The 56,451-nt window shown below is 57.7% G+C and carries 52 protein-coding genes and 1 other RNA gene (1 of these 53 cut by a window edge); 23 read left to right on the forward strand and 30 right to left on the reverse strand.

Going from position 1 to position 56,451, the window contains the following annotated elements:
- The 11 genes from emrA to AC0TN7_RS15070 all read right to left on the reverse strand — a co-directional run.
- Positions 1–554: the 5' portion of a multidrug efflux MFS transporter periplasmic adaptor subunit EmrA gene (gene emrA / locus AC0TN7_RS15020; protein WP_029742047.1), read on the reverse strand. The gene continues 619 nt to the left of window position 1, outside the view; the window shows 554 of its 1,173 coding nt (coding positions 1–554); its start codon is at positions 552–554; its stop codon lies beyond the left edge, outside the window.
- A 126-nt stretch (positions 555–680) separates the two neighbouring features.
- Positions 681–1,211 carry a transcriptional repressor MprA gene (mprA, locus tag AC0TN7_RS15025; RefSeq protein WP_023333174.1) on the reverse strand — a complete coding sequence of 177 codons (531 nt, stop codon included), beginning with the start codon at positions 1,209–1,211 and terminating at the stop codon, positions 681–683.
- A gap of 313 nt (positions 1,212–1,524) precedes the next feature.
- Positions 1,525–2,709: an MFS transporter gene (locus tag AC0TN7_RS15030; RefSeq protein WP_024907688.1), complete on the reverse strand. Its 1,185-nt coding sequence runs from the start codon at positions 2,707–2,709 to the stop codon at positions 1,525–1,527.
- A gap of 169 nt (positions 2,710–2,878) precedes the next feature.
- Positions 2,879–3,874, reverse strand: coding sequence for a glycine betaine/L-proline ABC transporter substrate-binding protein ProX (gene proX / locus AC0TN7_RS15035; protein WP_024907687.1), 996 nt, complete (start codon positions 3,872–3,874; stop codon positions 2,879–2,881).
- Between the two features lie 9 nt (positions 3,875–3,883).
- Positions 3,884–4,954, reverse strand: coding sequence for a glycine betaine/L-proline ABC transporter permease ProW (gene proW, locus AC0TN7_RS15040; RefSeq protein ID WP_024907686.1), 1,071 nt, complete (start codon positions 4,952–4,954; stop codon positions 3,884–3,886).
- Entirely contained in the window at positions 4,947–6,149 is a 1,203-nt protein-coding gene (gene proV, locus AC0TN7_RS15045) for a glycine betaine/L-proline ABC transporter ATP-binding protein ProV (RefSeq protein WP_024907685.1), read from the reverse strand. Before proV ends, proW begins: the two co-directional genes overlap by 8 nt.
- Positions 6,150–6,480: 331 nt before the next feature.
- On the reverse strand, positions 6,481–7,440 hold the full coding sequence (gene nrdF / locus AC0TN7_RS15050; protein WP_024907684.1) for a class 1b ribonucleoside-diphosphate reductase subunit beta: 960 nt from the start codon (positions 7,438–7,440) through the stop codon (positions 6,481–6,483).
- A 9-nt stretch (positions 7,441–7,449) separates the two neighbouring features.
- Positions 7,450–9,594 (reverse strand): class 1b ribonucleoside-diphosphate reductase subunit alpha, encoded by a 2,145-nt coding sequence (gene nrdE / locus AC0TN7_RS15055; protein WP_024907683.1) that lies wholly within the window; start codon positions 9,592–9,594, stop codon positions 7,450–7,452.
- Positions 9,567–9,977, reverse strand: a complete 411-nt coding sequence (gene nrdI / locus AC0TN7_RS15060; protein WP_024907682.1) for a class Ib ribonucleoside-diphosphate reductase assembly flavoprotein NrdI — start codon at positions 9,975–9,977, stop codon at positions 9,567–9,569. The genes nrdE and nrdI overlap by 28 nt, the downstream gene beginning before the upstream one ends.
- Complete coding sequence (nrdH, locus tag AC0TN7_RS15065; RefSeq protein WP_008502570.1) at positions 9,974–10,213, reverse strand: glutaredoxin-like protein NrdH; 240 nt, start codon at positions 10,211–10,213, stop codon at positions 9,974–9,976. Before nrdH ends, nrdI begins: the two co-directional genes overlap by 4 nt.
- A 252-nt stretch (positions 10,214–10,465) precedes the next feature.
- Positions 10,466–10,792: an ElaB/YgaM/YqjD family protein gene (locus AC0TN7_RS15070; RefSeq protein ID WP_008502569.1), complete on the reverse strand. Its 327-nt coding sequence runs from the start codon at positions 10,790–10,792 to the stop codon at positions 10,466–10,468.
- Positions 10,793–10,952: 160 nt separating this feature from the next.
- Here AC0TN7_RS15070 and AC0TN7_RS15075 point away from each other — a divergent pair, with 160 nt between their 5' ends.
- Positions 10,953–11,297 (forward strand): DUF2002 family protein, encoded by a 345-nt coding sequence (locus AC0TN7_RS15075; RefSeq protein ID WP_023308923.1) that lies wholly within the window; start codon positions 10,953–10,955, stop codon positions 11,295–11,297.
- A 32-nt stretch (positions 11,298–11,329) separates the two neighbouring features.
- Here AC0TN7_RS15075 and alaE read toward each other — a convergent pair whose 3' ends face one another.
- On the reverse strand, positions 11,330–11,779 hold the full coding sequence (gene alaE / locus AC0TN7_RS15080; protein ID WP_473702242.1) for an L-alanine exporter AlaE: 450 nt from the start codon (positions 11,777–11,779) through the stop codon (positions 11,330–11,332).
- Positions 11,780–12,273: 494 nt separating this feature from the next.
- Between alaE and stpA the strand changes: the two genes are divergently transcribed.
- The gene (stpA, locus tag AC0TN7_RS15085) at positions 12,274–12,678 is read left to right on the forward strand and encodes a DNA-binding protein StpA (protein ID WP_024907680.1); all 405 of its coding nucleotides are present in this window, start codon (positions 12,274–12,276) and stop codon (positions 12,676–12,678) included.
- Positions 12,679–12,716: 38 nt separating this feature from the next.
- Here the strand turns inward: stpA and AC0TN7_RS15090 are convergent, their stop codons facing one another.
- The 3 genes from AC0TN7_RS15090 to AC0TN7_RS15100 all read right to left on the reverse strand — a co-directional run bounded on the left by AC0TN7_RS15090 (position 12,717) and on the right by AC0TN7_RS15100 (position 13,806).
- Positions 12,717–12,896, reverse strand: a complete 180-nt coding sequence (locus AC0TN7_RS15090) for a YodC family protein (RefSeq protein ID WP_023308920.1) — start codon at positions 12,894–12,896, stop codon at positions 12,717–12,719.
- A 79-nt stretch (positions 12,897–12,975) separates the two neighbouring features.
- Complete coding sequence (locus AC0TN7_RS15095; RefSeq protein WP_024907678.1) at positions 12,976–13,497, reverse strand: rhodanese family protein; 522 nt, start codon at positions 13,495–13,497, stop codon at positions 12,976–12,978.
- Between the two features lie 9 nt (positions 13,498–13,506).
- Complete coding sequence (locus tag AC0TN7_RS15100; protein WP_024907677.1) at positions 13,507–13,806, reverse strand: ArsR/SmtB family transcription factor; 300 nt, start codon at positions 13,804–13,806, stop codon at positions 13,507–13,509.
- Between the two features lie 181 nt (positions 13,807–13,987).
- Here AC0TN7_RS15100 and AC0TN7_RS15105 point away from each other — a divergent pair, with 181 nt between their 5' ends.
- Positions 13,988–14,146: a YqaE/Pmp3 family membrane protein gene (locus tag AC0TN7_RS15105; RefSeq protein ID WP_032645235.1), complete on the forward strand. Its 159-nt coding sequence runs from the start codon at positions 13,988–13,990 to the stop codon at positions 14,144–14,146.
- Here the strand turns inward: AC0TN7_RS15105 and AC0TN7_RS15110 are convergent.
- On the reverse strand, positions 14,143–15,072 hold the full coding sequence (locus AC0TN7_RS15110; protein WP_024907676.1) for a LysR substrate-binding domain-containing protein: 930 nt from the start codon (positions 15,070–15,072) through the stop codon (positions 14,143–14,145). The two genes, AC0TN7_RS15105 and AC0TN7_RS15110, sit on opposite strands and share 4 nt — an antisense overlap.
- Positions 15,073–15,392: 320 nt before the next feature.
- On the opposite strand from AC0TN7_RS15110, the gene AC0TN7_RS15115 reads away from it, so the two are divergent.
- From AC0TN7_RS15115 to AC0TN7_RS15145, 7 genes are all read left to right on the forward strand, one after another.
- Positions 15,393–15,998 (forward strand): ankyrin repeat domain-containing protein, encoded by a 606-nt coding sequence (locus AC0TN7_RS15115; RefSeq protein WP_024907675.1) that lies wholly within the window; start codon positions 15,393–15,395, stop codon positions 15,996–15,998.
- Between the two features lie 106 nt (positions 15,999–16,104).
- Positions 16,105–17,646 carry an acyl-CoA synthetase FdrA gene (gene fdrA / locus AC0TN7_RS15120; protein ID WP_024907674.1) on the forward strand — a complete coding sequence of 514 codons (1,542 nt, stop codon included), beginning with the start codon at positions 16,105–16,107 and terminating at the stop codon, positions 17,644–17,646.
- On the forward strand, positions 17,646–19,061 hold the full coding sequence (locus tag AC0TN7_RS15125; RefSeq protein ID WP_024907673.1) for a YlbE family protein: 1,416 nt from the start codon (positions 17,646–17,648) through the stop codon (positions 19,059–19,061). Before fdrA ends, AC0TN7_RS15125 begins: the two co-directional genes overlap by 1 nt.
- Positions 19,062–19,072: 11 nt before the next feature.
- Entirely contained in the window at positions 19,073–20,626 is a 1,554-nt protein-coding gene (locus AC0TN7_RS15130) for a xanthine permease (protein ID WP_473702243.1), read from the forward strand.
- Positions 20,623–21,579, forward strand: coding sequence for a carbamate kinase family protein (locus tag AC0TN7_RS15135; protein ID WP_473702244.1), 957 nt, complete (start codon positions 20,623–20,625; stop codon positions 21,577–21,579). Before AC0TN7_RS15130 ends, AC0TN7_RS15135 begins: the two co-directional genes overlap by 4 nt.
- Positions 21,566–22,960, forward strand: a complete 1,395-nt coding sequence (locus tag AC0TN7_RS15140) for an amidohydrolase family protein (RefSeq protein ID WP_473702245.1) — start codon at positions 21,566–21,568, stop codon at positions 22,958–22,960. The genes AC0TN7_RS15135 and AC0TN7_RS15140 overlap by 14 nt, the downstream gene beginning before the upstream one ends.
- A gap of 102 nt (positions 22,961–23,062) precedes the next feature.
- Positions 23,063–23,797: a class I SAM-dependent methyltransferase gene (locus tag AC0TN7_RS15145; protein ID WP_463727257.1), complete on the forward strand. Its 735-nt coding sequence runs from the start codon at positions 23,063–23,065 to the stop codon at positions 23,795–23,797.
- Here the strand turns inward: AC0TN7_RS15145 and AC0TN7_RS15150 are convergent.
- Positions 23,791–24,393, reverse strand: a complete 603-nt coding sequence (locus AC0TN7_RS15150) for a short chain dehydrogenase (protein WP_463727256.1) — start codon at positions 24,391–24,393, stop codon at positions 23,791–23,793. The genes AC0TN7_RS15145 and AC0TN7_RS15150 overlap by 7 nt on opposite strands.
- 97 nt (positions 24,394–24,490) lie before the next feature.
- Here AC0TN7_RS15150 and AC0TN7_RS15155 point away from each other — a divergent pair, with 97 nt between their 5' ends.
- The 3 genes from AC0TN7_RS15155 to AC0TN7_RS15165 all read left to right on the forward strand — a co-directional run bounded on the left by AC0TN7_RS15155 (position 24,491) and on the right by AC0TN7_RS15165 (position 27,184).
- Positions 24,491–25,378 (forward strand): LysR substrate-binding domain-containing protein, encoded by an 888-nt coding sequence (locus AC0TN7_RS15155; protein ID WP_473702246.1) that lies wholly within the window; start codon positions 24,491–24,493, stop codon positions 25,376–25,378.
- 20 nt (positions 25,379–25,398) lie between these two features.
- Complete coding sequence (locus AC0TN7_RS15160) at positions 25,399–26,580, forward strand: aminotransferase-like domain-containing protein (protein ID WP_208763203.1); 1,182 nt, start codon at positions 25,399–25,401, stop codon at positions 26,578–26,580.
- A gap of 85 nt (positions 26,581–26,665) precedes the next feature.
- Positions 26,666–27,184 carry a DUF6622 family protein gene (locus AC0TN7_RS15165; protein ID WP_048992716.1) on the forward strand — a complete coding sequence of 173 codons (519 nt, stop codon included), beginning with the start codon at positions 26,666–26,668 and terminating at the stop codon, positions 27,182–27,184.
- Positions 27,185–27,186: 2 nt separating this feature from the next.
- Here the strand turns inward: AC0TN7_RS15165 and AC0TN7_RS15170 are convergent, their stop codons facing one another.
- Positions 27,187–27,606 carry a nuclear transport factor 2 family protein gene (locus AC0TN7_RS15170; RefSeq protein ID WP_048992714.1) on the reverse strand — a complete coding sequence of 140 codons (420 nt, stop codon included), beginning with the start codon at positions 27,604–27,606 and terminating at the stop codon, positions 27,187–27,189.
- Between the two features lie 97 nt (positions 27,607–27,703).
- Between AC0TN7_RS15170 and AC0TN7_RS15175 the strand changes: the two genes are divergently transcribed.
- Complete coding sequence (locus AC0TN7_RS15175; protein ID WP_048992712.1) at positions 27,704–28,441, forward strand: AraC family transcriptional regulator; 738 nt, start codon at positions 27,704–27,706, stop codon at positions 28,439–28,441.
- Between the two features lie 48 nt (positions 28,442–28,489).
- Here AC0TN7_RS15175 and AC0TN7_RS15180 read toward each other — a convergent pair whose 3' ends face one another.
- From AC0TN7_RS15180 to AC0TN7_RS15195, 4 genes are all read right to left on the reverse strand, one after another.
- A complete protein-coding gene (locus AC0TN7_RS15180) occupies positions 28,490–29,659 on the reverse strand; it encodes a beta-barrel domain-containing protein (RefSeq protein ID WP_152540067.1) in 1,170 nt (389 codons plus the stop codon).
- A 10-nt stretch (positions 29,660–29,669) separates the two neighbouring features.
- Positions 29,670–31,865 (reverse strand): type I secretion system permease/ATPase, encoded by a 2,196-nt coding sequence (locus AC0TN7_RS15185; protein ID WP_024908316.1) that lies wholly within the window; start codon positions 31,863–31,865, stop codon positions 29,670–29,672.
- Complete coding sequence (locus AC0TN7_RS15190; RefSeq protein WP_024908317.1) at positions 31,862–33,265, reverse strand: TolC family outer membrane protein; 1,404 nt, start codon at positions 33,263–33,265, stop codon at positions 31,862–31,864. The genes AC0TN7_RS15185 and AC0TN7_RS15190 overlap by 4 nt, the downstream gene beginning before the upstream one ends.
- An 80-nt stretch (positions 33,266–33,345) precedes the next feature.
- The gene (locus AC0TN7_RS15195; protein ID WP_473702247.1) at positions 33,346–43,446 is read right to left on the reverse strand and encodes a BapA/Bap/LapF family large adhesin; all 10,101 of its coding nucleotides are present in this window, start codon (positions 43,444–43,446) and stop codon (positions 33,346–33,348) included.
- A gap of 756 nt (positions 43,447–44,202) precedes the next feature.
- Here AC0TN7_RS15195 and AC0TN7_RS15200 point away from each other — a divergent pair.
- Genes AC0TN7_RS15200 through AC0TN7_RS15210 form a run of 3 tightly spaced genes read left to right on the forward strand, consistent with a single transcriptional unit; the run spans position 44,203 to position 46,056 of the window.
- Complete coding sequence (locus tag AC0TN7_RS15200; protein WP_024908319.1) at positions 44,203–44,730, forward strand: tetratricopeptide repeat protein; 528 nt, start codon at positions 44,203–44,205, stop codon at positions 44,728–44,730.
- Between the two features lie 7 nt (positions 44,731–44,737).
- Entirely contained in the window at positions 44,738–45,268 is a 531-nt protein-coding gene (locus AC0TN7_RS15205; protein ID WP_024908320.1) for an RNA polymerase sigma factor, read from the forward strand.
- Complete coding sequence (locus tag AC0TN7_RS15210) at positions 45,265–46,056, forward strand: anti-sigma factor family protein (RefSeq protein WP_473702248.1); 792 nt, start codon at positions 45,265–45,267, stop codon at positions 46,054–46,056. Before AC0TN7_RS15205 ends, AC0TN7_RS15210 begins: the two co-directional genes overlap by 4 nt.
- Here the strand turns inward: AC0TN7_RS15210 and AC0TN7_RS15215 are convergent.
- The 3 genes from AC0TN7_RS15215 to AC0TN7_RS15225 all read right to left on the reverse strand — a co-directional run bounded on the left by AC0TN7_RS15215 (position 46,048) and on the right by AC0TN7_RS15225 (position 47,462).
- Complete coding sequence (locus AC0TN7_RS15215) at positions 46,048–46,605, reverse strand: YceI family protein (RefSeq protein WP_032645317.1); 558 nt, start codon at positions 46,603–46,605, stop codon at positions 46,048–46,050. The two genes, AC0TN7_RS15210 and AC0TN7_RS15215, sit on opposite strands and share 9 nt — an antisense overlap.
- A gap of 68 nt (positions 46,606–46,673) precedes the next feature.
- Positions 46,674–47,018, reverse strand: coding sequence for a cupin domain-containing protein (locus AC0TN7_RS15220; RefSeq protein WP_417927828.1), 345 nt, complete (start codon positions 47,016–47,018; stop codon positions 46,674–46,676).
- 87 nt (positions 47,019–47,105) lie between these two features.
- Positions 47,106–47,462 (reverse strand): hypothetical protein, encoded by a 357-nt coding sequence (locus tag AC0TN7_RS15225; protein ID WP_008502540.1) that lies wholly within the window; start codon positions 47,460–47,462, stop codon positions 47,106–47,108.
- A gap of 399 nt (positions 47,463–47,861) precedes the next feature.
- Here AC0TN7_RS15225 and AC0TN7_RS15230 point away from each other — a divergent pair, with 399 nt between their 5' ends.
- From AC0TN7_RS15230 to AC0TN7_RS15245, 4 genes are all read left to right on the forward strand, one after another.
- Entirely contained in the window at positions 47,862–48,176 is a 315-nt protein-coding gene (locus tag AC0TN7_RS15230) for a hypothetical protein (protein ID WP_024908324.1), read from the forward strand.
- A 305-nt stretch (positions 48,177–48,481) separates the two neighbouring features.
- Positions 48,482–49,273, forward strand: coding sequence for a nucleotidyltransferase domain-containing protein (locus AC0TN7_RS15235; RefSeq protein ID WP_473702249.1), 792 nt, complete (start codon positions 48,482–48,484; stop codon positions 49,271–49,273).
- Between the two features lie 132 nt (positions 49,274–49,405).
- Complete coding sequence (locus AC0TN7_RS15240; RefSeq protein ID WP_473702250.1) at positions 49,406–50,182, forward strand: isocitrate lyase/PEP mutase family protein; 777 nt, start codon at positions 49,406–49,408, stop codon at positions 50,180–50,182.
- Positions 50,166–51,212 (forward strand): bifunctional transcriptional activator/DNA repair enzyme AdaA, encoded by a 1,047-nt coding sequence (locus AC0TN7_RS15245; RefSeq protein WP_473702251.1) that lies wholly within the window; start codon positions 50,166–50,168, stop codon positions 51,210–51,212. Before AC0TN7_RS15240 ends, AC0TN7_RS15245 begins: the two co-directional genes overlap by 17 nt.
- A 141-nt stretch (positions 51,213–51,353) precedes the next feature.
- Here the strand turns inward: AC0TN7_RS15245 and ssrA are convergent.
- Positions 51,354–51,716, reverse strand: a transfer-messenger RNA (tmRNA) gene (gene ssrA, locus AC0TN7_RS15250).
- Positions 51,717–51,805: 89 nt separating this feature from the next.
- Positions 51,806–52,288 (reverse strand): SsrA-binding protein SmpB, encoded by a 483-nt coding sequence (gene smpB / locus AC0TN7_RS15255; protein ID WP_473702252.1) that lies wholly within the window; start codon positions 52,286–52,288, stop codon positions 51,806–51,808.
- A 156-nt stretch (positions 52,289–52,444) separates the two neighbouring features.
- On the opposite strand from smpB, the gene AC0TN7_RS15260 reads away from it, so the two are divergent.
- Both AC0TN7_RS15260 and AC0TN7_RS15265 read left to right on the forward strand, forming a co-directional pair.
- Positions 52,445–52,882: a type II toxin-antitoxin system RatA family toxin gene (locus tag AC0TN7_RS15260; RefSeq protein WP_024908332.1), complete on the forward strand. Its 438-nt coding sequence runs from the start codon at positions 52,445–52,447 to the stop codon at positions 52,880–52,882.
- Positions 52,872–53,159 carry an RnfH family protein gene (locus AC0TN7_RS15265; protein ID WP_023308884.1) on the forward strand — a complete coding sequence of 96 codons (288 nt, stop codon included), beginning with the start codon at positions 52,872–52,874 and terminating at the stop codon, positions 53,157–53,159. Before AC0TN7_RS15260 ends, AC0TN7_RS15265 begins: the two co-directional genes overlap by 11 nt.
- Before the next feature lie 103 nt (positions 53,160–53,262).
- Here the strand turns inward: AC0TN7_RS15265 and bamE are convergent, their stop codons facing one another.
- The 3 genes from bamE to nadK form a co-directional block, all read right to left on the reverse strand.
- Entirely contained in the window at positions 53,263–53,601 is a 339-nt protein-coding gene (bamE, locus tag AC0TN7_RS15270) for an outer membrane protein assembly factor BamE (RefSeq protein WP_023308883.1), read from the reverse strand.
- 138 nt (positions 53,602–53,739) lie between these two features.
- Complete coding sequence (recN, locus tag AC0TN7_RS15275) at positions 53,740–55,401, reverse strand: DNA repair protein RecN (protein WP_024908333.1); 1,662 nt, start codon at positions 55,399–55,401, stop codon at positions 53,740–53,742.
- 85 nt (positions 55,402–55,486) lie between these two features.
- Positions 55,487–56,365, reverse strand: coding sequence for an NAD(+) kinase (gene nadK / locus AC0TN7_RS15280; RefSeq protein WP_008502500.1), 879 nt, complete (start codon positions 56,363–56,365; stop codon positions 55,487–55,489).
- Between the last annotated feature and the right edge of the window lie 86 nt (positions 56,366–56,451).

Genomic DNA, 56,451 nt, shown 5'->3' on the forward strand with positions numbered 1-56,451 from the left:
TGGTTGGCGTTGTACTGTTGAATGGCCACATCCAGCTGTGCCTGAGCGCTGGCCACGGCATCGCGGGCGTGCTGCAGCTCTTCACGGCCAATCAGGTTAGCCGTGCCGAGCGGCACGCGGCGGTTCAGGTCGCTCTGCGCCTGCGCCAGTGCCGTTTTCTGCACGTCGATGTTGGCCTGCAGCTGTTTGCTGTTGATCATCAGCTGGCGGGTCTGACGGACGCTGGAGGCCAGCGCGGTCTGTGCTTTTTCAAACGCCTGCTGTGCGTCGGTTGGATCGAGGGTCACCAACACATCGCCTTTTTGCACAAAGTCGGTATTGTCAGCCCAAACTTTCGTCACGCTGCCCGACACCTGCGCCATAATTTGTACTTGGTTCCCTGCTACGTACGCGTCGTCAGTCTCTTCAGCATGACGCAGTACTAAAAACCAATAGATCCCATATGCCACGGCAATAATGATAAAGAGCAAGGTCAACAGAAGAAGGGCGCTCTTACGTTTGCCTTTCTTGTTGCCCGGCTGCTGCGGGGTAGTGCTCTCCGCATTTGCGCTCATTGTAGTTCTCCACGATCTTCTTATTTTCACATCGGCTGAGCCGACCTGTTGTCAGAAAGGCCAGCAGTGTGACGTGCTGGCCTGTCGGTTTTCTTATGAATCTGGAATGGTGAGCGTGTCGTCGCGTTAGCGCAGCGCCTCAAGAACGGCGCCGTCTTCATCCATCTGGTCCAGACGGGTGAGCAGCTTGCGAGTGATGTGCTCAAGCTGGTCGCGCTCGGCGGTGCTGAGGACAGACCAGAGTTTGTGCAGGCAATTGTGCTGAGGTGGCAGCACCTCACGCAGGAACTGGTGACCTTTATCGGTCAGTTGCAGATGCAGGCAGCGGCGATCGTTGTCGCTTTCACGGCGCTCAATCCAGCCACGCTTTTCGAGTTCATCGGCAATACGGGTCGCATTGGTACGGGAAGAGCCCAGCGCGCAGCTCAGTTCGGAAGGCTGAATGCTGTGATTTTCCTGAGACTCCAGCGTAATCAACGCCATAAACAACGTCTCGTTAATCCCTTGAGCTTTCAGCATTTTATTACGGTTTTCCAGTAGCTTACCCTGCATGTGCATGCACAGGCGAGTCAGCAGGATTTCCTGGTACGGGAAGTCCTCATGGCGACTGGCGCGGAATTTAAGCATTTGTTCAATGGGCGTAAACGAACTATCCATTTGGGCATAACCTCATTAATTACAGCCGATATAGTAACGATAGTGACAAATAATGTAAATGAATTATTTGTGCGGTTATATCCGCCAAATCAATGTCACCATCAGAAAGCGCCGGGTAAGTCCGTGACCCGGTGAGCACAGAAAGCGTAGGGTGTGAACCCGCTGGAGAAAGGATGTGAGGACGGGGGTCTGAACTATTCATGCCGATTGTAAATATGTCACCCACATTAAAATTTCTGGGATAAATGATTACGTTTACATTAACAGAGTGAAGGGCCTCTTAACACCCTAAGAGGCCAACGCAATGTAAAACTTAGTGAATTGCATCCTGGCGATGGTAACCGCGCCACCATACTAGCAGGTTAAGGGTGGCGACGATGGCCCCAATCGCACATACCCCCGACCAGCCTGCATGCTGCCACGCCGACGCTGAAATGAGCGAACCCGCCGCGCCGCCAATGAAGTAGCTGGTCATGTAACCGGCCGTCAGGCGGTTACGCGCCTCTGGCTTCACGCGATAGATGACGGTCTGATTGGTGATGTGAACGCCCTGAACGGTGAGATCGAGCACCAGGATGCCGACGATCAGCGCCAGCACCGAGACGTGCCCGTACCAGATTGCCGCCCAGGAGAGCAGAAGTAAAATCAGCCCTGCGGAGGTGGTCAGGTGGGATTTACCCTTGTCGGCCAGCCCTCCTGCGGGACGCGCGCCCAGTGCGCCTGCGGCACCGGCCAGACCGAACAGGCCAATCACCCCTTCGGAATAATTGAACGGCGGCGCTGCAAGCAGAAACGCCATCGACGTCCACAGAATGCTGAAGTTAGCGAAGGTGAAACAGCCCAGCAGGGCGCGGGTGCGCAGAAGCTTATCCTGGGTGAACAGACTGAAAACGGAGGCCAGCAGTTGAGGATAGTTCAGGTGGTTGTCCTGCTTCACTTTTGGCAGCCCGCGCCACAGCGCCAGCGCCATGATGACCATCAGCACGCTCGCTACCCAGTATACGGTGCGCCAGCCGCCGAGGCTTGCCAGCAGCCCGGCAACGGTACGCGCCAGCAAAATCCCCAGCAGCAGGCCGCTCATGATGGTGCCCACCACCTTGCCGCGTTTTTCCGGGGAGGCGAGGGTCGCGGCGAGCGGGACCAGGATTTGCGCCACCACGGAGAACAGCCCCGTTAGCGCGGTACCGACGATCATCATCGTCAGCGACTGGCTGCTGGCGGTGATCAGCATCCCACCGGCGGCCAGCAGGGTCATGGAGACGATCAGCATTCGGCGTTCAAACATATCGCCGAGCGGCACCAGGAACAGCAGCCCGGCGGCATAGCCGAGCTGTGCAGCGGTAACGATAAAGCCTGCGGAGCTGGCGGAGAGATTGAACGCGCGGGCGATGGTGTCGAGAAGAGGCTGCGCGTAATAGTTGCTGGCGACCGCCAGACCCGTTGCCACGGACATTAAAAGGATGAGTGCGGGGCTAAGCCCTTGAGTGGTTTTTGTCATTAGTTTCAGGAATCGTTAGTTGAGTGATTATTTTTCCGGAAACCATAATAGCTAATGATTGTGAATGTTGGGGGATTGTTATGTGTGTGTTTGTGCGGTTAATCCCCTCACCCCAGCCCCCCCCAAAGGGGAGAGGGTTAGGGTGAGGGGTTAGGTTGTGTTGTATTTTTTACTTCTGCGCCGCAAGTGCCTCTTTCACCCAGCCGTCAAACTGCTGCTGGTGGGCTTTGATCCAGCCGTCCACGTGGCCTTTCACATCCGCTTCGGAGGATTTACCCGCGTGCATCATCGCGTTCTGGGCGTTGATGTCCGCCAGCGGCAGCTTCATCACCGAGAACAGCTTCGCCGCCGCCGGGTTTTTCTCGGCCCAGGCTTTGTTCGCCACGATATGCATGGTGTTCACCGGGAAGCCGTAGTTCATGCCGTTCGGCAGCCTGGTGTCGATGTCTTTCTGCTCGCCCGGCAGGGAGGAGAACGGCACCTGCAGCCACACCACGTCTTTACCCGGCTTCAGCACGTCGCTCACCCAGTACGGCGTCCAGGTGTAGTAGATCACCGGTTTACCCTCTTTGAAGCGGGCAATGGTGTCGGCCATCATCGCCGAATAGTTACCGTGGCTCACGTCGACCGTTTTCGCCAGATCGAATGCTTTGTTCTGGTGATTAATCACCGCTTCACAGCCCCAGCCCGGCGAGCAGCCCATCATGTCGGCCTTGCCGTCACCGTTGGTGTCGAACAGTTTGGCGATCTTCGGATCTTTCAGCTGTTCAATATTGGTGATGTGGTACTTATCGGCGGTTTTCTTGTCGATCAGATAACCCTGCGCCGCGCCGGTCACGAAGGTGCCTTCGCGGTAGAATTTCTTGTCGCCACCGGCGGCGGCATACATATCGTCGTGCAGCGGCTGCCAGTTCACCGCGGTGAAGGTGGCGTCACCGGAAGCAATTGAGGTATAGCCCACGTTGTAATCCACTTCGCTCGGCGTGTTAACCGTGTAGCCGAGTTTTTCCAGCGCGCGGCTGACGATCAGCGTCTGGAAGCTCTCTTCCGAAATGGTGCTCTGCACCGGCTGCACGGTAATGCCTTTGCCCGGCAGGTCAGCCGCGAAGGTGCTGGTGGAGACAAGGGTGGCAAACGCTGTGGCAAAAAGTACGTTATGTCGCATCGTTGTTCCTTATTTTGACTTCGTGAAAGGGCGGGTGAGTAACCCGACAGGGCCGGTGGTATACCAGCGACGGTTGCCGCGACTGCGTGAATCAAGACCGACGGCCTGAGTCAGGCGGTCAAGAATAATGGCGAGGATCACGATGCCGACGCCGCCGACGGTGGCCAGCCCCATGTCGAGGCGGCCAATGCCGCGCAGCACCATCTGACCGAGACCACCAACGGCGATCATCGAGGCAATCACCACCATTGAGAGTGCCAGCATCAGCGTCTGGTTAACGCCCGCCATGATGGTCGGCATGGCCAGCGGGAGCTGAACCTTAAACAGCATCTGGCGCGGGCTGGCACCGAACGAGCGTGACGCTTCGATCAGGTCCGCAGGCACCTGGTTGATCCCGAGAATGGTCAGACGAATAATCGGCGGCAGGGCGAAGATAATGGTCACCACCACGCCCGGCACGTTGCCGATACCGAACAGCATGACAATCGGCACCAGATAGACGAACGCCGGGGTGGTCTGCATTGCATCCAGCAGCGGGCGGATAATCTTCGCTGCCCGCGGGCTGCGCGCCAGCCAGATCCCCATCGGCAGGCCGATGACGATGCAGAAGAGCAGGGCGGTCAGCACCAGTGCCAGGGTTATCATCGCCTGCGACCACGCGCCAATCGCGCCAATGGCAATCAGCGAAATCAGCGTGGCGATCCCCATCCCGGCGCTGCCAAACTGCCAGGCGATCAGAGAGAACAGGATAATGGCGACCGGCGCCGGCATGCCCAGCATCAGCTGCTGGAAGCCGTTCAGGATGTAATCCACCGGGATGCGGATCCCCTGGAACACCGGGCGGAAGTGCGTCACCACCCAGTCGATCCCCTCCGTCACCCAGCTGTCCAGCGGGATCAGCGTTTTATGAAACGGATCCATGATGTTGAAGTGTTCTGGCGCAGGCGCGGGTGCGCTGTTCAGCCAGTCTGCCGCGCCGCCGCCATCGGCGGGGGCTGGCGTGGAACCCCACGCGTCGGCGGATTGCGCAGCGCTGTCCGCTGCTTCAGTGGTGCCCCACGGGTTTGATTGATCAGCCATTGTTTGCCCCCTCGCGATCTAAAGCCTGCAGCAGCATCCGTTTTGAGATGATGCCGACGTACTGTTGTTCCTCGCCCACGACCGGCACGGCGCACGGTGCCTGACCCACGTGAGAGAGCAACTCGCTGAGCGGCGTTTCGGCGTCCACGGCAAGCGGAGCGTCAATTAACGCCGCATCGATTCCCCGGTTTTCGCCAAGCGCGGTTTTCAGGGAGTCGATGGAGACAACGCCGACAAATTTATTGCCGCGTTCAACCAGATAACCGTATTCACGGTCTTCGTCCTGCAGCAGCTTAAGCGCCGAGCGCGGGCCGAAGCCTGGCGTTTTACGAATAATGCCGTTTGGCGTTCGACGGGCAATATCTTTGGCGCTAAAGACCTGGCTAATATCCACGCCGCGGAAGAAGGTACGGACATAATCGTTCGCTGGATTATTGAGTATTTCATCCGGCGTGCCGACCTGCACCACTTCACCGTTTTGCATAATGGCAATACGGTCGCCAATACGCATGGCTTCATCCAGATCGTGGGAAATAAAGACAATCGTTCGCTGATGTTTAGCCTGTAATTTTACCAGTTCATCCTGCATCTCGGTGCGAATTAACGGATCGAGGGCGGAGAAGGCTTCATCCATTAATAAAATATCTGGATTAATGGCTAATGCGCGGGCTAATCCCACGCGCTGACGCATACCGCCGGAAAGTTCATCCGGGTACGCATGCGCATAATTTTCCAGCCCGACCTGACGCAATGCATCAAGGGCTTTTTCCTGACGTTCCTGAGCCGGCGTGCCGGCTAATTCCATGCCGAAGGCGGTATTATCCAGTACCGTCATGTGTGGCATTAGCGCGAATGACTGGAACACCATTGCGATCTTCTTTCTGCGCACCTCGCGAAGCTCAGCGTCTGATATTCTGGCGATATCCACGCCATCAATCAGCACCTGCCCGCGGGTGGGTTCAATCAGGCGATTGAGAAGGCGAACCATAGTGGATTTACCCGAACCGGATAATCCCATGATGACAAAAATCTCGCCTTCTTCAATGGCCAGACTGGCGTCTTTAACGCCAAGCGATAGCCCGGTTTTTTCCAGAATTTGCTCTTTCGTAAGGCCTTTTTCAATATATTTGAATGCGCGCTGCGGATGCTCGCCAAATACTTTATAAAGATTTTTCACTTCTAATTTAATTGCCATGCAATAGAGAGTGTCCTGTTATTTGTTTATGTCGATATGATTACCATGGTAAATTGTTAACGGGCATAACCCTAACATACTGAGAATCTGAGACAACCCTGGGTTTGCTTATGACGTGAATTTTCAGGGAAGCGAAACGGCTGAATTTCCCATGAATAAAGGGCTGAGAGCGTTTTGAATTTTTCTCAATTTTTTGCTGCTGCATCGGGGAATTTCGCCTGGATCGGAATGATTCAGGCGAATATGACTCGGAAATGACAGTGTAGTTGCTTTGTAAATATTAGAGAGGAAATTGTTGGGTTTATATTAAATTAACGAACGTTAACGTTCATTAAAAATCCCAGTCTTCATCCTCGGTTTCCACTGCTTTGCCCATCACGTACGACGAACCCGACCCGGAGAAGAAATCGTGGTTTTCGTCGGCATTGGGCGACAGCGCGGCCAGAATCGCCGGGTTCACCTCCGCCATCTCCGGTGGGAAAAGCGCGTCGTAGCCCAGGTTCATCAGCGCCTTGTTGGCGTTGTAGCAGAGGAAGGCCTTCACGTCGTCCTCCCAGCCGGTGCCGGCGTACAGTTCCTCGGTATAGCTCAGCTCGTTGTCGTACAGATCCATCAGCAAATCGAGCGCAAAGCCTTTAAGCTCCTCGCGCTTTGCCTCGCTGACTTTCTCCAGCCCTTTCTGATACTTATAGCCGATGTAATACCCGTGCACCGCTTCATCACGAATGATGAGCCGAATCAAATCGGCGGTGTTGGTGAGCTTGCCCCGGCTCGACCAGTACATGGGCAGCCAGAACCCGGAATAGAAGAGGAACGATTCCAGAAGCACGCTGGCGATCTTCTTCTTCAGCGGCTCGTCGGCCTGATAATACGTCAGCACCAGCTCCGCCTTTCTCTGCAATGACTCGCTCGCTTCACTCCAGGCATAGGCCGCGTCGACGTCTTTGGTCTGGCACAAGGTGGAGAAAATCGAGCTGTAGGAGCGGGCGTGCACCGCCTCCATAAAGCTGATGTTCGACATCACCGCCTCTTCGTGCGGCGTCAGCGCGTCACTCATCAGAGCCGGTGCGCCGACGGTATTTTGAATGGTGTCGAGCAGCGTCAGGCCGGTAAAAACGCGGATCGTCAGCTGCTGCTCGGCGTGGCTCAGCGTTTGCCAGGCCGGAATATCGTTGGAGAGCGGGACCTTTTCCGGCAGCCAGAAGTTGCTGGTCAGGCGGTTCCACACCTCCAGGTCTTTGTCGTCCTGGATTTTGTTCCAGTTAACGGCACTCACGCGTGACAGTTTCATCCTTTCTCCTTACAGCGCGCAGGACACGCAGCCTTCAATTTCGGTGCCTTCCAGCGCAAGCTGGCGCAGGCGAATGTAGTAGAGCGTTTTGATGCCTTTCTTCCAGGCGTAGATCTGCGCTCTGTTGATATCCCGCGTGGTGGCGGTATCCGGGAAGAACAGCGTCAGCGACAGCCCCTGATCCACGTGTTTTGTCGCCTCCGCGTAGGTATCGATGATTTTTTCCGGGCCGATCTCATACGCGTCCTGATAGAGCGCCAGGTTCTCATTGGTCATAAACGGGGCAGGGTAGTAAACGCGTCCGGTTTTGCCTTCCTTACGAATTTCAATTTTCGATACGATCGGGTGAATGCTCGAGGTGGCGTGATTGATATAGGAGATCGAACCGGTTGGCGGCACCGCCTGCAGGTTCTGGTTGTAGATGCCGTAGCGCATCACGTCGTCACGCAGCTGCAGCCACATCTCACGCGTCGGGAGGGTAATCCCCGCGCGAGCAAACAGTTCGCGCACTTTTTCGGTTTTCGGCTGCCAGTTGCCTTCCAGATACTGGCTGAAATATTCCCCGCTGGCGTAGCGGGACTGCTCAAAGCCCGCGAAGCGCTGGTCGCGCTCGCGCGCCAGCATCATTGAGGTGTGCAGCGCGTGCCAGGTGACGGTGTAAAAATAGAGATTGGTGAAGTCCAGTCCTTCCGGACTGCCGTAGGCGATGCCTTCCCTCGCCAGATAGCCGTGGAGGTTCATCTGCCCCAGCCCGATGGCGTGCGACGCGGCGTTGCCCGCTTCAATAGACGGCACGCTGCGGATGTGGCTCATGTCCGACACCGCCGTCAGCCCGCGAATGGCGGTTTCTATCGTGCGGCCAAAGTCGGGTGAATCCATGGTGTGGGCGATATTCAGCGACCCGAGGTTGCAGGAGATGTCTTTGCCGATCTCCGCGTAGTCCAGGTTTTCGTCGTAGGCTGACGCGCTATTGACCTGCAAAATCTCCGAGCACAGGTTGCTCATGTTGATGCGCCCGGCAATCGGGTTCGCGCGGTTCACCGTATCCTCAAACATGATGTACGGATAGCCGGACTCAAACTGAATTTCGGCAAGCGTCTGGAAGAAATCGCGGGCGTTGATGGTTTTTTTGCGAATGCGATCGTCGGCCACCAGTTCGTCGTAGAGCTCGCTGATGGCCACGTCGCCAAAGGCCTTGCCGTAAATTCGCTCGATGTCATACGGCGAGAAGAGCGCCATCTCGGCATTCTCTTTGGCGAGCTTAAAGGTGATATCCGGGATCACCACCCCCAGCGACAGGGTTTTGATACGGATTTTTTCGTCGGCGTTTTCGCGTTTGGTATCGAGAAAACGCAGAATGTCCGGATGGTGCGCGTGCAGGTAAACCGCGCCCGCTCCCTGGCGCGCGCCAAGCTGGTTGGCGTAGGAGAACGCATCTTCCAGCATCTTCATCACCGGGATCACGCCGGAGGACTGGTTTTCGATGCGCTTGATCGGCGCGCCCGCTTCACGCAGGTTAGAGAGCAGAAACGCCACGCCGCCGCCGCGTTTGGAAAGCTGCAGCGCCGAGTTCACCGCGCGGCCAATCGACTCCATATTGTCTTCGATGCGCAGCAGGAAGCAGGAGACCAGCTCACCGCGCTGGGCCTTGCCGCAGTTGAGGAAGGTTGGCGTGGCGGGCTGGAAGCGTCCGGAGAGGATCTCGTCGGTGAGCTGTTCCGCCAGCGCTTCATCGCCCTGTGCCAGGGTCAGCGCGACCATCACCACGCGGTCTTCAAAGCTTTCTAAGTAGCGTTTACCGTCGAAGGTCTTCAGGGTATAGCTGGTGTAGTATTTCCACGCGCCAAGGAACGTCTGGAAACGAAAACCGCTGGCGTGGGCGCGTTCAAACAGCTTCACGACGAAGGCGCGTTCGTAGCGGGTGAGGACGCGCGCGTCGTAGTAGCCCTCGTTAACCAGATAGTCGAGACGTTCATTCTGGCTTGCAAAAGTCACGCTGTTGGGCCGCACGTGGGCGGCAAAAAAGGCGTCCACCGCCTCACGGTCTTTATTAAACTGAATGCGTCCCTCCCGGTCATAGAGGTTAAGCATGGCGTTTAATGCGTGGTAATCCGGCGTCGCCTGTATTACCCGTTCTGCGGTTGTCGTTGCCAAAATTCGTTCACTCCTTTACGCACGTTTTCGACGTCCTGCTGCGTCCCCATCAGCTCAAAGCGATAGAGATACGGCACGCCGCACTTTTGAGAGATGACATCTCCGGCGCGACCAAAGGCATCGCCGAAATTGCGATTCCCCGCCGCAATGACGCCGCGGATCAGCTCCCGGTTATGGGGATCGTTCAGAAAGCGGATCACCTGGCGAGGCACTGCGCCCGCCGTACCGCCTCCGCCATAGCTGGGCACCACCAGAATGTAAGGTTCCTCTACCCGGATCCGCTCCCGCTCGTTAAGCGGAATGCGCACCGCAGGCAGCCCGACGCGCTCAATAAAGCGGAGCGTGTTTTCCGAGCTGCTGGAGAAGAACACCAGTCTGCTCATGCCCGTGCGGCCTGCGCGGCGATGCGGTTGATCATGTCCGGGCGGAAGCCAGACCAGCTGGTCTCCCCGGCCACCACCACCGGAAGCTGACGGAAACCCTGCGCGCGAAGGGTATCGGCGGCCTCGGGCTGCTGGTCAATATTCACCATCTCAAACGCCACGCCGCGGCTTTCCATTGCCCGTTTGGTCGCGTGGCACTGAACACAATCGTTACGAGTGTAAATAATAATGCTCATGATTCGTATTTCCATTTAAAATGAGATAACGGCGCGAGTCATCGCGTCAGGTTGTGTGTGTCTTGCTAAAAGGAATACTAGATGTAGTTGCCTTAAGTTTCAACCATACAAGATATGGGAAATTTAGATTGATGTTGTCCCGATGATGAGCACAGCGGGGCAGGGCAGGCTATACGGGTTTTACAGGCGAGAAGGCAAAGAAAAGCCCCGGCAGCCACTGACCACCGGGGCAGATAACGGTGCGTGAGCGGGTTATTTACGCAGGCTAAGCAGAGCGCCCACAAAGATACCGACCGCCGCTACCGTGCCGAGCGTACAGAGCGGTTTCTCGCGCACGAAGGTCGTTGCGCAGCTGACAGCATCGCAGGCAGCCTGTGTCGTACGCGTGCGGCCGTTTAAGCGTGCGCGGGTTTCACGGAGCAGAGACTGAGCCTTACGTTTTGCGGCATCCGCTTCGTCCTTCGCGTCACTTCCCCAGGACTTCAGCACCTCTTCGAGCGTGTCCGCTAATTGGCTGACATCATTACGAATATCCTGAGCGTCGTCATTAATATCGTTTCGGTTCGGTCTGTTAAACATACGATCCTCCGTAATTTTGTGTTCCCGTTCAGTTTAGTTCAGAAATTTAATATCTGAAGCGCATCACGCGTTATCCGGCAGTTTATGGATTATTCTGAAAGCCCTGCTAATGCTGAATACTGTAAGGTTGCCGGGCAGGAAAAGATAACGAGGAAAAGATATGTATTTACGACCTGATGAGGTGGCGCGCGTTCTTGAAAAAGAGGGATTCACCATGGATGAGGTGACACCAAAAGCGTATGGATATCGCCGTGGCGAGAATTATGTTTACGTTAATCGTGAAGCAAGAATGGGACGTACCGCTCTCATTATTCACCCGACGCTGAAAGACAGAAGTCTGTCATTTGCTGAGCCTGCCTCGGATATTAAAACCTGCGATCACTATCAGCAATTTCCGCTCTATTTGGGCGGTGAACGGCATGAGCATTATGGTATTCCGCATGGCTTCAGTTCACGCATGGCGCTGGAGCGGTTTTTGAAGGGACTGTTTGGCGACGTACAGTAAATTCGCGACTGGCGTGCGCCAGTCGCTTCACATCACGCTTTTGCCTGACTGTACTGGCTGACCTTAAACAGGCGGCGGCAGTAGTCGAGGAAATAGCCGTATACCGCACCCATCAGCATTGAAATCACAATATTCGAACTGACCGCCGCAGCGATCTGGTGCCAGTCTGCACCCACTGTCAGCAGAATGGCCACGTAAACCGGCGACTGGAACGTCACATAGGCCAGGACGTCCGCCAGGTTTTTCACCCAACCTGCGGGGCTGATACGACGCGCGATACGCATGACGGCATCGCGGTATAAGCCGTAAGGCCATGCAATAATTATATTGACCGGGATCGCCACCAGACGAGAAGAAAGTGACTGCTCGAAGGACATTCCGGAGAGGAATATTTCGATCAGCATGTTCACAACGGAACAGTAGACAACCATCGCGAAAGTATCCGCCACGGCATGGCGAAGGCGTGATTGCGGTGAGAACATGTCTGAACTCCTTGAGAATAACACAAAAGAAACGATTTTCCTGAAGCGATTAGTGCTTTAGGTTGGTTTTCTTGACGTGTATAGCGTATATCTCTGTGTTTGAACTAACAACTAGTGATTAATTTTTATTTAATCTACTTTTGTCCACAAAATTCTCTAAAAGTGATTGTTTTTTATCCGGTTCGTTATAATCTGTCCCGATTGGCTTTTTTTTCATGTAAATCAGATGGTTGGTGTTTATGGCGCCAGGGGGAGAATCGTTCCTCTTGTGCGAGGCGTAGAATGCTGAAATTTTGATTAAAGTTGACCATTTATATTGATGCGATGATTGAATCCATGCGTATCCCGCAGGCGTTATAAGATAATATTCGCAGTGATATTTAAACATATTTACGCTACTGGCAGGGCGGCCCCACGGGTAGATATTTCAGCGGAAATGAATTATTCTGTCGACGATTTATCTATTTACCCTAAAGAGAAGGTTTTCAAATAATATGTCTTTGACGTTACAGAATCTTAATAATATCCGAACTCTGCGCGCCATGGCGCGTGAATTATCCCTGGACGTTCTTGAGGAAACGCTGGAAAAGGTCAGGGTCGTTACTGAAGAGAAACGGAGTGAGCTGGCGGAATTAGAGCAGCAGCGTGCTGAGCAGCAGGAAAAAATTAATGCCCTGCTGGAACTGATGAAAGCCGATGGTATTTCACCGACTGACCTTCTGGGCTCTGAAAGGGCGCTGACGGGTAATCCAGCGAAAAAGCGCAAGCCGCGTGAAGCAAAATATCGTTTTATTGACCAGAACGGTGAAGAGAAAACGTGGACCGGCCAGGGCCGCACGCCGAAGCCTATTGCCAACGCGCTGGCAAACGGTAAATCGCTGGATGATTTTCTGATCTGACAGGTGAGCCGGGCGGTACACGCCGCCCGGCTGGCTGTTCAGCAGACGCCGAAATCGCCTTCTTCGGTATACGGCGCCACATCGGCAGCTTTCAGAGTATATTTCTCGCCTTGCTCATTGCTGGCCTGAACCGCCACAATGCTGTCACCGTTCACTTCGAGCACTTTCAGTTTCGGGCCGCCTTTACGCGGTTGCACATAATCACCGACAGAAAACATATTACCTCCTCATCGTTTTAGCGATCTTCACCTTAGCCCACGCATGACGCCGGGTACAGCGTATTTCACCGATTACTGCTTATGAGGTACGCCGGTTCCAGGGCATTACCCTGAGCAGTCGCGCCATACCGCAAAAGCCCGTCACACCGGCGAACACCAGCCCGGCTCCGACAAAACCGCTGAGCAGGAAAAAAGCGCCGGAGACGCTATAGCCCAGCACCACGCCGCAGAGAATGAGCAGCCCGGCAGCAATTTGCACCTGACGCATCAGCGGCAGCGGCTGGGATTTGTCTTCGACGGTCGGCAGCCCGGCCTGCTTCCAGCCCTGAATGCCCCCTTCGACCACAAATGCCTGAGCGGGCGCGGCGGCCTGCGCAAGGCGGTCGGCATTGCCTGAGGTGCGGGCACCAGACTGGCAGTGAAAAATCACCGTATCCCTCGCCTGAGCGTTAAGACCGCCGGGTAAGGTATCCAGCGGCACGGACTGCGCGGCGGGAATATGCTCGCGGGCGTACTCGTCGGCATCACGAATATCAATCAGTTTTGCGCCTTCAGCGATGCGGGCGCTGGCCTCGCGCGGTGAAATAAGGGGAAGTGACATGGCGGCTCCTTACGGGCAATAAAGGGTTTTCAGGGTGCTGATGAGCTGATGCACCGCATCGTTTTTAATGAAATAGAGAATGCGCTGCGCGTCGCGGGTGCTGTCGATAAGACCTTCCTCACGCATGCGCGCCAGATGCTGCGACGTGGCGGAAGGACTTAGCCCCGTCGCGCGGGCCAGTTCCCCCGCGCTGGTGCCGGGGGCGCCGCACAGGGTGCAGAGGATCAGCAGCCGACGCGGGTTGCTCATCGCTTTTAAAAGGTTTGCGGCCTGCTCTGCGCTGGCCTGAAGCTGTTCGAGTTCGGTCATGATAGTTTAGTATTTGCTTAATTAAGATAATGCTAAAGTAATTGTGCGTATTACGCCAGCGTCAAAAGCGTAAAAGAGGGTAAACGCAGGGGAGAGAACTGGCGCAGACAGGTAAACTGGCTATGCTTAGAGATAGTTCTCTTTATTATTTTCAATGGATTAGCTTGCACGGAGTTTTGATATGGGTTTTTGGCGTATTGTTTTTACCATCCTGTTGCCGCCGCTGGGCGTGCTGTTGGGCAAAGGTTTCGGCTGGGCGTTTATTATCAACATTATTCTGACGCTGCTGGGTTACATCCCGGGTCTTATCCATGCCTTTTGGGTTCAGAGCAAGAACTAAGCACGCCAGAGTAAGTCGCTGTAGATCCCGGTCAGCACGCCCTGGGGGCCAAACTGCTGTTTGATCCAGCGCGTGACCTGGCCGGTCGCGGCATGCTGCGTGGCGAGCAGCATGCGCGAGTCCTGACGCGGGTTATTGATACGCCGCGTCACCAGCAGCCCGTCTTCCACCGCTTCCCGCGCCATATACTCCGGTAAAAAACCTATCCCTTCGCCCAGGATCTGACACTGGCATTTGGTATTAAAGTCCGGCACCAGAATGGCTTCCTGTCCGTGCAGCAGCCAGCCGACCTTCTTGTTAATGGTATGCGCAGTATCTTCCACCATGATGTTGGGATAGAGGCGCAGCTGGCTTTCCGCTATCGGTTCCGGGACGAAGGCCAGCGGGTGTTCCGGCGCGATGGCAAAGATCCAGCGGATGGCGCCGATCTCGGTGTAGTCAATCCCGCCGCCGTCGAGCAGCGTGTCCGGTGCGCCGATGGCGATATTGGCCTGGTTGTTGATGATGGAGTCCCACACCCCGTTATAGACCTCCGTGGTTACGGTGATCTGGCAGGTGGGAAACTGCTTTTTCAGCACCTGCAGAAGCCGCGCGGTATGGCGCGGCGTATACAACAGCTGGTTAATACAGATGCGCACCCGCGCCTCGATGCCCTGTGAGATGGTATCAATCCCGCGCTTGATGGCGTGAAAGTCGTTAAGCAGGTCGGTGGCCTTACGGTAAAAGTAAAAGCCGGACTCGGTCAGCTCAATGCTGCGCGTGTTACGCACAAACAGCACCACGTCCAGCCCGGTCTCCATGCGCTTAATGGTGTAGCTGATGGCGGACGTGGTGACGCCCAGCTCGGCGGCGGCTTTGCTGAAGCTGCCGAAGCGTGCGGCGGTAGTAAAGGCCAGCAGGTTCTCTTCGGTAAAGATGGAATTCATATCTCACTCCCTTCAGCCATCAGTTTTGAACATATTTTAACAGCGTTGTTACAACGCATTTGAAGCCGATCACAGTTCTGACTCTTTGCTTAAAGCCCTGGTGCGTAAGGCTTCATCAGGCATAAGCATAATGCAGTCTCGAGCGCTAAAAAGCGGATAAACATAAGAAAAAGGTTGCACAGACGCACGTTTTGACCGGTTTGTTGACTTTAACTCAACAATGAATTGACTGTCGATGAATCATTTTTAAGCGGATTCTTTTATGACCAGGCTGTTGCTATTCTCAGGTCAACAGAAATAAAAACATCAGGAGTCTGAATATGTCTGCAACTGAACTCGTTACTGAATTTCTGCTGGCGGCAGAGGAGGGCAATAGCGATGCGCTAAAAGCCTGCCTGGAGAAAGGCGTGGATATTAACGCCACCAACCGCCAGAAAAGAACCGCCGTTATTATTGCCAGCCTGAAAAAACATTATGCCTGCGTAGAGTTATTAATTGCCGCCGGAGCGGATATTGATAAACAGGACCAGACCTGCTTTAACCCTTTCCTCATTAGCTGCCTGACGAATGATTTAACTCTCCTGCGGCTGGTATTGCCCGCGAACCCGGATCTCGACCGCCTGACGCGCTTTGGCGGCGTGGGCATTACGCCAGCCAGTGAAAAAGGGCACGTGGAGATCGTACGCGAGCTGCTGGAAAAAACCGATATCAACGTCAACCACACCAACTTTGTTGGCTGGACGCCGCTGCTGGAAGCCATCGTCCTAAACGACGGCGGCGCAAAGCAGCAGGCGATCGTGAAGCTGCTGCTGGATCACGGCGCGAACCCGCACATGACCGACAAATATGGCAAAACCCCGCTCGAGCTGGCGCGGGAGAAAGGCTTCACTGAGATTGCCGACCTGCTGCTGGCGGCGGGCGCATAGCGCATTCGGCCAGCCATTTCCGGCTGGCCGTTAATTCAAAAATATTTTTACCGACGTGCATTTTGCACGACGGCGGCCCCCTTTTATCCGTATTCAGGAGAAAACAATGCCAACCAAAATCGTTATAAAAAAGAATACGTATTTTGATTCGGTGTCATTAATGTCCGTTTCCACCAAAGCCAATAAATTGCCGGGCGTCGACCAGGCGTTTGTGGCCATGGCGACGGAGATGAATAAAGGCGTATTAAAAAACCTCGGGCTATTAACGCCGGAATTAGCGGAAGCCAAAAACGGCGACCTGATGATCGTGATTAAAGGTGACGCGGCGAATGATGAAACGCTGGCCGCTATTGAAGCGCTGTTCACGCGTAAAGAGAGCGCAGGTTCCCATGAAGCGCGCTACGCGACGATTGCCAGTGCCAAAACCCATCGCCCGGACAGCAACCTTGCGGTGATTTCCGTCAACGGCACCTTCGCCGCCCGCGAGGCGCGCCAGGCGCTGGAAAACGATCTCAACGTAATGCTCTTCTCCGATAACGTGTCGCTCAACGACGAGCTGGCGCTGAAGCAGCTGGCGCACCAGAAAGGGCTGCTGATGATGGGGCCGGACTGTGGCACCGCCATCATCAACGGCGCGGGGCTGTGCTTTGCTAACGCGGTGCGCCGCGGCTCGATTGGCATCGTCGGCGCATCCGGCACCGGCAGCCAGGAGTTGAGCGTGCGCATTCACGAATTCGGCGGCGGCGTATCGCAGCTGATTGGCACCGGCGGGCGCGATCTCAGCGAGAAAATTGGCGGTCTGATGATGCTCGACGCCATCGACATGCTGGAAGCCGACGAGGGCACAGAGGTGATTGCGCTGATCTCCAAACCAGCGGCGCCTGCCGTGGCAGAAAAGGTGCTGGCCCGCGCCCGCGCCTGCCGCAAGCCGGTGGTTGTTTGCTTCCTCGGGCGCAGCGAACCGCCCGCCGATGAGGACGGCCTGCAGTTTGCGCGCGGCACCAAAGAGGCAGCCCTGAAGGCGGTCCTGCTCACCGGCATCAAAAAAGAGTCCCTTGATCTGCATCCGCTCAACTGGCCTTTGATTGAAGAGGTGCGCGCCCGCCTGACTCCGCAGCAGAAGTACATTCGCGGCCTGTTCTGCGGCGGCACCCTGTGCGACGAGGCGATGTTCGCGGCGCTAGCGAAATTCGACGACGTCTACAGCAATATCCAGCCGGATCCCGCTAAACGCCTGCAGGACGTCAGCGTCAGTAAAGCCCATACCTTCCTCGACTTTGGCGACGACGACTTCACCAACGGCAAGCCGCACCCGATGATCGACCCGACCAACCGCATCGGCCGCCTACTGCAGGAGGCCCGCGACCCGGAAGTCGGCGTTATCGTGATGGACTTCGTGCTGGGCTTCGGCGCGCACGAGGATCCGGTCGGCGTGATGCTCGACGCCATTAAGGAGGCGCAGGCCATCGCGAAAGCCGATAACCGTCCGCTGGAAATCCTCGGCTACGTGTTGGGTACCGACCAGGATCCGCAGTCGCTGGCGCAGCAGTGCCAGCTGCTGACCGACGCAGGCGTCATCTGGGCCAGCAGCAGCACCAACACCGGATTACTGGCACGCGAATTTGTCTGCAAAGGGGAGAACGCATAATGACCACCTTATTCAACCAGCCGCTGAACGTCATCAACGTTGGCATCGCGATGTTCAGCGACGATCTTAAAAAACAGCACGTACCCGTCACCCAGCTCGACTGGACGCCGCCGGGGCAGGGCAATATGCAGGTCGTTGAGGCGCTCGACCAGCTGGAGAAAAAACCGCTGGCGGAGAAAATCGCCGCCGCCAATAAGCTTGCGCTTGAGCGCATTATTCAGTCCCATCCGGTGCTGGTGGGCTATGACCAGGCGATTAACGTTGTGCCGGGGATGACCCGCACCACCATTCTGCACGCCGGTCCGCCTGTCTCCTGGGAAAACATGTGCGGCGCGATGAAGGGCGCGGTCACCGGGGCGCTGGTGTTTGAAGGGCTGGCGAAAGATCTGGACGACGCGGCACGGCTTGCCGCCTCCGGGGATATTACGTTCTCGCCGTGCCACGAGCACGACTGCGTGGGCTCGATGGCGGGCGTCACCTCCGCGTCGATGTTTATGCACATCGTTGAGAACAAAACCTACGGCAACCGCGCCTTCACTAACCTCAGCGAGCAGATGGCGAAGATCCTGCGCATGGGGGCCAACGACCAGAGCGTGATCGACCGCCTGAACTGGATGTGCGATGTGCTCGGTCCGATGCTGCGCGATGCGATGAAGATTATCGGCGAAATCGACCTGCGCCTGATGCTGGCCCAGGCGCTGCACATGGGCGACGAGTGCCATAACCGCAACAACGCGGGCACCACGCTGCTTATTCAGGCGCTGACGCCGGGGCTGATTCAGGCGGGCTATCCGGTGGCGCAGCAGCGCGAGGTATTTGAGTTTGTCGCCAGCAGCGACTACTTCTCCGGCCCGACGTGGATGGCGATGTGTAAGGCCGCGCTGGACGCCGCTCACGGGATTGAGTACAGCACCGTGGTCACCACCATGGCGCGCAACGGCTACGAGTTTGGCCTGCGCATTTCCGGCCTGCCGGGGCAGTGGTTCACCGGCCCGGCGCAGCAGGTGATCGGCCCGATGTTCGCGGGCTATAAGCCGGAAGACTCCGGGCTGGATATCGGCGACAGCGCCATCACCGAAACCTACGGTATCGGCGGCTTTGCGATGGCGACGGCCCCGGCAATCGTTGCGCTGGTGGGCGGCACGGTGGAGGAAGCTATCGACTTCTCCCGCCAGATGCGCGAAATCACCCTCGGCGAAAACCCGAACGTCACCATTCCGCTGCTCTCGTTTATGGGCATCCCGACCGCCATCGACATCACCAGAGTCGCGGGCAGCGGCATTCTGCCGGTGATTAACACCGCCATTGCCCACAAAGACGCGGGCATCGGCATGATTGGGGCGGGCATCGTTCACCCGCCGTTTAGCTGTTTTGAAAAGGCGCTGTTGACCTTCCGCGATCGCTACTTTTTATAAGGCAAGCATCCATGAAAAACATGAAGCTGGAGTGGAAAAGAGGTGACTGGGCGGCGTATTTCGGGTTGATGACCAACAACCTGACCAATTTGCTGACCATGATGGGGCTGCTCATTTTTGTCGTCGGCATCCCGAAGGAGATTGTTTATGGACGCATCGCGCCGGCCTTCGGGCTGGCGGTGCTGACCGCGAGTATTTGCTATGCCTGGTTCGGCATGCAGATGGCGCGCGCCACCGGACGAACGGACGTCACCGCGCTGCCGTCCGGCCCCAGCGCGCCGTCAATTTTTACCGTGACCTTCCTGGTGCTGATGCCGGTCTATCAGCAGACCGGTGATGCGGAGTTCGCCATCCAGATTGGCCTGGTGTGGTGCTTTGTTGAGGCGATGATCCTCGCGGGCGGCTCGTTTTTAGGGGAAACCATCCGCAAGATGATTCCGCGCACCGTCCTGCTGTCGTGCCTGTCCGGTTTGGGTCTGCTGCTGCTGGCGATGAACCCGATGCTGCAGGCGTTCGAAGCGCCGACAGTGTCGTTTATCGTGCTGCTGCTGATCTTCATTAACTGGTTCGGTAAAAAGCCGATTTTCGCCCGCATCCCGACCGGCCTGCTGCTGCTGATAGCCGGTACCGCACTGGCGTGGATCTCCGGCCTGCAGAGCCCGGAAGCGATTAAAGCGTCCATGTCATCCTTCGGCTTTAACCCGCCGCAGGTGCACGTGGAGGGCTTCCTGCAGGGCCTGCCGCACGCGCTGCCGTATCTTGCCTCTGCCGTACCGCTGGGGCTGGCGAACTACATCTTTGACCTGGAAAACATCGAAAGCGCCCACGCGGCGGGGGATGAATATCCGACGCGTAAAGTCATGCTGGCAAACGGTCTGGCCTCCATGCTCGGCTGCCTGATGGGGAACCCGTTCCCGGTGACGGTCTACGTCGGCCATCCCGGCTGGAAAGCGATGGGCGCGAGCATCGGCTACACGCTGGCCTCCGGCGTAACCATGTTCATCGTGCCGCTGTTCGGGCTGGGGGCGTTTATGCTCGCCATCATTCCGATGACCGCCATCGTGCCGATTCTGGTGTTTATCGGCGTGGTCACCGCCAACCAGGTGGTGAGGGAAACGCCAAAAGTGGAGGTACCCGTCATCTTCATCTGCCTGTTCCCGTGGATCGCCAACTGGGCGCTGACCATGATGAACAGCGTGATGGGCGCGGCGGGCACGAATGCCGCCAAAATCGGTACCGACGTGCTGCACAGCAAAGGGATCTACTACGAGGGATTAGTCCATCTGGGGAACGGGGCACCGCTCGCCAGCATGCTGTGGGGCTGTATCGCCATTTTCGCCATCATCAACAAACCGCTGCGCGGCGCCGTTGCGGCTGCAGGTGGGGCGCTGCTGGCGCTGTTTGGGGTGATCCACGCCCCGGTCGTGGGCTTTGCCGAAGGCAGTTCGCTGATGTTCGTCACCGCGTATCTGATGATGGGCGGCATGTTTGTGGTGAAGCATGTGTTGGATAGCCGCGAAGCGGCGAACGCTGCGCCGGGTACCGTTGCGAAGGAGCACGTATGAAAGAGCTTATGGTTGTCGCCATTGGCGGTAACAGCATTATCAAAGACAACGCCAGCCAGTCGGTTGAACATCAGGCGCAGGCGGTGAAAGCGGTGGCAGAGTCGGTGCTGGAAATGCTGGCCTCCGACTATGACATCGTGCTCACCCACGGCAACGGCCCTCAGGTGGGGCTGGATCTGCGCCGTGCCGAAATCGCCCACGAGCGGGAAGGACTGCCGCTGACCCCGCTGGCAAACTGCGTGGCGGATACCCAGGGCGGCATCGGCTACCTGATCCAGCAGGCGCTGAACAACCGCCTGGCCGCGCGCGGGGAGCAAAAAGCAGTTACGGTCGTCACGCAGGTGGAGGTGGATAAAAACGATCCCGGTTTTACGCGCCCGACGAAACCTATCGGTGCGTTCTTCAGCGAGGCACAGCGCGACGAGCTGCAGCGCACGCACCCGGACTGGCACTTTGTTGAGGACTCCGGCCGTGGCTATCGCCGCGTGGTGGCTTCACCGCAGCCGCTGCGGATTGTTGAGGCGGATGCTATTAAGACGCTGACCCAAAAAGGGTATGTCGTGATCGGCGCGGGCGGCGGCGGTATTCCCGTGGTGCGCAGCGAACAGGGCGATTACCAGAGCGTCGACGCGGTGATTGATAAAGATCTCTCCACCGCGCTGCTGGCGCGGGAGATTGGCGCCGACGTGCTGGTGATTACCACCGGCGTGGAAAAGGTGTGCGTCAACTTCGGCAAGCCAAACCAGCAGGCGCTGGACATCGTTAACGTGGCGCAGATGAGGCGTTATATGGAGGAAGGCCACTTCCCGGCAGGAAGCATGCTGCCCAAAATCGTCGCTTCGCTGGAATTCTTACACCACGGCGGCAAACGCGTGATTATCACCTCGCCGGACTGCCTGCCCGCCGCGCTGCGCGGGGAAACCGGTACCCATATTGTGAATGAAGGAAGATAAGAGGAGTGAAAACAAAAGCCGCCGTGAATTTATCAGCCAGAGCGGCAAAATGGTGACCGCCTGTGCGCTGTTTGGCGCGACCGGCTCCGTCGCGTATGCTGCTGAATCCGCAAAGCCAACCTGCGAGACCGGCAAACCGATGAGCATCACCGCAAAACACTACTACCTCGACAACGTGCTGCTGGAGGCCGGGTTTAACGTCGACGGCGGCGTGGCGACGAGCACCCGCACCGAACTGAAAACGCTGGAGATTAAAGACGGGAAGATCGTCGCCCTGCGCGACAACAAGCGCCACGCCGACGCCACGCTGCCGCACTACGATGCGGGCAACAAGCTGATGCTCCCGGCGATGCGCGACATGCACATTCACCTGGATAAAACCTTCTACGGCGGTCCGTGGCGATCCCTGAACCGCCCGGCGGGCACCACGATTCAGGACATGATCCGCCTTGAGCAGAAGCTGCTGCCCGAGCTGCAGCCCTACACCCAGGAGCGTGCGGAAAAGCTGATCGATCTGATCCAGTCGAAAGGCTCCACCATCGCCCGCAGCCACTGCAACATTGAGCCGGTTTCCGGCCTGAAAAACCTGGAAAACCTGCAGGCTGTGCTGGCGCGCCGCAAAGCGGGTTTTGACTGCGAAATCGTCGCCTTCCCGCAGCACGGGCTGCTGCTGTCGAATTCTGAAAAGCTCATGCGCGAGGCGATGCAGGCCGGGGCGCACTACGTGGGCGGGCTGGATCCAACCAACGTTGACGGCGCGATGGAGAAATCTCTCGATACCATGTTCCAGATTGCGCTGGACTACGACAAAGGGGTGGATATTCACCTGCACGAAACCAGCCCGGCGGGCGTGGCGGCGGTGAACTACATGGTCGAAACCATGGAGAAAACGCCGGAGCTGAAGGGCAAGCTGACCATCAGCCATGCCTTCGCGCTGGCGACGCTCAACGAGCAGCAGGTGGATGAGATCGCCACCCGCATGGCGGCGCAGCAGGTGACCATCGCCTCCACCGTGCCGATTGGCACCCTGCATATGCCGCTGAAGCAGCTGCGCGAGAAGGGCGTGTTTGTGATGACGGGGACCGACAGCGTAATCGACCACTGGTCGCCGTACGGTCTGGGGGACATGCTGGAGAAAGCGAATCTCTATGCGCAGCTCTATATTCGCCCCAATGAGCAGACGCTCTCCCGGGCGCTCGGTATCGCCACCGGCGACGTGCTGCCGCTGAACGACAAGGGCGAACGCGTGTGGCCAAAAGCGCAGGACGACGCCAGCTTTGTGCTGGTGGACGCCTCCTGCTCAGCCGAAGCCGTGGCGCGCATTTCCCCGCGTACCGCAACGTTCCATAAGGGTAATCTGGTTTGGGGCGTAGTGGGTTGATGTGCATTTCTCCCTCTCCCTGTGGGAGAGGGTTGGGGTGAGGGCATCAGGCCGCAGGCAATGCTTTATACTGGGAGTCACATTCTTAAAGAGGGATCTGCCATGGCACAAAACATCTACGACAACCCGGCGTTTTTTGAAGGCTATGCCCAGCTTCCGCGTTCGGTGCAGGGTCTGGACGGCGCGCCGGAGTGGCCTGCACTAAAAAGCATGCTGCCGGATTTAACCGGTAAATCGGTTGTCGATCTCGGCTGCGGCTACGGCTGGTTCTGCCGCGCCGCGCGCGAGCTGGGCGCTGCTGACGTCACGGGGGTCGATATCTCAGAAAAGATGCTCGCCCGCGCGGCTGAACTGACTGACGACGCACGGATTCACTATCAGCGTAGCGATCTGGAATCACTCAAGCTCAACGAGAACAGTATCGATCTGGTCTACAGCTCGCTGGCGCTGCACTACCTGCCGGAGCTGGATACCCTGTTTGCGAAGGTTCAGCGCGCGCTTAAGCCCGGCGGCTGCCTGGTCTTTTCGATGGAGCACCCCATTTACACCTGCGCCTCCCGTCAGGGCTGGCTGACCGACGATAACGGCGAGCGGTTCTGGGGCGTGAACCATTATCAGGACGAAGGCCAGCGCGTCAGCAACTGGCTGGCGGACGGGGTGATCAAATACCACCGCACTCTGGGCACCACGCTTAACGCGCTCATCAGGGCTGGATTAACGATAAGCGAGGTCAACGAGTGGGGGCCAACGCAGGCGCAGATTGACGCCTGGCCCGCGCTGGCCGAAGAGGCGGAGCGCCCGATGCTGGTGCTGATCGCCGCCCGTAAGGATCAGTAGCCGACCTTGTATACGCGCCCGGTCTGCACGCCTTCCACGCTGCGACGATAGGCTTGCGCCACCGTGGCGGCAGGCACGCTTTCGAAGCCCGGGAAGAAGCCATCGTACGTGTCGACCGATTCGGTGAGCACCGTCGGGCTAATCAGGTTGATGCGGATCCCGCGCGACAGTTCGCAGGCTGCCGCGCGAACAAACCCTTCCAGCGCGGCATTCACCGTGGTGGCGTTCACGCCCTGCGCAATCGGCTCGTGCGCCACAATTCCGCTTATCAGCGTAATCGAGCCGCCTTCATTCAGGTAGTGCTGGCCGGTCAGCGCCAGGCGCACCTGCCCGAGCAGTTTATCCTGCAGCCCCTGGTTAAAGTCGCTGTCTTTCATGGTCGCGAGCGGGCCGAAGTAGAGGCCACCGCTGGCGGACACAATCGCATCCACCTGGCCGATTTTCTCGAAGAGCGCCTGAACGCTCGCCTGCGAGGTGATATCCACCTGCTCGTCGCCCTGCGTGCGACCGACGCGGATGACCTCGTGGCGACGACTCAGCTCTTCCGTTACCGCACGACCGACCGTACCGCTGGCACCAATAATAACGATTTTCATAGCTGACTCCTTCTGTTGTGAGCCTCTATTCTTTAATAAATAAAAATGCAGATAAACTGGGCTAAAGTTAGAAGATTGCTAACCAGGAGTTTGGAATATGGATAAGCTTCGCAGCATGGAAATCTTTATTGCAGTAGTGGAAAGCGGCAGTTTTACCGGTGCGGCGGCACGGCTGGAGATGTCGGCGGTGATGGTGGGCAAGTACGTTGCGCTGCTGGAATCACAGCTTGGTACCCGCCTGCTGGAGCGTAACACGCGCCGTCAGAGCCTGACGGATGCCGGACGCGTCTATTTCGACGAGGCGAAGCGGGTGCTGGAGCAGGTCTCCATTGCTGAGAATGCAGTCGAGCGGCTCCGTGCTGCACCTGCCGGAACGTTGCGCGTCACGGCACCCACGTCGTTTGGCGGCTGCGTGATTGCCCCGCTGACGGCCACCTTTTTGCAGCGCTACCCGGAGGTACGCATCGAGCTGGATCTCACCAATCGGATGGTCGATCTGGTGGAGGAGGGCGTCGATCTGGCCATTCGCATTGGTGACGTTCGTAATGACGATCTGGTGGCGAAATATCTGTGCCCCTACAACATGGTGATCTGCGCCGCACCGGACTATTTAGCGCGACACGGCACGCCGCAAACGCCAGACGATCTGGTGGATCATCTCTGTCTTTCGCACACGGTGTGGACCGCACGTAACGAGTGGCGGCTGCCGGGCGTGGAAGGGGAGGTGCGCTGGAAGCGGGATGCGATCTTAAGATGTAACGACGGCTACGGCTTACGCATGGCGGCGCGGGCCGGGGCGGGGCTGTTGCTGCAACCGGAAGTGCTGGTGGCGGAAGAGCTGGCAAGCGGCAGGCTGGTACGCGTGCTGGAGCCGTTCACGCCCGCGCCGAGGCCGGTGCATTTATTGTGGCGTCAGGATTTACGTCAACTGCCTAAGCTTACGGAATTTATCGCCCATATTCTGCTAAGATTGGGCACAATATAAAAAAAGAAGGTAATCAAAGAATGTCTGCAAACAAACTCGCCAGCAGCGCGCAGGGCCTGCAATCATCTGCCATCCGTGAATTATTAAAACATAGCAAAATGGCAGGGGTGATTTCGCTGGGCGGGGGGATTCCTAATCCCGATCTGTTCGATCACGAAGGGCTTAAAATTGCTGCCGATGCCGTCTTATCTCAGCATTTTGGCGAGGCGTTCCAGTACGGCCTGACGGAAGGCGTCCCGGGGCTGCGCGAGGAAATTAAACGCATCTGCGAGGGGCGCGGTATCGCCTGTAAGGCCGATGATGTCGTTATTACTTCCGGCTCGCAGCAATCTCTTGACGTGCTGGCGCGTGCGTTAATCAACCCGGGTGACACCGTTGTGGTTGAGCGTCCAACCTATCTTGCCGCGCTGCAGGTCTTCGGCCTGGCGCAGGCCAACTTTGAATCCGTTGGCACCGACGGCGACGGTATGAAGGTGGACGAACTTGAGGCCCTGGTGGCAAAGAAAGCCATCAAAGCGGTCTATATTGTTCCGACGTTTGGCAACCCTGGCGGGGTAACCCTTTCTGAAGCGCGCCGTAAGCAGCTGGTGGAATTATCGAAGCGCTATGACTTCGTGATTATTGAAGACGATCCTTACAGCGAAATTAATTATACCGATGAAGTCTTTCGCCCGTTAATCGCCCATGCCAAAGATATCGGCAATGAAGAGAACGTGGTGTATACCTCGACCTTCTCTAAAATCCTCGCGCCGGGCACTCGCGTAGGCTGGGTGCTGGTGCCGGAATGGCTGAAGCGCGCGGTAGTGAACCTTAAGCAAACCACCGATCTGCACACCAGCACGCTGTCGCAGCTGATGACGTATGAATATCTGAAAACCGGTCGTCTGGCCGATCAGATTAAAATGATCCGCGAAGCCTATCGCCAGAAATACCAGACGTTCGCAACCGAGCTGGAAGCCGAGCTGGGCGACGTGATGTCGTTCCACAAGCCGAAGGGCGGTATGTTCCTGTGGGCGAAGATGAATAATGGTAGTAACACCACCCGCTGGCTTGAAAAAACGTTAAGCAACGGCGTAGTATTTGTGCCTGGCGAGTTTTTCTACTGCAATGAGCCAGACCCAACGACGCTGCGCATGTCATTTGTGACGCCAACGGATGAAGATCTGAAAGAGGCGGTTCAACGCCTGAAAAAATCGCTCTAAAAGAGCTGCGCATAATGGCTTTCCTGCCGTTATGCGCAATACGCGTTCAGGGCGGCACGGGCCGCTATCGTTCATGGTGAGTTCCATGTTTGAATTTCTGATCGGTGTCGTTACCCACACGCCCGTCTGGGTGTGGGTGCTGTTTATCTTCCTCATCTCTCGCGGCATTAAAGCCCGCAGGCCCGCTACCGTTACGCTGGAGAGGCTTGCCATCATTCCCGCTATCTTTCTTCTCTGGGATATCTACGATCTGGTGGTCTACCGCACGTTAACCCCCGGGACTGTCGCATTGTGGACGGCGGGGATCCTCGCCGGGGCCGCGCTGGGGTATTTCCTGATTAAGCAGGCGGTTATCACCCGCGCAGAGGCGCCGCGCACCCTTTTCCGCCAGGCAGACTACACCGCGCTGCCGTTTATGATGCTGGCGTTCGGGGTAAAGTATGTGCTGGGCGTGATGAGCGCGGTCTCTCCCCAGACGATGCAGCAGCCCGCCATGAGCGCGCTGGCGATCGTCTCCGGCGGCGTGTTTGCCGGCGTGTTTATCGGGAAATTTGCGCGCTATATTGGAGTGTATAACAGTGCCGCACCGCGCCCGGCGGAGTGACGTTATTCTGTCGCGTGTGCCAGCGTGCGGTCTGCAGCATCGCCGCTGAGTGCTCGCGTGACTTCATGGATCCGCCAGATTTTCCCTTCACGCAGCGCGGCAAACAGGTAAACCTCGATCTCTGCCTGACGACCATCAGGATATGTGACCGTCACGATATGCCGGTCAGCCAGAAGTTCGTCATGACAGGCTATCTCCGCCACGCTAAAGGCGATCGCGCGGATCTGCGAGCGGACGTGGTTCAGGTGCTGAATAAAACCCCGGTAGTCAAGGGCGTGACCGTCCGTAAACTGCTGGTAATCGGGCGTAAATACCTCTTCAGGACCGATATCGCCGTTGAACAAGCGGGTTAACAGGCACGCCATTTTTTCGCGCTGCGCGGCGTTGTCAGGCTGGGCTACCAGGGACGTGATAATGCTCATACGGGCTCCTTATGTGGTTGATTCCCCATTATCCTTGACAGCCGAAGACGTGGTTTCTGTAATAGGTCGATGAATAACGATTTTCGGTCAAAATGAGATGGTCAGTTTTGAAACGCTCCGTCATCCCGGCGGGTACCGAACGCCATGGCACAGTCATCGCACCGGCCAGCTGTGGCGCATTGCAACGGGTCTATTGGTCATTGAGACGCAGCAGGCGCGCTCGGTCGTACCGGCAAAACACATCGGCTGGATCCCGCCAGGTCAGCAGCACGCCGCTTTTTCTGAAAGTGAGATAGAAGGCTGCGCTATCTATCTTGAACCCGCCAGCTGTGCAGGGCTTCCCGATGCGCCCGCGCTGTTCGAGCCCGACGATCTCACTCATGCACTGTTTTCCCGTTTATGTGGTGCAGAGAACGAGTACGATCCGCGAAAGCTGACTTTGCTGCTGGATGAGCTTGCCCTGACGCCCCAGATTCACTTTTCTCTGCCCGTGCCGACGGATCCGCGTCTGAAGAACGTGGTCAGCCATTTGCTGCAGTTTGTCGATGATAACCAGACGGTAGAGAGTCATGCCCGCCGTGCGGGGATGAGCGTACGTACGTTCAATCGTCGGTTTAGTGCCCAGACCGGAATGAACTTTGTTAACTGGCGGCAGCTGGCACGCGTCATGCGGGCAATGGAGTGGCTGGCGGCAGGGAAGCCGGTAGGGTGGATTGCGCTGTCCTGCGGCTACAGCAGCGTCAGCGCATTTATTGAGGTTTTCAGAGCATGGACCGGTAAAACACCGGGGCAGTGGGCGATGTTGCGGTCTGATGCCCTCCCCACGTCCCGCTGAGCTTTACAATGTAGGCCGGGTAAGGCGAAGCCGCCACCCGGCGATTGACTACCGCTCCCTCAGCGCCTCTTTCGCCCGGTTGAACGGCTTAATCAGATAATCCAGCACCGTTTTCTCGCCGGTCTTAATGTCTACCGTGGCAATCATCCCCGGCACAATCGAGAAATGCCTGCCCGCCTTATTGACCAGGTAATCCTGGCTGGTGCGGATAAACACACGGTAGTAAAACACCTCCGGCTTGGCCTCGTCCTGAATGGTGTCCGGGGAAATGGTCTCGACCACGCCGTGCAGCCCGCCGTAAATGGCGTAGTCGTAGGCGGTGATTTTGACCAGCGCTTCCTGGTTCGGGTGGATAAAAGCGATATCACGCGGCGAGAGGCGGGTTTCGATCAGCAGGTGATCGTCCACCGGCACTATCTCCATCAGCTCGCCGTTGGGCGGGATCACCCCGCCGATGGTGGTGACCTTGATGTTTTTGACGATCCCGCGCACCGGCGATTTCACCGTCAGACGGGTGACGGAATCCTGACGGCCTTTCAGGATCGCCGAGACCATATCCACCTCCGCGTTGGCCTTGGAGAGCGCCTCGCGCGCCTGGACGTAATACTGCGAACGCACGTCGGTGAGCTTCAGCTCCAGATCGCTTTTCTGCCGCTGCAGGCGCAGCACCTCCACGTGGCTGGCGGCGCCGGTTTTGACCAGCCGCTGGGTAATAGCCAGCTCTTTATTCGCCAGATCTAACGCGGCGCGAAGCTCCCGCTGGGTATCCTCCAGCTGCGCGCGGCGGGAGTTGTACAGCCGCGTTTCGTCGGCAATCAGATCCGGCCATTTTGCCAGCGAAGGGGGGAACTTCAGCGGGAGATCGTTCACCTCGGCGTACAGGCGGGCGCTGGAGGCCAGTGAAGCCCGGTAGCGCGCCGCGCTTTCGCCGACGTTCGACTCTGAACGGGTAGGATCAAGCCGCGCCAGCACCTGCCCGGCCTGCACCTGATCCCCCTCGTGGACGTTCAGCTCGGTGAGGATCCCCCCGTCCAGCGACTGTAAAACCTGCTCGCGCGAGCTGGGGATCACTTTACCCGAGCCGGTTGATACCTCATCCAGCATGCCAAACCACGCCCAGACGCCCAGCACCACAAACATCAGCAGCGAGAAGATCACGATCCGACGCGCGCCGGTGTAGCCGCTTTCGGAGTCGAGGGCATTATCCAGATCGTCCATTGCCGCCACGTCACGCTGACTGATTTTCATTTTTCCACTCCCGTCCGGTTGCTGCCTGCTGCTGTTGCTGCATACGGCTGTTGTTCAGCGCCTGGGCTTTTGGCGCGTCCATCACCAGCATCCCCTCTTTCAACACCACGACGCGCTCCACCAGCTCCAGAACCGGTACGCGATGCGTAGCGACAATCAGGGTGCGGTGCCCGAGCCAGTCGCCCAGCCGCTGGATAAATTCCCGCTCGGTGTGCTCGTCGAGCGACGCGGTGGGTTCATCCATCAGCACGATATTCGGATCGCGCAGGAGCATTCGCGCCAGCAGAATCGACTGGCGCTGCCCGCCGGATAACCCCACGCCGTTTTCCATGATCGGGTAGTCCAGCCCTTTGGGCAGCTTCTGCACGAAGCCCGCCGCACCGGTCAGCTCCAGCGCCTCGAAAATCTCTTCGTCGGTGGCGCGCGGCATGCCGAGGGTAATGTTTTCGCGCAGGGTGCCGTAAAACAGCCGGGCGTTCTGGGTCATAAAGCCGACGTTGCGCCGGACGTCGGCGACGTCGAGATGCGGCAGGCTGAAGTTATCAAGCCGCAGCTCGCCGGCTGCCAGATCCATCCCGCCCGCCATGGCCTGCAGCAGGGTCGATTTGCCCGCGCCGTTGCGACCGAGGATCGCCACTTTCTCACCCGGCCGGATCTCCAGGCGGTTAATGCGCAGCGCCATGCGCGGATCGTCCGGCTGATAGCGGAACTGCGCCTGCTCGAAGAGGTAGTGACCGCGCAGCACGTCCTGGCGGATCGGTGTCTCCTCGCGCTGGTTTTCGGTGGGAAGCTGCATGATGCTGTCCAGCCCCTCTTTTGCCGCTTTGACCTGCTGCCAGCGCGCCAGCACGCCGCACAGCGTCGCCATCGGGGCGATCATGCGGGAGGCCAGCATCGACGCGGCGACCACCGAGCCGGTGGTCAGGGTGCCGTCGATCACCATCGGCGCGCCGACCACAATCACTCCGGCGTAAACCAGGCTCTGGATGGTCATGCCCCAGCTGATCAGGTTCTGCGTCAGCTCGCGGGTGCGCAGGCCGGATTCGGCGGTGATCTGGATATAGCTGTTCCACTGCTGCAAAAAGCGGTTTTCCGCCTGCATCAGCTTGATGTCCTCCAGCCCCTGCACGCTCTCCACCAGCACCGCGTTGCGCAGGGTCGATTCATGAGCTGACTGTTTCGCCAGCTCCGCCAGCTTCTTCTGCAGCAGCAGGCCGGGCAGGACCATGATCACCGCCGCGACCGGGGCGATCCACGCCAGCTGCGGGGCGATGATCGCCAGCACCACCACGAACAGTAAAAAGAAGGGCAGGTCGACAATCGTCGAGATGGTGGACGAGGTGACCATCTCACGGATCTGCTCCAGCTCGCGCAGCTGTGAGATAAAGCTCCCGGTGGATCGGGGGATCGCGCTGTTGCGCAGCCGCAGCGCGTGGCCGAATACGCGATCCGAGACGCGCATATCCGAGCGCTTGCCCAGTAGATCCATAATGTGCCCGCGCGCCACGCGCAGCACAAAGCCAAACAGGGTGGCAATCAGCACCCCGATGGTCAGGACGTACAGCGTCGGGTAGGACTGGGCGGGGATCACCCGGTCATAGACCTGCATGGAAAAGACGATCCCGGAAAGCGACAGCACGTTGATAAACAGCGCGGCCAGCATTACCCAGCTGTAGGGGCGGAGATCGCGCATCACCAGCCGGTAGAGCCAGTCCGGCCGGTATTTTGAAATATAGGCGTCCACGCGGCTGTCCTTCAGCGCGGCGAGCGGACGCAGGGCAATAACGTGGCGGATAGCGGGCAGCATCGCCGTCATCGACAGCCGGTTGGTGTAGGTCTCATCGCCGAAAAAACTGACTTCCAGCGTGTCATCGCCGTCGAAGTGCTCGATCGCACCGACCCGGCCGTCATTCAGCGCCACCACCACCGGCAGACGCCAGCTGTTGATCGACTGCTGGTCAGCGGTGAGCAGTTGAAACGACAACCCCGCCTCACGCGCCAGCTGGGTGAGGGCGGGTACCATCGGTTTGCCTTTCAGCCACGGTGCGCCTGCGATCAGCGCGCCGGGCGAGCAGGCGACGCGGTAGCGCGTGGCGATAAAGCCAAAGGCCTGCGCCCACTGCGCCAGCGCCTCATCCGTCATGTTTTCACCTTGCGGGATATCACGCTGCTTCATGGCTGGATCTCCACGGTCTGGATGGTGCGGTTATCAAGATCGAACGCATGACGCAGCTGCCCGGTGTTATACAGGCAGTTGAGCTGCAGCTGGTGCAGCTGACCGAGGGTCTGCTGCTGGGTGAAGCGCGCCTGATAGACCTCCTGTTCGGCGTTGAGCACGTCGAGCAGCGGGCGCGAGCCGAGGTCAAGATATTGCTGCTGGTACAGCTCACGGGTGCGGGCGCTGAGGGCTTCCTGGCGGCCCTGGATTTGCAGCGTGCTTTGCAGGCTCATCACCTGGCTACGGGCTTCCAGCAGTTTCTGGCGGACATCCAGGCGCGTGCGCTGAATGGTGGACTGCGCCGCCTCCACCGCGTGTCCGGCAGCGTTACGCCGGGCGGTGAGGCCGCCGCCCTGATAGAGCGGCATCTGCACTTTCACCCAGGCGGAATACTGGGTGCGATCCCGCGTTTCGCTGCCCGCATAGCGGTCGTTCATGTAGTGACGCACCTCCGGTTCCAGTGAGACGGTTGGCGTCATCTGCGCGTCGGCGTAGTCGAGGTTAGCCTGGGCGACGTTAGCCTGCGCCCAGGCGGCGAGAACGGCGGGAACCAGACGGTCGTCCGGCTCGGCGATATCGCAGCTCCGGCCCAGCTTTTGCGGAAAGTCGTTGCTGATCGCGTTCAGGCTGTTCCAGCCGAGAAAGCTCATCAGCGTGGCGCGGGCGCTGTCGAGGCTGGCCTGGTACTGCATCAGCTGGGCGCGCGCGCCTTCGATACGCGCATCGGTCTGCACCACGTCAGAGAGCGACGTGGCGCCCTCGTCGTTACGCTGGCGGGTCAGCGTGCCGATGGAAGAGAGGGCTTCAAGCTGCTCTTTGGCAGTGTCGACCATCTGCTGCCAGGTTTGCACCTGTACCATGGCGACGGCGGTATCGTGGGCGATGGTGTCGATACTCACCAGCACGTTGGCCTGCTGCTGGGCAACGCCAGCGCTTTCGGCGCGCACCTGGCTGGCTACTTTGCCAAAGTCGTAGAGCATTTGTGAGAGAGAAAGCACCAGCGACGGCGTAAAGCCGTTCTGATCGCCATCGTGGGAATAACCGTTGTCCACGCCGGCATTTATCTGCGGATAGTATTTTGATTTCGCGACGTCCACCTCTTCGCTCTGCTGGTAGAGTTTGCCCACGGCTTCGCTGATGGCCGGGTGCCAGGTAACGGCGCGGTTGACGGCCTCGCCAAGCTGCAATGAACCTGGAGCGGCGTTGCCTGCTACCGGGGCCACGCGCCCGTTGAGTGAGGGGAGTTCCTGCGTTTCGCGAAGCTGTCCGGTATTGATGGTTGCCGCCGGATTTGCGCAGAAAGCGGGCACAGATATCAGGCAGCACGAGAGCCACCAGTAAGGCATCTTCATTCCCATGTCATGTCCCTAATAAAATAAGTAAAGCTTTATTGTTATGCCCGGGCGCTGTGCGCCCGGGTCATCTCTTGCAGGTGCTATCAGGTAATGATGTGTTGCTGGTTAACAAGCTCGTCGTAGGTGGTCTGAACGTTATCAAGCGTAACGAGCGTGGTATTAGTGTAGGTGGACCCCGCACCATCACGGTCGATGGAGATCACAGTGTTGCTACCGCTTTGTGTGACATGGATATAATTCCCCAACGAGGCGGTATTACCGTCCCAGCCCACCAGCAGATCGCCAATGTCGATCTTGTCTCCCTGCGCCAGCGAGAACCCGGTCCAGTGATCGCCTCCGGCGCTGCTGACGTTACCCGCCGTGGCATTCCCCACCGTACTGTTCAGCACCTGGTAAATCAGCGTATCGCCGTAGGCCGTACCGGTGATGGCGTCGTTATGCTCCGAGCTGATGAACTGCGGCGCCATATTGATGGTTAGCGTGGCGCTGTCCGTGTTGCCGTTGGCATCGGTCAGGGTGTAGTTGAAGGTCTCCTTCGAGGTCATGGTTGAGAGCGATACCCCGCTGTTGAGGGTATAGGTGTAATGACCGTCAGCGCCGATCGCCAGGATGCCGTAATGGCCGGTGATGTTCACCGTTGCGCTGCCGGTATACGGATCCAGCGTGGTGGTCACGCCGTTGTAACCGGTCACGCTCAGACGGGTATCCACCGAGTGGAGCTGATCCAGCACGCCGCCAGAGTCGGTACCGTCAAAGATGTTGCCGTTGACGGTGTGGCTGCCTGTGACGTCAAAATCACTCAGCGAGTAGGTGGTGCCGTTCACGCTTGGCGTGATGGTGATGGTCCCCACGCTGAGCCCCGGGACGCTGCCGGTAAAGTTCAGCGTATAGGTCCCGGCGTTGAGATCCAGCCCGGTCAACGGAACGTCGATACTGCCGCCCAGCAGCGAGCCGCCGCTGAAGGAGCCGCTGCGGATGACGCCCGAGCCGTCGCTGATGGACCAGTTCACCGTCAGTCCGCCCAGCGCCAGCAGCGATGCCACGTTAAAGTGCAGCGACGCGTTGTGCAGCGCGGTGTTTGGGTCGACCACGAAGGTTCCGCTTCCGCTGCCCTGGGTTGATGAGAACAGGGCCGTCGTCCAGCTGGCGACGCCCACGGTGGTATCCGAGTAGACCGACGTGTGATGCACCGAGGTGAGGTCCATCGTGGCGCTGACATCGTTCACCGCATTCATCGCCTGCGCGGTTGGGGTGATGTTGAGCGACGCCGTATCCTTCGAGCCGTCAGGCGCGGTAACGGTGTAAACGAAGGTATCCGGCGTGCTGATATGGTCCGCCCCCACGCCGCTTCTCAGGGTATAGGTGTACTGACCGGACGAATTGATGGTCAGCGTGCCGTATTCCCCCTGAATGGTGGTGGTGCCGCTGCTGTTGACCGCCACGCCGTTCACTTCGGTAACCAGCGTGCCCGCTGGCACCGGGTCATTCGCCAGCACGTCGCCCGTGGTGGTTTCGCTGATACTCGCCACGCTGTAGACATGATCCTGCAGGACGCTCAGGGTGTAACCCGTCAGTACAGCGATCCCGGACGCGGTATTCAGCAGGAACAGATACTCCCCGGCAGGCAGGTTCAGCGTCAGCTGCGGTGACGTTCCCCCCAGCAGCGGGGCGCGCAGCCAGCCCGATTCGACGCGAACCTGCTCGAAGGTCTGGGTCGCGTTGTTGAACTTATAGACGTACAGATCGAACACCGACGCCAGCGCCACGCCGCCCACCGAGGCCTGGATGGTCATGGTGCGGGTCGTGCCTTCCTCCACGTTGTAGATAATCGGGTTAGTCATGTCGTCCAGCAGGTTAAGCCCCAGCGTGTTGCCGAGATTAATGCCCACCAGGGTAAAACCGTTCTGAGACGAGGCGCCGTTATTAATTTCGTGCACGCTGGTGTCGAAGGTCAGGGCGTTGGTGTCGTCAACGGCGACAATACCGTTGACTACCGTACCGGCACCCAGGGACAGCACCAGCTGTGCCGACGCGCTGACGCCGTTATGGGTAATGGTGTAGGTGAAGCTCTCCGTGCGGCCAATGACCGCGGCGCTGGTGTCGGTCAGGCTGTAGGTGTAGCTGCCGTCGCGGTTAATGGTCAGCGTACCGTACTGGCCCTGAATCACCGTGCCGTCGGCGTTCACGCTGGTGGTGGCGCCCTGGGCGTTAGTGACCGCGGAGATAGTGGTCCCTGCCGGCGCGTTGTCGCTGCCGGCGGTTGGATCCGTATCGAGGATCACGTTGCCGTTGAGGCTGGTTTCACCGGTGACCGTACCCGGACCGGTCTCTTTCACCGCCACGTCGAGGCTGGTGTAGGAGCCGGTCGCCAGCAGGTTGGTGTTGTAGCTGAGCACGCGATAGTTGCCGTCAGCCAGCCCGGTCAGGTTCAGTGAGACGCCGGTTGCGCCGAGGGTCAGCAGATCGGCAAACTGCGGCTGGCCGGTATCCACCACGGTGGTCCAGGCGCCGTTGACGTAATGCTGAACCACCAGCTCCAGGGTATTGAGCAGAGAGAGCACCGCCCCCGTGGCGTTGGCGTTCACCACGATATCCGCGCTGCCGCCGCTGCCCACCGTGAAGTTCACCTGGGCGGTATCGTTGCCCAGCAGCGTCAGGACGTTGCCGACGGCGCCGACCAGCAGGAAGCCGTAATCGCTGTACTGGCTGTTGGTCACGGTCGCCGTGGTGCTGAGGTTCAGCTCTTCGACGTTATTGCTGGCGGAGAGCGGCACCACCGGCGCAAGGGCAGAGCCCGGCAGCGAGGTGTTGCCTGCGACGTCGGTGGCGGTGATCTGCAGCGTCTGGCCTTCGGTCTGTTTGTTAATGAAGGTGTAGCTGTAGGTGCCGTTGCTGCCCGCAGTGGCGGTCACCGTCGAGCCGTCCGCAAGGCGGATAGCGACGGTGCTGCCTGCTTCCGCAGTCCCGGTCAGGACGCTACCGTCAGCGTTAAAGGTCCCGGTCGGTGCCGTTGGCGCGATCGTATCGACGATAATCGTCGTCACGGCGGACGCCACGCTGGTGTTGCCCGCCGCATCGGTGGCCGTGGCGGTGAGGTTATGCGTGCCTTCCGCCAGCGCGGTGGTAGTTTGCGCCAGGGTCCAGTTGCCGCTGCCATCGGCGGTCACCGTACCCACCAGCGTGATGCCATCGTAGATCCGCACCGTGGCATTCGCTTCGGCTGTCCCGCTCAGCGTTGGGCGCGTGTCGTTGGTCGGATTCGTACCGGTCACCGGCCCGGTGACGCTGCCGACATCATCAATGACCGAACTGATGACCGGCGCGGCTGGCGGGAGGGTATCGACGTTAATCACATACCCGGCGGTGGGCGCGCTGGCGTTGCCTACCGCATCGGTAGCGGTAAAGGTTAAATTGTGCGCGCCGTTGCTCAGCGCCGGAGATGGCGTAAAGCTCCACGCCCCACCGGTCGCCGTCACGCTGCCGATTTGCACGCCATTATCAAAGATTTTCACCGTGGAACCCGCTTCTGCCGTGCCGCTGAGCGTTGGCTGCGCGTCGTTGGTGATCCCGCCGTTGGCAATCGGCGTCGCCGCATTGCCCACGTCATCCACGATACTGGTCAGCACCGGCAGCGCAGGCGGCGTGGTGTCGACAGTGAGGCTGAAGCTGCTGGAGGACACGCTGGTGTTGCCTGCCGCATCCGTGGCCTGCGCGGTAAAGCTGTGCGGACCACTCGCCAGCGTGGTGGTGAGCAAGATACTCCAGTTCCCGCCGCTATCCGCGGTGCCCGTTCCGACAAGCGTGGTTCCCTCATAGATCTTCACGGTGGCAAACGGTTCACTGGTCCCGACAAGGCGCGGTACGGTGTCGTCGGTTGTCTGCCCGGACGTGAGCGGGCCGGTGAGGCTGCCCACGTCGTCTATCGCCTGGCTGATAACCGGCGCGTTCGGTGCCGCGGTATCAATAATCAGGGTAAAGTCCGGCGAGGTCGGGCTGACGTTGCCCGCTGCATCGGTGACCGTGGCGGTCCAGGTATGGCTGCCGCTGGCCAGCGGCGCTGACGGCGTAAAGCTCCATGCCCCGGTACCGTCCGCCTGAACGGTGCCGACCGGCTGCCCGTTTTCATAAACGGTGACCGTGGCGTTGGCGGTCGCGGTGCCGTTCAGCGTCGGCGTGGTATCGTCGGTGCTCTGCCCGGAAAAGAGCGGGGTTTGAATGCTGCCCGCGTTGTCACCCGCGGTCGAAATGACCGGCGCCGACGGTACGCCCGTATCCACCGTCAGGTTAAACGGCGTCGTCGTGCTGCCGGTATTGCCTGCCACGTCGGTGGCGTTGAAGGTGATTGCGTGCGGCCCGTCGCCCAGATCGGTGCCCGGGGTGAAGGTCCAGTTGCCCTGGGCATTCACCACCGCCGTGCCAATTTCGCTGCCATCAACGATCACGTGCACTGTGGCACCCACGTCGCCCGTGCCGTTGAAGGTCGGACGCGCGTCGTTGGTCGTGTTGCCCGACGTGAGCGTCCCGGTGACGGGCGCGACATCGTCAATTACGCTGGTCACCACCGGTACGCCAGGGGCTGCGGTATCAACGGTAAAGGCAAAGACCGATGAGTTCGCCGAGGCGTTGCCTGCCGCATCCGTTGCATAGACGCGAAGGGCGTAGCTGCCGTCGCCCAGCGGCGTGGTCGGCGTAAAGGACCAGTTCCCGCCTCCGTCAACGGTTGCAGTACCAATCTGCGTGCCGTTATTCATGATGTGAATAGTGCTGCCCGCCTGCCCGGTACCGCTGATGGTTGGGGTGCTGTCGTTGGTCACCTGGCCGCTGGTGAGGTTGCCCGTGACGCCGCCAGGGACGTTGTCGTTTACCGTATCCAGCGTCGGAACCGTCGGTGCCGTCAGGTCAACCACCACGCTCCAGGGGGCGGAGGCCGCGCTGACGTTGCCCTGCGGATCGGTCGCCCGAACGGTGAAGCTGTGCGAGCCTTCACCGAGCGCGGTGTCAGGGGTAAACGTCCATGCGCCGTTGCTATCAGCCGTCACCACGGCGATCTGCGTGCCGCCATCGAAAATAGTCACCACGCTGTTTGCGTCCGCTGTCCCTGTAAGGGTTGGCGTGGCGTCATTCGTTTCGCTGCCGCTGACCACCGTGGTGGCAGCGTTACCGACATTGTCCGTAACGTTGGTGATGACCGGCGTGGCGGAAACGGAGTCCACCACGACGGTGAAGCCCGCAGAAGGACCGCTCTGATTCCCCGCCGGGTCTGTCTCGCGGATGGTCAGGACGTTATTCCCCTCTGCCAGAGGCGGCGTGGTGTAGCTCCAGGTGCCGGTATTGCCGATCACCACGCTGTCCAGCAGCACGCCGTTGTTGTAGATGGAGATGGTATCGCCTGCTGCGCCGGTGCCGGTGAGGGTCGGCTGGTTGTCGTTGGTGGTCTGCCCGCTGGTCAGCGGACCGGTGCCTGGGCCGACGTCGTCAATTACGGCGCCGATGGTCGGCGTGCCCGGTGCGGTGAGGTCAATGGTAACGCTAGCCGCCGGAGAGCGGCCGCTGGTCAGGTTATTGAGGGTCGCGGTCACCTCAAAGGTGTGTAGCCCCTCGCCAAGCGCGGCTGGCGTATAGCTCCAGTTGCCGCTGCCGTCGGCAGTGACTGTCGTCAATGGCGTCGCGCTACCGTCCAGGTAGATAGCGATCTGGCTCCCCGCCTGAGCCGTACCGGTGAGGGTCGGGGTGGTGTCGTTGGTGGTTTTGTCTTTCACATCGCCCGTGATTGGGGCGACGTCATCGTTGATCGCCGTGATGACGGGCACCTGCGGCAGGTCGAGCGGTGAATCGGTAACGATAAAGGACGCGCCAGGGCTGGCATTTCCTGCGGCATCGGTAGCGCTTACGGTCAGCGTGGTCGGATCCAGCTGCGCCGGGCTCAGCGCAATGGAGAAGCTGCCGTCGCTTGCGACAACGCCGGTACCAATGACGGTCCCACCGCTGTCTTTCACGGTAACGGTGGTTCCCGCTTCGGCATTACCGGTCAACGGGGTCCCCTCCTGTGCCAGGGACATGTTGGTCGGGTCGGCAGGTGCGGCGGTGTCCACCGTCACGCTCAGCGGCGTCGAGTTTCCGGAGGCGTTACCCGCAGGGTCGGTAGCAGAGACGGTGAAGGTGTGCGGGCCATCCGACAGCGTTGTGCCTGCCGTCCAGCTCCAGCTGCCGTCCGGCTGTATCGTGACCGGCACGCCCGACGGGGTACCGTCGATGGAGACGATAACGGTGGTGCCGGGTTCGCTGGTCCCGGTGAGGGTCGGCGTGCCGTCGCGGGTGTAGAGCACGTTGTTGGTGAGCTGGCTGTCTGAAACGGCATTAATTTGCGGAATCTCAGGCGCAGCGGTATCGAGCGTGACGGTAAAGACCGCACTCGGCGCGCTGATGTTGCCCGCCGCATCCACGCCCGCAACGGTAATGTTCAGCGGGCCGTCCGTTTGCACTGGAAGCGTCAGGCTCCATTCTCCGTTAGCGACCACGACACGGCCCAGTTCGACGCCGTTATTGTAGACGATCACTGTCTCACCGTTAACGCCGGTTCCGCCCACTGTCGGCGTGGTATCCGTGATGTAGCCCCCGTTCGGCTCGCCGCCCACGGCGCCAATCACTGGCGTATCCGGCGCCACGGTATCCACGGTGATCGTAATGGCTGCCGACGGGTCAGAGACGTTGCCCGCCTCATCGGTGGCGGTGGCGGTATAGACGTGGCTGCCCTCCGCAATATTACTGTCAGGGCGCCAGCTCCAGTTGCCGTTGCTGTCTACCGTGACGGTACCAACGATAGTTGGCGTGCCGCCGTTGACCGTGTCAGTGATGTTGATAACGTCGTTCGGCGTACCGGTGCCGCTCAGGACCGGGCGCGGATCGTTGGTGGTGCCGCCATCGGGAACGGGACCGGTGATCTGGGTGACGCTGTCAGTAATGACCGGTGCTGCAGGCGTAGCCGGCGGGTCGGTGTCAATGGTGATGGTGACCGGCTGCGACGGGGCGCTTTCGTTGCCCGTGCCGTCCACGTTGGTGACGGTCAGGGTGATGTCATAGGTGCCGCCGGGCAGCGGGGATGGCGGCGTCCAGGACCAGTTGCCGGTATTGTCCACGACAGCGTCACCGATTTTGACACCGTTGCCGTAGATCGTCACGGTATCGCCCGCCGTGCCGGTACCGCTCAGGGTCGGCGTGGTGTCGCGGGTGATTTCTCCCGGGTTCAGCGGCGTTTGCGTTGTGCCGCCGTCAGGATTGACGGTAATTGCCGGGATATCCGGCGTGGCAGGTGCGACGGTATCCACCGTTAATACAAACGGGCTGGAGATAGTGGTATTGCCGGCGGCATCCGTGGCGTGAACCGTCAGGGAATGCGGGCCGTCGGTGAGCGGGGTGACCGGCGTAAAGCTCCAGCCGCCGCTGCCGTCGAGGGAAGCGGTGCCGAGCAGGGTTGTGCCGTCATAGACGGTGATCACCGCATCCGCCGGAGCGGAGCCCTGCAGCAGCGGCTGGGTGTCGTCGGTGGTATCGCCGCTGGTGAGCGGGCCCTGAACGCCGCCGACGTCATCGGTCACGGTGGCAATGGTGGCAGCCGTTGGCGGTGTGGTATCGACGGTCAGGGTGAAGCCGCTTGACGGCTGGCTGGTGTTGCCCGCCGCATCGGTGGCGACAACGGTAAAGGTATGAGGCCCCTCCCCAAGCGGCACGGTGGGGGTATAGGTCCACACGCCGTTGTTGTCGACCGGGGCTGTGCCAAGAACGGTACCATCCAGGCGGATGGTGACCGTCGAGCCTGGTTCAGCCGTGCCGTTGAGCGTCGGCGTGGTGTCGTTGGTGCTGTCGTTGGGGTTGAGCGCGCCGAGGCGCTCCGGCACATCATCCAGCACCTGGGTAATGACCGGGGCAGCAGGCGCGACGCTGTCAATTGTCAGCGTCCAGGTGTTGGAGACGCCGCTGGTGTTACCTGCCGCGTCGGTCGAGACGGCGGTCAGGGCGTGCGGACCCTCACCGATTGGCGAGGACGGCGTAAAGGTCCATGCGCCGAGACCATCGGCAACGGTTGTGCCAATTTCAACACCGTCCACGCGCAGGCTGATCGTCGCGTTTGCTTCGGCGGTACCGCTGAGCGTCGGGGTGGAGTCGTTGGTCGTGGCATTTGGGCCGAGTAAGCCAACAATTCCACCGGGCACATCGTCCACGACTTGTGAAATCACCGGGGCGTCAGGTGCCGTCCCGTCGACGTTAATTGTCCATGCGGTTGATATTCCGCTCTGGTTACCGGCGGCATCCGTCGCCGTTGCCGTCAGCACGTACGTGCCATCGGTCAGCGGTGTGGGCGGCGTAAAGCTCCACTGGCCAGAGGAGGGAACAACCACCGTACCGAGGACATCGCTACCGTTGGAGATCGTGATGGTCGAGCCAGCTTCACCCGTTCCGTTAACGGTTGGCGCCCGGTCGTTTGTAAGCCCGTTAGGGCCCACGGGGCCTGTGGTGGCCTGCACGTCATCAATCACAGATATGATAATCGGTGTCTGCGGCGGGGTAATATCCGGTGCCGCCGCGGAGGTGGTTGGACTGGTGTTGCCTGCCGTGTCGGTGGCGTCAGCGGTCAGGATTTCGCCGTTGAGCTTCGGCGGGGTCAGCGTCAGGCTGAAGTTACCCTGGCTATCGGCAACAACTGGATTGCCAACGAGTGCGCCGCCTTCACGGATAGTCACGGTGCTGCCCGGCTCTGCAATGCCGCTGATGGTGCCGCCATCATTCGAAACCACGAGGTTTCCAGGGGCTGACGGCGGGGTAGTATCCACAGTAAAGGTGACAGGTGCTGATGCCGTACTCTGGTTTCCGGCCGCATCGGTTTCAGTGACGGTTATGGAGTGTGTCCCGTCCGGCAGCGGAGCGTTTGGCGTAACGCTCCAGGTACCGTTGGGCTGCACCGTCGTTGTGCCAATCGCCACGCCGTTATCATAAATGGTGATGGTTCCACCTGGCTCGCCCGTTCCCGCCAGGAGCGGCAGTGAAGCATCCGTAGGCGCGCCCGACGTAATGGTCCCCCTGATAAGACCTGTATCGTCGGTCAGCACAATCGCGGTCGGGGCGTCCGGCGGAGTAAGATCCACCGTAAGAGTAAACACCGGTGAGGCTGGCCCGGTGTTGCCGGCGGCGTCGGTTGCCTTCACGGTAATCTGGTGAGTGCTTTCACTCAGGTCAACTGACGGGGTAAAGGTCCAGGTGCCGTTGCTGGCGACGATTGCCGTACCAATAGCGACTCCGCCGTCATAAATCGTCACGGTCGAGCCCGCCTCGCCGGTGCCGGTAAGCTGTGGGCGCTGATCGTTGGTGCTGCCGCCGTTGGACACCGTCCCCGTCTGCGGGGCAATATCGTCGATTACACTGCCAATCGTTGGCGCATCGGGCGCGGTTATGTCCGGCGCGTTGAGCGTTGTGCCCGGGCTGGTATTCCCGGCGTTATCCGTCGCGGTGGCAGTCACCTGCTCGCCGTTGGTCAGCGGTGTTCCGAGGGAGACGGTAAAATTGCCGTCGCTGCCCGTTTTTCCGGTGCCAACGACATTGCCGTTCGCGTCTTTCAGCGTGATAGTGCTGCCCGGTTCGGCGGTACCGGTAACGGTCTTGCCATCTGAAGAGAACTTAATACCGGAAGGTGCATTCGGCGGCGTTGTGTCCGGATCGGCAGGATCGACGGGGGGGTTGGTACTATTGTTATTACCGCCATCTCCGCCACCGCCGCCGGTACTTGCCGCAGCCGCGATACCGCCTGCAGCGACAATGCCGCCGAGGGCCCATGGCCAGAAGGCGGCACCACCGGCATCACTTCCTGACGCCGCAAGCAGTACGTTCGTAGACGCGATAGATTCGTACGTGGCGGCCCCGGCTGGATCTTCAATCCACCATAACGCGCCGTTGCTGTCCTGCAGTACCAGCTGGCTCACGCCCTGCGCGTCCGTGACGTAGAAATTTTTTACAGTGATCACTTCGCCGGAGTGCAGCGTAACCAGCAGATCGTTACCACTTCGCGCGAAGTGGGAGACACTCGCTCGCTCGACATGAAGCTCAACGATGGAGGAATGGCTCAGCGTGACCTGTGTGCCTTCCATTTTCGTTTCTACGCCAGTAAGTTTCGAGATAACAGAGATTTGGCTCATTTAGTTATTACTCCAGCAGATGTGTCATGAACGGCGAGCAAGACGAGCCATCTCTGCAGAAGGTAAAGGGCGCCCCCGGCGCAGTCGCTGTTATAACGCAGCACTGACCGTTTTTTTAGCGCGCACGATGCCCGCCAGGATTCAGAGTGGCAACATCAGAGCGAATCTAATTTTTTATGCAAGAGAACCGTTTTATTCGTGTTTTATGTTTTGCAAAACCCTGTAATTAATAGAGGAATTATTTTGAGGATATAAAATTGATATAGACAGAAAACATGGGTTGTGCAAATTAAGCTTTCGCAAATAAGTGCGAAAACAAGGTGGAAGGCATTGGTATATTGATGTTGTCAATAATTAGGTTGGTGCAATCCTTTGTTTTATATGGCTTTAATTTTAGTGTGTAATGTTTTTTCTTAGCGTGGTTTACGCACTGCGATAATTGGTAGGGAATGTTTTGAATATAATGTAAAACTATATTGTTTAGGTTTGCTTAATGTTCATTTAAGTTAGGGTAATGTTTTTGATATAAAATATATTATGTCACTTGCACTATAAAATATATTCTTATGCGAGGTTAAAACTCTGCTATTACGCGAAATAATAACGTTAAGGAGAGGATGAGATAACCTGATTTATTTTCATTGGGCTACAACGTCAGCATGATTTTGCGACAGCAAAAAATTTACGGGGAGAATGAATAAAACTCATCAGTCGGACGTTTACTGACGTCACTCCCCACTCACCCTGGAGCTTTATATGAACACGACCTCGTTTCGTTTGATCCCGGTGCTGATTTTTTCCCTGCTGTCCCCACTGGCGCTGGCGATGGGCAATAATAGTACCGAGAGCAAAACGCCCGACTGTCCTGCCGGACAGGTGTATGACAGCGCTACTCAGAAATGCGTGCCGGACAAGAGCAGCAGCCTCAGCGACCAGGACAAAACCAACTATGCGTACCATCTCGCGAAGAAAGGAGAGTACCAGGCGGCGCTGAATCTGCTTGATTCGCTGAAAAATGGCAATACGGCTGAAGCGTGGAACTATCGCGGGTTCGCCACGCGCAAACTTGGCCGTACGGACGAAGGCATTGGTTACTATCAGCGTGCGCTGGCTATCGCCCCGGATTATGCCAAAGCCCGGGAATATCTCGGTGAAGCGTGGATGGTAAAAGGACGTCCTGACCTCGCGAAAGAACAGCTGAAGGTCATTGCCGGTATTTGTGGCCAGTCCTGTGAGGAGTACCGTGACCTGCAGGCCGCCATTAACGGACATCCGGAATCCTGATTTTCTCGTGGAGGGAAAGCCCATCGCTACCAGTGAGGTTCGTCAACAGTTAGCCGCACATCTGTCGCGTCTCTGGCGCTATGGGCTGGTGCTGTCGCGAAACAGGGATATCGCCGAAGAGCTGGTTCAGTCCACCTGCGTGCGTGCGCTTGAAAGGAGCAGCCAGTATACGCCTGGCACGCGCATCGACAGGTGGCTGTTCGCGATACTGCACTCCATCTGGATCTCTGAGCTTCGGGCTCGACACGTGCGTCAGGGACAGGGATTTGTGGCCAGCGACGAGCTTCTGGCACCGGACACCCGCGAACAGGATGAGACGCGTCTGCATTACCTTAAGGTGATGCAGCGCGTCAACACGCTGCCTGAAGCCCAGCGCAACGCGGTATTTTTGGTTTATGTCGAAGGATTTACCTACCAGGAGGCGGCGGACACCCTGGCGGTGCCGATCGGTACCGTGATGAGCCGGCTGGCAACGGCACGGGCGGCGCTTGCCAGGTCCGCTGACGCACTGCCTCCGGTAAAGGAGAAACGCTATTGAACGCGCACCGTTTTGCACCGCCCTATAACGACGACGCTATCGTGGCATGGATAGATGGCGAGATGTGCCGCGCCGACGCGCAGCATTTTGAAGAACAGTTGAAACGTGATGAACGCCTCGCCGGGCGAACCAACGAACTGATGAAAAGCAGCCAGGATTACGCCGGGGCGTTTGCCTCCCTGCTGGATGACGCGCCTCTGGAGAAAATGCAGGCGCGTCTGGCTGCTATTCCCGAACCACAGTCCTCCACGCCGCCTGGCGTCAGCAGGCGGGCGCTAATTGCCGCATCGGTCAGCTTTTTGATGGTCGGCTCCGGGCTGGGCTACCTGCTGCGGCCCGCTTCCGCGCCAGCGGATGAGAACGCCCATATTCGCGACCTCGAAGCGCAATATATGTCCCTGTACAGCGTCGAGACGCTGCTGGATATGGACAGCGCAACGCCGGTTCTGCAGCGCGGGCTGGAACGGGCCGCGCAGGACATCGGTATAAAGCTGCACATGTCGCAGCTTGTCCTGCAGGGAGCAGAGCTGAAAATGGTACGAATGCTGCGCTATGAAACCACCTCTATCGCGCAGATTGCCTGGATCAACGCCGACTACGGCCCGATGGCGCTCTGTATTTCTCCTGTTGACGAGAAGACCAGGGCCTCTCTGCGCCAGGAGCAGCGGCACAGCATGAACCTGGCGTGGTGGCAGGAGGCGGGCTACCAGTTTGTCCTGATTGGCCGCAACCCGCCGTCTCACCTGCGGGGAAACGCGGAGCAGCTACAGCGGCTCATTTCAGGATGACGGCACGTCGTTTGTCTTAATCGCAATGGCGATGGCAATACGATCGTCCACGACCAGCGCAAACTTATCCATCCCGTAGGACGCGCGCGAGATCGCCGTGGTGGCATCCAGAGTGAGGACTTGCGCATGCGGGTCTTTCACCACGGCCTCCAGGAGCACCGGGCGGGCAATGTTACGCACGGTCAGCGTGCCGAACACCCTGAACCGTCCGTCACCCAAGGCGACCACGCGAGAGCTGATGAACTCGATAGTCGGGTAGTGCTCAGAATCAAAAAACATATCGCTTTTCAGCTGCCAGGTAAGCAGCTTGTTTGATGCCACCAGAGTTGCTACGGGAATGGTGACGTGAATATGATCGTCGACGTCGTTTTCCGGGTTGAGCGTCACGGCGCCCGTCACGCCGCTGAACGTCGCCCAGGAGAGGATGCCGCCGAAGGCATGCCACGATAGCCGAATGGCGGTGTTATCGGTGTCGATAATGTAGCTTTTTGGGGCAGCTAATGCCCACGGACAAAACAAAATCAGCACTATCACCAGGCGTCGCAGCATCTCAGGATCTCTTTTAAGGGGGCAGGGAGTAAACGCGTCACCCCCGGGATCTATTCGACTTTTGTGCGTCAGGGTGTTTTAACGATATCCACCGAGATTTCGACGGCGGCGATCGGGCCCCGGTTTTCCAGCCAGTGGACCGTATTATGGTCTTCCGGCCACCCGACGCCGGGACCGTAATCGGTGGCGATACCGTTACGATGATCGGTGATGGTCCCCTCAAGGATAAAAACGGTTCCGGGGCGATCGATATGATCGTGCTCCGGACCAAAGACCGCGCCGGGGGCGAGCGTCACCCTGCGCATGCGAAGCTGTCGACCGTCCATGCCTGCGATCTCCGGGCCCAGATCGACGATGGAAAGCAGTTCAACGGTAACGCCCTGGGTTTCTGGTGCGGTTTCTTTATGGCTCATGGCGGTGCCCTCCTGAAACAAGTTTAGCCTTCAGGAAGCAGGGCGGGAGGGAATAAAAAAGGCCGCGTATGCGGCCTTTCGAAGGGATTACTCAGTGACTTTCTTTTCCAGCTCGCTGGCACCTTCTTTGGTTTTGTTCCAGCCTTTCTCAGCGCCTTCTTTGGTGGCATCCCACCCTTTCTCGGTGCCTTCTTTGGTTTTATGCCAGGCTTTCTGGGAATCTTCGCTGACCTTGCTGCCAAAGCTTTCGCTTTTACCTTCCGCAGCGTGCTTCTGTTTCAGCTTCAGCTCTTCACCTTTATTCTGCTCTTCGTGCAGTTTTTGCTTCGCCTCGTTGGCGTTTGCGTTCGCCGCAGCGACGGTATCGTCAGTTGCATGTGTGGTCGCAGCAAATACTGGGGAAGCCAGCAGAACGGCAGATAATGCGATAATTGTTTTTTTCATAATATCCTCATTTAACGTTATCGGTTATGAGCGTGATTCAGCATGGCACAGGCGAAGCGGGATGGCTTTAGGAAAAAACTGTAATGAGATCAATGTGCCCTGATGAGGGGGATTTCGCCTGAGGATTATCCAAAGGATAAAAAGCCTATTTCAACAAGGGCGGCGAGGGCCAGGAGAACGAAGATTATGACGGTTATGGGTTTGTACATGTTGGGGTTCCTTCCGGGTTGGGGCGGCTAATCCGTAGCGCTGGGTGATGTGGGTAATTTTGCACAGGCGGGGGTAGAGGGTGTTGATGTTTGTCAAAGCCAGGGGAGTACAACATAAACAACCAGCCGGTAGGTCGTTATGTTTTAAAGATCAAGATATAGTAGCTTTGATTAGAAGGAGGGGAATAGCATGGCGATAACGGAAGAAGCGTTGCTTAGATCTGGTTTCACAAAAGAAGAGCTGCAAAAGCTTAAACGCTACGTGGATACTCAGCGTTCGACGCTGGATATTTTGCTTCCTGCGCTTTCAAATCGGTTTAAAGGGACTGTTATATTTTCAGTCGTACTTACGGTTCTGTTCATACTGGCGGTTTGCTTCGCTTCGCGAGAAAATATCATTTCATCAGGCATTGCTGTAGTGTTTATCTTTGGTATCTTCTGTTGGATGACCCCCCTCAAATTAACGTATAAAGCCTGGCGTTTTAAGCAGGATTATTATCAATAGACAGCAAGTCAAAAACAATTTTTGCGTTTATGCCATATCCAATGATTTTCATGGTGAGTTTTGGCCGACTCATAGAGTCCATATAATCTCATAAGGACTGCTTTGTTGCCTTTACTGGTACGACTATGTTAGTCAGATATCCGAGTAATCGACGATGGTCAGAAATTTCTCCGAATTTACAGGGCAATATAACGCATCGGGAGAACCCTCTTAGGACATTATTGTTCCTGCAAAAAATATCTGGCCTGCCTGTTCACTGCGCGATACCCTGTAATGCTTTGTCTTTTTTGTGAACAGGAAAAAGTATGCTTAGTACGTTACCCGATTTACACAGAAGTTTTGCAGAGCAACTTAAGCTTAAATTTCAGGCTGATTCGCGGATTCACTCCCTTCTCGCCGGCGGCTCGCTTGTTCATGGCGGGTTTGATAAATATTCCGATCTTGATTTTGTCGTTGTGGTAGAGCCTCTCTACTATGACGAAATCATGGCTCAGCGTATTGTGTTCGCCGGAACACTGGGTCACCTGCTCCATGCTTTCACCGGTGAACATGTGGGAGAGCCTCGTCTGCTTATCTGCCTGTATGGTCCCGAACTCCTTCATGTCGATCTGAAATTTGTCACCCTGGAAATGCTCACTCAGCGCGTTGAGGAGCCCGTGGTGTTATTTACCCGTGATAACACCGCTCTGGAGCGCCAACTGGCAAAATTTAGCGCTCACTGGCCTGATATGACGCCGGAGTGGTTTGAGTCCCGAGCCTGGATCTGGCTTCATTACGCGGTGGTGAAACTGGGAAGGGGAGAACTCTTTGAAGCGATAGGCATGCTGGCATTCTTCCGGGAGCAAGTGCTGGGACCTATGCTGTACCGTCGAGCAAATCTACCGCAACGTGGGGTTCGCCGCATCGAATTCCTCAGCATTGATCCTGATGACCTGTTGGCTTCCACGCTGGCAATGCACGATCGTGATTCCGTCAGCATGGCCATCAGAAAGGCTGTTGATGCTTATATCACGCTGCGTGCTGATGCGCTGCCGGAAAATATCGCGGACGATGCGGCACGTTGGGCGGTTCTTGCCATGCTCGAAGCCAGAACCTGACCTTAAAAGGTTTGGTCTGTTCCGTACCCATGTTCAGACGATGTTTGCTAAAAAAATGGTTGTCTGAATTTCGGTTGTGAGGTTCTTGCTGAGTGCTTAGATTCATTTTCAATCTATCGAGAGGATATGAATATGAACTTTGCAGAACGCCACTATCAGCATGAGCCTCTTCTTATCGCCAACGTCTGGGATGCCGCCAGTGCTGTCGCAGCGCAAAAAGCAGGCTATCAGGTACTGGGAACGTCCAGTGCAGCTATAGCGTCCACACTGGGATATGACGACGGCCAGGGAATGCCGTTTGATGAGTTATTTTATATGGTCACCCGGATCCGGGCTGTCAGCAACCTGCCATTGAGCGTTGACATGGAAGCAGGGTACGGTGATTCAGCTGAAGAGATAGTAGCCAATCTGAGGCGCCTTGCTCAGACAGGCGTCGCAGGCGTTAACCTCGAAGACAGCCGAGTCATAAACGGGGTTCGTCAGCTTGACGATGCCTCTGATTTTTCCCGTAACCTGAGAGCAGTGTGCAATATGCTGAGAAGGGAAGATTATCGTCAGTTTCTGAATATCCGGACTGACACGTACTTGCTCGGGCATGAAGACGCGTTGCAGGAGACGATATTACGGGGTCAACGCTATAAAGCTGCAGGTGCCGACGGCCTTTTTGTTCCCTGCCTGACGTCAGAGAAAGACATCAGACTCATAGCAGAGGCAACGGGATTGCCCCTGAATGTTATGTGTATGCCCGATCTACCGTCATTCGACAGGCTGAAACGGGCCGGGGCAAGCCGCATTTCAATGGGCAATTTTGTTCATTCAGCGATGCAGTCAACGTTGACTGATGTCATGCATGCGATCCGAGCGCGTCAGACGTTTGAAGGACTTTTTAGTGATGAAAATAACCGATAAGAATTTATGCGATATCTGGTATCAGGCATTACTTGAACGTTCTTCAGAATATACTGGCGTGTTTTTTGTTGGCGTCAAAACCACTGGCGTATTCTGCATTTCGGTATGCCGGGCGCGAAAGCCCAAACGCGAAAATGTCGAATTTTATAAAGATGCCAAATCTGCCCTGGCGGCTGGCTTTCGTCCCTGTAAGGTCTGCAGGCCCGCTGAAAATGCGCACAGCGCGCCATTATTCGTTGAGCAGGCGCTTGCGCTTGTCAGGCGCGATATTAAATCCCGTGTAGCAGACGCGGAGCTTCGTCAGCATGGCATCAGCCCGGAGCGGGTAAGACGCTGGTTCCTGCAACATCACGGCATCACTTTTCAGGCTTTCCAGCGAATGCAGCGGGTGAACGTTGCCTTGCAGGAGCTGAAAAGCGGACGAGCGGCGACTGACGTTGCGCTGGACAATGGCTATGAATCCCTTAGCGGCTTTGGTTACACCTACAAGCGGCTTACTGGCGCTGCGCCGACTCAGGCAACCCAGGTGATAGTCATTCACCGGTTCACCACGATGCTTGGACCGATGTTTGTCTGCGCGACAGAGCGGGGAGTCTGTCTGCTGGAGTTTACCGATCGCCGGATGTTGGAAACAGAATTCCGCGATATACAGCGTTTATTTAACGCCAGAATCGTCACCGGCGAAAACAACCATACCCGACAGACAGTAAAAGAGATCGGCGAGTATTTTGCCGGAACGCGCCGACAGTTTGATCTCGCTTTAGATGCCCCGGGCAGTGATTTTCAACAATCCGTCTGGCATGCGTTGCGTGCTGTTCCCTATGGACAGACCTCACACTATCAGGCCATTTCACTACGGCTTAATAAGCCAAATGCTGTGCGCGCCGTCGCTGCCGCTAACGGTGCCAACCGGATTGCGATTGTGATTCCCTGTCACAGGATAATTGGAAAAGATGGCGCGATGACAGGTTATGGAGGGGGGATTTCACGCAAAGAATGGCTCATTGAGCATGAGAGAAATAATGTTTAATTGTGTGATGTCGCTGTGTCGCAGGGAAATTTTATGAACTTCGCGGGACATATTGAGGGTACAAAAAAGCCCGCAGGGCTTGCGCCATGCGGGCTTTTAGGACTTCATCAGTCGACTCTGGTGATCGCCGATGGAGAATTTTGGTGGAGCTGGCGGGAGTTGAACCCGCGTCCGAAATTTCTACATCCTCGGTACTACATGCTTAGTTTGTCTTTACATTCGCACGCCAGCTGCGGACAGACACGCCACTAACGAACTAGCCTGATTAGTTTTAACGCTTCAACCCCAGGCAGGGCTTCCACGCGATCTCTTTTGGGTTTGACCTCTCTTTGATCCCCGTCTTAAGAGCGGAAGCTAGGGAGAGAGGGCTCAGAGCAGGTTATTAAGCTGCTAAAGCGTAGTTTTCGTCGTTTGCGACTATTTTTTGCGGCTTTTAACGAGGCAAACCGCCCCTCGGCATGCACCTTGGGTTTCGCAAATCCCGTCGAATCCAGAATCAGCCCCAATAGTGTTGAACTAAGTATACCAGATTTCACTTCCTGGATACCAGCCCGGAACGCTAACTTATTGAATAGTACAATAAGTGTGCAGAATCAACGTCCTGCGTTTTTCATGATGCGCGCTTTGTCGAGCTGCCATTCGCGCTCTTTCAGGCCAGTACGTTTGTCGTGCTGTTTTTTACCCTTTGCGACGCCAATTTTCACTTTGCACCAGGCGTTTTTCCAGTACAGCGACAGGGCGACCACGGTGAAACCTTCACGGTTGATGCGTCCGTAGAGGGATTCCAGCTCACGCTTGTTCAGCAGCAGCTTGCGGGTGCGCGTAGGGTCACACACGTAGTGTGAGGAGGCGACGGTCAGCGGCGTAAAGTTCGCGCCGAACAGGAAGGCTTCGCCATCTTTCAGGATCACGTAGCTATCGCCGATGTTGGCTTTCCCGGCGCGCAGCGATTTTACTTCCCAGCCCTGCAACGCAAGGCCAGCTTCGAATTCTTCTTCAATGAAATACTCGTGGCGAGCACGCTTGTTGAGCGCAATGGTCGCCGAGCCTGGTTTATGTGCTTTTTTCTTCGTCATAAGTGTCGTAAAGCCGTCGGTAATCTGATTTCAAAAAGTCACCTCATTGCGTCCTGTGAGGTCTAACGCGCTATCTTAGCACGAGATGAGGCTTAGCGTTTTTTTAACAGGTGATAAATGTTATTATTTGTCCGTTGTGTGACCATGGGAAATGCTATGCCTCAGATTAGCCGTACTGCGCTTGTGCCTTACAGCGCGGAACAGATGTATCAGTTAGTGAACGATGTTCAGTCTTATCCAGAATTTATTCCGGGATGCACCGGGAGCCGCGTTCTGGAGTCCGGCCCGACGCAGATGACCGCGGCGGTGGACGTCTCCAAAGCGGGGATCAGCAAGACGTTCACCACCCGCAATACGCTGACCAGCAATCAGAGTATTTTGATGCATCTGGTGGATGGTCCGTTCAAAACCCTGATGGGGGGCTGGAAGTTTACGCCGCTGAGCGCTGACGCCTGCCGCATCGAGTTCCAACTGGACTTTGAATTTACCAATAAGCTGATTGAGCTGGCGTTTGGCCGCATCTTTAAAGAGCTGGCGTCGAATATGGTTCAGGCGTTCACCACCCGCGCCAAAGAGGTTTACAGTGTCGCATAAGATTGCTGTAGAAGTGGTGTACGCGCTGCCGGAGAAGCAGTATCTGCAGCGCGTGACGCTGGAAGAGGGGGCAACCGTTGAGGCGGCTATCCGCGCGTCCGGCATCCTTGAGCTTCGCAGCGATATCGACCTGGCGAAAAATAAGGTCGGGATTTACAGCCGTCCGGTGAAGCTGGGTGATGTGCTGAAAGAGGGCGATCGGGTGGAGATTTATCGTCCGCTGATTGCCGACCCGAAAGAGCTGCGTCGTCAGCGTGCGGAGAAGGCGGGTAAGTAGCGTGTTTTCCCCTCACCCTGACCCTCTCCCCAAAGGGGCGAGGGGATAAAAGAAATACAAAAAAGGTGCTCAATGAGCACCTTTTTGCATTTCTGACTTCTGATTATTTGGTCAGGGCAGGCTTGTTGTCGATGTTGGTCAACACACCGGCGCTGCTGAAGGTCAGCGTCAGGGTCTGCTGGGTCGCATCTTCGTGGCCCGGCTTCTGACGGAATACATAGAACCAGGTGTTAGTGCCGAACGGATCGGACATCATCGGGGTTCCCAGTGTATAAGCGACCTGCTGTTGTGTCATCCCCACGCGGATTTTGGACACATCGTTAGGGGTAAGGTAGTTCCCCTGGTTGATGTCAGGACGGTAAACCACTTTCTCCAGAGTGGAACAGCCTGCGGTCAACATCAGAAGAACCGCAGCGGCAGCGGTCAGCATTTTACAACGCATAGTGATTTGATTCCTTTTCGGGCCCGAGCAGAACGCGGCTCATATGTAATATGCCGATGATAATAGACCTTGCCCCACTTTGAAACCGGTCTGGCGGCGTTTTTGTTGTTCTGTATGACCCTGAGATCCCGAAAAAGTTTATGCTGCCAGCAGTTCTTTCGCGTTCGCGAGCGTGTTACGCGTGACTTCGCTGCCGCCGAGCAGGCGTGCCAGCTCCTGCAGGCGCGCACGTTTATCCAGTGGCTTCATGTGCGTTTCGGTCATTTCACCGTCGGTTTCTTTACTGACGATAAAGTGATGATGACCACAGCCCGCGACCTGCGGCAGGTGGGTGACACACATCACCTGCGTTGATTCGCCTAGCTGGCGCAGCAGTTTACCCACCACCGCCGCCGTTGGGCCGCTGATGCCGACATCCACTTCATCGAAAATCAGCGCCGGGGTGTCCATTTTACGCGCGGTAATCACCTGAATTGCCAGCGCAATACGCGACAGTTCACCGCCGGAGGCCACTTTGGAGATAGCCTGCAGCGGCTGCCCCGGGTTGGTAGTGACGCGGAACTCGATGCGGTCCGCACCTTCCGCCGTCAGGTGATTCTCTTCAAAGCGGACATCAATGGTGAATACACCGTGCGGCATCGCCAGCGTGTGCATGCTGTCGGTGATGTGCTGGCTTAGCTCCTGGGCGTAACGCTGACGGATTTCATGCAGCTTTTGCGCTGTCGCCAGGGCCTGTTCATGGTGCAGGTTCACCGCCAGAGAGAGGGTTTCCTGCGAATCAGCCTGATCGTCAAGCTGCTGCTGCTCTTCCAGCAGAGACTGATAGTAGCCCGGCAGCTCTTCCGGCGTGACGTGGTGCTTGCGCGCCAGTGAAATCTGACGGGAGATACGTTGCTCCAGCTCAAACAGACGGTTCGGGTCGAGATCCAGACGTTCACAGTAGTGGCGCAGTTCGTCACTGGCTTCGGAGATCTGAATAGCCGCTTCTTCCAGCATATCCAGGACGCCTGAAAGTTTGCTGTCCATGCCGACCAGTTCGGTAATCAACTGGCGGACGTTATACAGCTGTCCTTGCAGGTTCACGTCTTCGCCATCCGCCAGCAGGTTAAGCGCATTCTGGCTGGTTGAGAGCAGGTGACCGCTGTTCGCCAGGCGTTTGTACTCTTCGTCGATTTGCTCAAACTCACCCGGCTGCGGGTTGAATTCGTTCAGCTCTTTAAGCTGGTACGCCAGCAGCTCCGCACGTGCGGCGCGCTCCTGGCTTTGCTGCTGGTGCTGGGCAAGTTCACGGCAGCTCTGATGCCACTGGCGATAGTGTTCCGCCATAAGCTGAGTAAGCGCGTACTCACCCGCATAGCCATCCAGCAGCGCTTTCTGCTGTTCGGGTTTGACGAGTTGCTGATGCGCATGTTGACCGTGGATCTGGATAAGCAACTGGCCGAGTTCACGGAGCTGGGAAAGGGGGACCGCCGTGCCGTTGATAAAACCGCGGGAACGACCGTCGCTGCTGATGACGCGGCGGAGTAAACACTCACGTCCATCTTCAAGCTGGTTCTGTTCCAGCCAGCGCTGGGCGGCAGGGGTGTCTTTCAGGGAGAAACGGGCGCACAGGTCGGCACGGTTGGCGCCCATGCGCACCATATCGCCCTCTGCGCGGCCGCCAAGGCACAAGCCGAGGGCATCAATGGCAATGGATTTACCTGCACCGGTTTCCCCGGTGATCGCCGTCATGCCGCTGTGGAAATCGATCTCAAGCTCACGAACAATGGCAAAGTTGCTGATGGTCAGTTGTGCCAGCATAATTGTTTTCCTGTATGAAAAACCATAACTGTGTTTTCATACAGTATAAACTGGTTTTTTATACAGTAAAGTACTGGATGCAGAATCAGAACAATTTTTTTGACCAGCCAAGCTTCGAGCTTAATGTGTTGAAATAGCTGTAATCTTTCGGGTGAATCAGATTCAGGTGGTAATCACACCGGCGAATAAGAACATCTTCACCTTCCTGGATCGGCAGCGCTATCTGGCTGTCGCAGCTGATCTCCAGGTCGTTACGGCGGTGCGAGAAGCGCAGACGGATCGTGCTGTCGCCGTTGATGACCAGCGGACGGGCGGAGAGCGTGTGCGGGAACATTGGCACCAGGGTAATGGCATCCAGTGAGGGCGTCAGGATCGGGCCGCCGGCAGAAAGCGAGTAGGCGGTTGAGCCGGTCGGGGTGGAGATAATCAGCCCGTCAGAACGCTGGGAGAAGGCAAAGATTTCGTCGATATAGACTTCGAACTCGATCATGTGCGCCACTTTACCGGGGTGAAGGACTACCTCGTTAATCGCGGTGCTGATGCGCTTCTGGCAGTCCTGCTGGCACACCTGCGCTTCCAGTAAAAAGCGTTTTTCACTGATATAGTGGCCTTCCAGCACGTCGGCCAGCTGCTGCTGCGCATTGTCCGGGTCGAGGTCGGTTAAAAAACCGAGATTGCCACGGTTGATGCCGATGACCTTAATGTCATAACGCGCCAGCGTGCGGGCCGCGCCGAGCATGTTGCCGTCGCCGCCCACCACCACGGCGAGATCGGCCTGCTGGCCAATTTCCGCCAGCGTGCCGGTTTTGACGCTCTTCAGCTGCAGCTCCTGGGCAATCTGCTGCTCGACCATCACTTCATAGCCTTTGCTACACAACCAGCGATACAACATTTCATGTGTCGTTAGTGCGGTAGGGTGACGCGGATGCCCGACGATCCCAATACACCTGAAATGATTATTCATTTTCTGGAGGTCCTTGTGCCTGATGAATGATGACAATCTGTCTTGTTCCCTTGAATCCCGGAAACTGATCCCCATAATAAGCGAAG

The sequence above is a fragment of the Enterobacter sp. PL_is511 genome, assembly GCF_055816065.1.

Bases quoted from the DNA above. Each gene is read 5' to 3' on its own strand.
- AC0TN7_RS15175 (WP_048992712.1), top strand. From the start codon at position 27,704: ATGGTCAGTTTTGAAACGCTCCGTCATCCCGGCGGGTACCGAACGCCA.
- AC0TN7_RS15190 (WP_024908317.1), bottom strand. From the start codon at position 33,265: ATGGGAATGAAGATGCCTTACTGGTGGCTCTCGTGCTGCCTGATATCT.
- AC0TN7_RS15235 (WP_473702249.1), top strand. From the start codon at position 48,482: ATGCTTAGTACGTTACCCGATTTACACAGAAGTTTTGCAGAGCAACTT.
- AC0TN7_RS15070 (WP_008502569.1), bottom strand. From the start codon at position 10,792: ATGTTTAACAGACCGAACCGAAACGATATTAATGACGACGCTCAGGAT.
- AC0TN7_RS15155 (WP_473702246.1), top strand. From the start codon at position 24,491: ATGGATAAGCTTCGCAGCATGGAAATCTTTATTGCAGTAGTGGAAAGC.
- AC0TN7_RS15185 (WP_024908316.1), bottom strand. From the start codon at position 31,865: ATGAAGCAGCGTGATATCCCGCAAGGTGAAAACATGACGGATGAGGCG.
- proX (WP_024907687.1), bottom strand. From the start codon at position 3,874: ATGCGACATAACGTACTTTTTGCCACAGCGTTTGCCACCCTTGTCTCC.
- AC0TN7_RS15110 (WP_024907676.1), bottom strand. From the start codon at position 15,072: ATGAATTCCATCTTTACCGAAGAGAACCTGCTGGCCTTTACTACCGCC.
- smpB (WP_473702252.1), bottom strand. From the start codon at position 52,288: ATGACGAAGAAAAAAGCACATAAACCAGGCTCGGCGACCATTGCGCTC.
- AC0TN7_RS15150 (WP_463727256.1), bottom strand. From the start codon at position 24,393: ATGAAAATCGTTATTATTGGTGCCAGCGGTACGGTCGGTCGTGCGGTA.
- AC0TN7_RS15215 (WP_032645317.1), bottom strand. From the start codon at position 46,605: ATGCTGCGACGCCTGGTGATAGTGCTGATTTTGTTTTGTCCGTGGGCA.
- proV (WP_024907685.1), bottom strand. From the start codon at position 6,149: ATGGCAATTAAATTAGAAGTGAAAAATCTTTATAAAGTATTTGGCGAG.
- AC0TN7_RS15140 (WP_473702245.1), top strand. From the start codon at position 21,566: ATGAAGGAAGATAAGAGGAGTGAAAACAAAAGCCGCCGTGAATTTATC.
- AC0TN7_RS15170 (WP_048992714.1), bottom strand. From the start codon at position 27,606: ATGAGCATTATCACGTCCCTGGTAGCCCAGCCTGACAACGCCGCGCAG.
- AC0TN7_RS15225 (WP_008502540.1), bottom strand. From the start codon at position 47,462: ATGAAAAAAACAATTATCGCATTATCTGCCGTTCTGCTGGCTTCCCCA.
- AC0TN7_RS15095 (WP_024907678.1), bottom strand. From the start codon at position 13,497: ATGTCACTTCCCCTTATTTCACCGCGCGAGGCCAGCGCCCGCATCGCT.
- AC0TN7_RS15240 (WP_473702250.1), top strand. From the start codon at position 49,406: ATGAACTTTGCAGAACGCCACTATCAGCATGAGCCTCTTCTTATCGCC.
- AC0TN7_RS15220 (WP_417927828.1), bottom strand. From the start codon at position 47,018: ATGAGCCATAAAGAAACCGCACCAGAAACCCAGGGCGTTACCGTTGAA.
- mprA (WP_023333174.1), bottom strand. From the start codon at position 1,211: ATGGATAGTTCGTTTACGCCCATTGAACAAATGCTTAAATTCCGCGCC.
- AC0TN7_RS15125 (WP_024907673.1), top strand. From the start codon at position 17,646: ATGACCACCTTATTCAACCAGCCGCTGAACGTCATCAACGTTGGCATC.
- fdrA (WP_024907674.1), top strand. From the start codon at position 16,105: ATGCCAACCAAAATCGTTATAAAAAAGAATACGTATTTTGATTCGGTG.
- recN (WP_024908333.1), bottom strand. From the start codon at position 55,401: ATGCTGGCACAACTGACCATCAGCAACTTTGCCATTGTTCGTGAGCTT.
- AC0TN7_RS15105 (WP_032645235.1), top strand. From the start codon at position 13,988: ATGGGTTTTTGGCGTATTGTTTTTACCATCCTGTTGCCGCCGCTGGGC.
- AC0TN7_RS15245 (WP_473702251.1), top strand. From the start codon at position 50,166: ATGAAAATAACCGATAAGAATTTATGCGATATCTGGTATCAGGCATTA.
- AC0TN7_RS15165 (WP_048992716.1), top strand. From the start codon at position 26,666: ATGTTTGAATTTCTGATCGGTGTCGTTACCCACACGCCCGTCTGGGTG.
- AC0TN7_RS15160 (WP_208763203.1), top strand. From the start codon at position 25,399: ATGTCTGCAAACAAACTCGCCAGCAGCGCGCAGGGCCTGCAATCATCT.
- nrdH (WP_008502570.1), bottom strand. From the start codon at position 10,213: ATGAGCATTATTATTTACACTCGTAACGATTGTGTTCAGTGCCACGCG.
- alaE (WP_473702242.1), bottom strand. From the start codon at position 11,779: ATGTTCTCACCGCAATCACGCCTTCGCCATGCCGTGGCGGATACTTTC.
- AC0TN7_RS15195 (WP_473702247.1), bottom strand. From the start codon at position 43,446: ATGAGCCAAATCTCTGTTATCTCGAAACTTACTGGCGTAGAAACGAAA.
- AC0TN7_RS15200 (WP_024908319.1), top strand. From the start codon at position 44,203: ATGAACACGACCTCGTTTCGTTTGATCCCGGTGCTGATTTTTTCCCTG.
- AC0TN7_RS15230 (WP_024908324.1), top strand. From the start codon at position 47,862: ATGGCGATAACGGAAGAAGCGTTGCTTAGATCTGGTTTCACAAAAGAA.
- AC0TN7_RS15145 (WP_463727257.1), top strand. From the start codon at position 23,063: ATGGCACAAAACATCTACGACAACCCGGCGTTTTTTGAAGGCTATGCC.
- AC0TN7_RS15260 (WP_024908332.1), top strand. From the start codon at position 52,445: ATGCCTCAGATTAGCCGTACTGCGCTTGTGCCTTACAGCGCGGAACAG.
- stpA (WP_024907680.1), top strand. From the start codon at position 12,274: ATGTCTTTGACGTTACAGAATCTTAATAATATCCGAACTCTGCGCGCC.
- AC0TN7_RS15100 (WP_024907677.1), bottom strand. From the start codon at position 13,806: ATGACCGAACTCGAACAGCTTCAGGCCAGCGCAGAGCAGGCCGCAAAC.
- AC0TN7_RS15090 (WP_023308920.1), bottom strand. From the start codon at position 12,896: ATGTTTTCTGTCGGTGATTATGTGCAACCGCGTAAAGGCGGCCCGAAA.
- proW (WP_024907686.1), bottom strand. From the start codon at position 4,954: ATGGCTGATCAATCAAACCCGTGGGGCACCACTGAAGCAGCGGACAGC.
- bamE (WP_023308883.1), bottom strand. From the start codon at position 53,601: ATGCGTTGTAAAATGCTGACCGCTGCCGCTGCGGTTCTTCTGATGTTG.
- AC0TN7_RS15075 (WP_023308923.1), top strand. From the start codon at position 10,953: ATGTATTTACGACCTGATGAGGTGGCGCGCGTTCTTGAAAAAGAGGGA.
- nadK (WP_008502500.1), bottom strand. From the start codon at position 56,365: ATGAATAATCATTTCAGGTGTATTGGGATCGTCGGGCATCCGCGTCAC.
- nrdI (WP_024907682.1), bottom strand. From the start codon at position 9,977: ATGAGCAGACTGGTGTTCTTCTCCAGCAGCTCGGAAAACACGCTCCGC.
- AC0TN7_RS15030 (WP_024907688.1), bottom strand. From the start codon at position 2,709: ATGACAAAAACCACTCAAGGGCTTAGCCCCGCACTCATCCTTTTAATG.
- AC0TN7_RS15130 (WP_473702243.1), top strand. From the start codon at position 19,073: ATGAAAAACATGAAGCTGGAGTGGAAAAGAGGTGACTGGGCGGCGTAT.
- nrdF (WP_024907684.1), bottom strand. From the start codon at position 7,440: ATGAAACTGTCACGCGTGAGTGCCGTTAACTGGAACAAAATCCAGGAC.
- AC0TN7_RS15115 (WP_024907675.1), top strand. From the start codon at position 15,393: ATGTCTGCAACTGAACTCGTTACTGAATTTCTGCTGGCGGCAGAGGAG.
- AC0TN7_RS15180 (WP_152540067.1), bottom strand. From the start codon at position 29,659: ATGGACGATCTGGATAATGCCCTCGACTCCGAAAGCGGCTACACCGGC.
- AC0TN7_RS15135 (WP_473702244.1), top strand. From the start codon at position 20,623: ATGAAAGAGCTTATGGTTGTCGCCATTGGCGGTAACAGCATTATCAAA.